Source organism: Mesorhizobium sp. B2-5-3, from assembly GCF_006441005.1.
In the GTDB taxonomy this organism is placed as follows: domain Bacteria; phylum Pseudomonadota; class Alphaproteobacteria; order Rhizobiales; family Rhizobiaceae; genus Mesorhizobium.
This window is the reverse complement of sequence record NZ_VFUS01000008.1, coordinates 111,375-169,045: the sequence shown is the minus strand read 5'-3', so window position 1 is coordinate 169,045 and position 57,671 is coordinate 111,375. Positions and strand designations below refer to the sequence as shown.

General features: G+C 63.6%; 48 protein-coding genes and 1 pseudogene (2 of these 49 cut by a window edge). 13 read left to right on the top strand and 36 right to left on the bottom strand.

Annotated features, from left to right (window positions below; translation table 11 throughout):
• Together mtnA and mtnK are read right to left on the bottom strand one after the other, a co-directional pair.
• Window positions 1–558, bottom strand: the 5' portion of a protein-coding gene (gene mtnA, locus FJ867_RS20185) for an S-methyl-5-thioribose-1-phosphate isomerase (RefSeq protein WP_140818375.1). 537 nt of this gene lie to the left of the window's left edge; only the first 558 of its 1,095 coding nucleotides appear in the window; its start codon is at window positions 556–558; its stop codon lies beyond the left edge, outside the window.
• On the bottom strand, window positions 555–1,826 hold the full coding sequence (mtnK, locus tag FJ867_RS20180; protein ID WP_140818373.1) for an S-methyl-5-thioribose kinase: 1,272 nt from the start codon (window positions 1,824–1,826) through the stop codon (window positions 555–557). Before mtnK ends, mtnA begins: the two co-directional genes overlap by 4 nt.
• Before the next feature lie 134 nt (window positions 1,827–1,960).
• Here mtnK and FJ867_RS20175 point away from each other — a divergent pair, with 134 nt between their 5' ends.
• The 3 genes from FJ867_RS20175 to FJ867_RS20165 all read left to right on the top strand — a co-directional run bounded on the left by FJ867_RS20175 (window position 1,961) and on the right by FJ867_RS20165 (window position 5,653).
• Window positions 1,961–3,472 carry a sugar ABC transporter ATP-binding protein gene (locus FJ867_RS20175; protein ID WP_140818371.1) on the top strand — a complete coding sequence of 504 codons (1,512 nt, stop codon included), beginning with the start codon at window positions 1,961–1,963 and terminating at the stop codon, window positions 3,470–3,472.
• A 92-nt stretch (window positions 3,473–3,564) separates the two neighbouring features.
• Complete coding sequence (locus FJ867_RS20170; RefSeq protein ID WP_140520875.1) at window positions 3,565–4,560, top strand: ABC transporter permease; 996 nt, start codon at window positions 3,565–3,567, stop codon at window positions 4,558–4,560.
• 40 nt (window positions 4,561–4,600) lie between these two features.
• The gene (locus FJ867_RS20165; protein ID WP_140555459.1) at window positions 4,601–5,653 is read left to right on the top strand and encodes a substrate-binding domain-containing protein; all 1,053 of its coding nucleotides are present in this window, start codon (window positions 4,601–4,603) and stop codon (window positions 5,651–5,653) included.
• A gap of 74 nt (window positions 5,654–5,727) precedes the next feature.
• Here FJ867_RS20165 and FJ867_RS20160 read toward each other — a convergent pair.
• From FJ867_RS20160 to FJ867_RS20145, 4 genes and pseudogenes are all read right to left on the bottom strand, one after another.
• Window positions 5,728–5,995, bottom strand: a pseudogene (locus tag FJ867_RS20160) (type II toxin-antitoxin system YafQ family toxin).
• 1 nt (window position 5,996) lies between these two features.
• Entirely contained in the window at window positions 5,997–6,254 is a 258-nt protein-coding gene (locus tag FJ867_RS20155; protein WP_140497837.1) for a type II toxin-antitoxin system RelB/DinJ family antitoxin, read from the bottom strand.
• An 84-nt stretch (window positions 6,255–6,338) separates the two neighbouring features.
• Window positions 6,339–8,393 carry a bifunctional aldolase/short-chain dehydrogenase gene (locus FJ867_RS20150; RefSeq protein ID WP_140685303.1) on the bottom strand — a complete coding sequence of 685 codons (2,055 nt, stop codon included), beginning with the start codon at window positions 8,391–8,393 and terminating at the stop codon, window positions 6,339–6,341.
• 79 nt (window positions 8,394–8,472) lie between these two features.
• Window positions 8,473–9,438 carry a sugar-binding transcriptional regulator gene (locus FJ867_RS20145; RefSeq protein ID WP_140497839.1) on the bottom strand — a complete coding sequence of 322 codons (966 nt, stop codon included), beginning with the start codon at window positions 9,436–9,438 and terminating at the stop codon, window positions 8,473–8,475.
• A gap of 193 nt (window positions 9,439–9,631) precedes the next feature.
• Between FJ867_RS20145 and FJ867_RS20140 the strand changes: the two genes are divergently transcribed.
• From FJ867_RS20140 to FJ867_RS20125, 4 genes are all read left to right on the top strand, one after another.
• A complete protein-coding gene (locus FJ867_RS20140; protein WP_140818369.1) occupies window positions 9,632–11,272 on the top strand; it encodes an acyl-CoA synthetase in 1,641 nt (546 codons plus the stop codon).
• Window positions 11,273–11,675: 403 nt separating this feature from the next.
• Window positions 11,676–12,284, top strand: coding sequence for a TetR family transcriptional regulator (locus tag FJ867_RS20135; protein ID WP_140497843.1), 609 nt, complete (start codon window positions 11,676–11,678; stop codon window positions 12,282–12,284).
• Window positions 12,285–12,340: 56 nt separating this feature from the next.
• The gene (locus FJ867_RS20130) at window positions 12,341–13,486 is read left to right on the top strand and encodes an efflux RND transporter periplasmic adaptor subunit (RefSeq protein ID WP_140629149.1); all 1,146 of its coding nucleotides are present in this window, start codon (window positions 12,341–12,343) and stop codon (window positions 13,484–13,486) included.
• Window positions 13,487–13,735: 249 nt separating this feature from the next.
• Window positions 13,736–16,885: an efflux RND transporter permease subunit gene (locus FJ867_RS20125; protein WP_140818367.1), complete on the top strand. Its 3,150-nt coding sequence runs from the start codon at window positions 13,736–13,738 to the stop codon at window positions 16,883–16,885.
• A 77-nt stretch (window positions 16,886–16,962) separates the two neighbouring features.
• On the opposite strand, the gene FJ867_RS20120 is transcribed toward FJ867_RS20125, so the two are convergent.
• The 16 genes from FJ867_RS20120 to FJ867_RS20045 form a co-directional block, all read right to left on the bottom strand.
• Window positions 16,963–18,672, bottom strand: a complete 1,710-nt coding sequence (locus FJ867_RS20120) for an APC family permease (protein ID WP_140818365.1) — start codon at window positions 18,670–18,672, stop codon at window positions 16,963–16,965.
• Window positions 18,673–18,923: 251 nt separating this feature from the next.
• Entirely contained in the window at window positions 18,924–21,293 is a 2,370-nt protein-coding gene (locus FJ867_RS20115) for an aminomethyltransferase family protein (RefSeq protein ID WP_140728116.1), read from the bottom strand.
• A gap of 307 nt (window positions 21,294–21,600) precedes the next feature.
• Complete coding sequence (locus FJ867_RS20110; protein ID WP_140818363.1) at window positions 21,601–22,227, bottom strand: sarcosine oxidase subunit gamma family protein; 627 nt, start codon at window positions 22,225–22,227, stop codon at window positions 21,601–21,603.
• On the bottom strand, window positions 22,220–25,201 hold the full coding sequence (locus FJ867_RS20105; protein ID WP_140818361.1) for a sarcosine oxidase subunit alpha: 2,982 nt from the start codon (window positions 25,199–25,201) through the stop codon (window positions 22,220–22,222). Before FJ867_RS20105 ends, FJ867_RS20110 begins: the two co-directional genes overlap by 8 nt.
• 202 nt (window positions 25,202–25,403) lie before the next feature.
• A complete protein-coding gene (locus tag FJ867_RS20100) occupies window positions 25,404–25,679 on the bottom strand; it encodes a sarcosine oxidase subunit delta (protein WP_140520863.1) in 276 nt (91 codons plus the stop codon).
• A 10-nt stretch (window positions 25,680–25,689) separates the two neighbouring features.
• On the bottom strand, window positions 25,690–26,943 hold the full coding sequence (locus FJ867_RS20095) for a sarcosine oxidase subunit beta family protein (RefSeq protein WP_140818359.1): 1,254 nt from the start codon (window positions 26,941–26,943) through the stop codon (window positions 25,690–25,692).
• A gap of 35 nt (window positions 26,944–26,978) precedes the next feature.
• Window positions 26,979–28,286, bottom strand: coding sequence for a type III glutamate--ammonia ligase (glnT, locus tag FJ867_RS20090; protein ID WP_140514695.1), 1,308 nt, complete (start codon window positions 28,284–28,286; stop codon window positions 26,979–26,981).
• Window positions 28,287–28,349: 63 nt separating this feature from the next.
• Entirely contained in the window at window positions 28,350–29,678 is a 1,329-nt protein-coding gene (locus FJ867_RS20085) for an FMN-binding glutamate synthase family protein (protein ID WP_140514697.1), read from the bottom strand.
• A 6-nt stretch (window positions 29,679–29,684) separates the two neighbouring features.
• Entirely contained in the window at window positions 29,685–30,416 is a 732-nt protein-coding gene (locus FJ867_RS20080; protein WP_140551135.1) for a GXGXG domain-containing protein, read from the bottom strand.
• Between the two features lie 4 nt (window positions 30,417–30,420).
• The gene (locus FJ867_RS20075; RefSeq protein ID WP_140497865.1) at window positions 30,421–31,317 is read right to left on the bottom strand and encodes a glutamine amidotransferase family protein; all 897 of its coding nucleotides are present in this window, start codon (window positions 31,315–31,317) and stop codon (window positions 30,421–30,423) included.
• Between the two features lie 86 nt (window positions 31,318–31,403).
• The gene (locus FJ867_RS20070) at window positions 31,404–31,733 is read right to left on the bottom strand and encodes a hypothetical protein (RefSeq protein ID WP_140629160.1); all 330 of its coding nucleotides are present in this window, start codon (window positions 31,731–31,733) and stop codon (window positions 31,404–31,406) included.
• Window positions 31,730–32,419 (bottom strand): hypothetical protein, encoded by a 690-nt coding sequence (locus FJ867_RS20065; RefSeq protein ID WP_181165153.1) that lies wholly within the window; start codon window positions 32,417–32,419, stop codon window positions 31,730–31,732. The genes FJ867_RS20070 and FJ867_RS20065 overlap by 4 nt, the downstream gene beginning before the upstream one ends.
• A 43-nt stretch (window positions 32,420–32,462) precedes the next feature.
• Window positions 32,463–33,866, bottom strand: a complete 1,404-nt coding sequence (locus FJ867_RS20060) for an amino acid permease (RefSeq protein WP_140497869.1) — start codon at window positions 33,864–33,866, stop codon at window positions 32,463–32,465.
• A gap of 14 nt (window positions 33,867–33,880) precedes the next feature.
• Entirely contained in the window at window positions 33,881–34,042 is a 162-nt protein-coding gene (locus FJ867_RS20055) for a hypothetical protein (RefSeq protein WP_140551131.1), read from the bottom strand.
• A 15-nt stretch (window positions 34,043–34,057) separates the two neighbouring features.
• Complete coding sequence (locus FJ867_RS20050; RefSeq protein WP_140497873.1) at window positions 34,058–34,435, bottom strand: hypothetical protein; 378 nt, start codon at window positions 34,433–34,435, stop codon at window positions 34,058–34,060.
• 15 nt (window positions 34,436–34,450) lie between these two features.
• Window positions 34,451–34,732, bottom strand: coding sequence for a hypothetical protein (locus tag FJ867_RS20045; RefSeq protein ID WP_140497875.1), 282 nt, complete (start codon window positions 34,730–34,732; stop codon window positions 34,451–34,453).
• Window positions 34,733–35,015: 283 nt separating this feature from the next.
• On the opposite strand from FJ867_RS20045, the gene FJ867_RS20040 reads away from it, so the two are divergent.
• Genes FJ867_RS20040 through FJ867_RS20025 form a run of 4 tightly spaced genes read left to right on the top strand, consistent with a single transcriptional unit; the run spans window position 35,016 to window position 38,797 of the window.
• Window positions 35,016–36,149, top strand: a complete 1,134-nt coding sequence (locus tag FJ867_RS20040; protein WP_140655679.1) for an aminomethyltransferase family protein — start codon at window positions 35,016–35,018, stop codon at window positions 36,147–36,149.
• A gap of 39 nt (window positions 36,150–36,188) precedes the next feature.
• Entirely contained in the window at window positions 36,189–36,785 is a 597-nt protein-coding gene (locus FJ867_RS20035) for a dimethylamine monooxygenase subunit DmmA family protein (RefSeq protein ID WP_140818357.1), read from the top strand.
• The gene (locus FJ867_RS20030) at window positions 36,782–37,747 is read left to right on the top strand and encodes a PDR/VanB family oxidoreductase (protein WP_140818355.1); all 966 of its coding nucleotides are present in this window, start codon (window positions 36,782–36,784) and stop codon (window positions 37,745–37,747) included. Before FJ867_RS20035 ends, FJ867_RS20030 begins: the two co-directional genes overlap by 4 nt.
• A 9-nt stretch (window positions 37,748–37,756) precedes the next feature.
• Window positions 37,757–38,797: a DUF3445 domain-containing protein gene (locus FJ867_RS20025; RefSeq protein WP_140818354.1), complete on the top strand. Its 1,041-nt coding sequence runs from the start codon at window positions 37,757–37,759 to the stop codon at window positions 38,795–38,797.
• A gap of 129 nt (window positions 38,798–38,926) precedes the next feature.
• On the opposite strand, the gene FJ867_RS20020 is transcribed toward FJ867_RS20025, so the two are convergent.
• Both FJ867_RS20020 and FJ867_RS20015 read right to left on the bottom strand, forming a co-directional pair.
• The gene (locus tag FJ867_RS20020; RefSeq protein WP_140818352.1) at window positions 38,927–39,295 is read right to left on the bottom strand and encodes an endonuclease domain-containing protein; all 369 of its coding nucleotides are present in this window, start codon (window positions 39,293–39,295) and stop codon (window positions 38,927–38,929) included.
• A gap of 111 nt (window positions 39,296–39,406) precedes the next feature.
• Window positions 39,407–40,129, bottom strand: a complete 723-nt coding sequence (locus FJ867_RS20015) for an XRE family transcriptional regulator (protein WP_140559333.1) — start codon at window positions 40,127–40,129, stop codon at window positions 39,407–39,409.
• A gap of 262 nt (window positions 40,130–40,391) precedes the next feature.
• On the opposite strand from FJ867_RS20015, the gene FJ867_RS20010 reads away from it, so the two are divergent.
• Entirely contained in the window at window positions 40,392–41,750 is a 1,359-nt protein-coding gene (locus FJ867_RS20010; protein ID WP_140818350.1) for an NAD(P)/FAD-dependent oxidoreductase, read from the top strand.
• A 6-nt stretch (window positions 41,751–41,756) separates the two neighbouring features.
• On the opposite strand, the gene FJ867_RS20005 is transcribed toward FJ867_RS20010, so the two are convergent.
• From FJ867_RS20005 to FJ867_RS19975, 7 genes are all read right to left on the bottom strand, one after another.
• Complete coding sequence (locus FJ867_RS20005) at window positions 41,757–42,134, bottom strand: GFA family protein (RefSeq protein ID WP_140818348.1); 378 nt, start codon at window positions 42,132–42,134, stop codon at window positions 41,757–41,759.
• A gap of 34 nt (window positions 42,135–42,168) precedes the next feature.
• A complete protein-coding gene (locus FJ867_RS20000; RefSeq protein ID WP_140818346.1) occupies window positions 42,169–44,145 on the bottom strand; it encodes an ABC transporter permease subunit in 1,977 nt (658 codons plus the stop codon).
• Entirely contained in the window at window positions 44,142–45,227 is a 1,086-nt protein-coding gene (locus FJ867_RS19995; RefSeq protein WP_140818344.1) for a glycine betaine/L-proline ABC transporter ATP-binding protein, read from the bottom strand. The genes FJ867_RS20000 and FJ867_RS19995 overlap by 4 nt, the downstream gene beginning before the upstream one ends.
• A 76-nt stretch (window positions 45,228–45,303) precedes the next feature.
• Window positions 45,304–46,278 (bottom strand): ABC transporter substrate-binding protein, encoded by a 975-nt coding sequence (locus FJ867_RS19990; RefSeq protein ID WP_140818342.1) that lies wholly within the window; start codon window positions 46,276–46,278, stop codon window positions 45,304–45,306.
• A gap of 447 nt (window positions 46,279–46,725) precedes the next feature.
• Entirely contained in the window at window positions 46,726–47,490 is a 765-nt protein-coding gene (locus FJ867_RS19985) for an SDR family oxidoreductase (RefSeq protein WP_140685246.1), read from the bottom strand.
• Window positions 47,491–47,570: 80 nt separating this feature from the next.
• Entirely contained in the window at window positions 47,571–48,440 is an 870-nt protein-coding gene (locus tag FJ867_RS19980) for a DUF427 domain-containing protein (RefSeq protein ID WP_140638593.1), read from the bottom strand.
• Window positions 48,441–48,613: 173 nt separating this feature from the next.
• Window positions 48,614–50,269 (bottom strand): ABC transporter substrate-binding protein, encoded by a 1,656-nt coding sequence (locus FJ867_RS19975; protein WP_140818340.1) that lies wholly within the window; start codon window positions 50,267–50,269, stop codon window positions 48,614–48,616.
• A 114-nt stretch (window positions 50,270–50,383) separates the two neighbouring features.
• On the opposite strand from FJ867_RS19975, the gene FJ867_RS19970 reads away from it, so the two are divergent.
• A complete protein-coding gene (locus FJ867_RS19970; protein WP_140685249.1) occupies window positions 50,384–51,286 on the top strand; it encodes a LysR family transcriptional regulator in 903 nt (300 codons plus the stop codon).
• Between the two features lie 22 nt (window positions 51,287–51,308).
• On the opposite strand, the gene FJ867_RS19965 is transcribed toward FJ867_RS19970, so the two are convergent.
• From FJ867_RS19965 to FJ867_RS19945, 5 genes are all read right to left on the bottom strand, one after another.
• Complete coding sequence (locus FJ867_RS19965) at window positions 51,309–53,360, bottom strand: ABC transporter ATP-binding protein (protein WP_140818338.1); 2,052 nt, start codon at window positions 53,358–53,360, stop codon at window positions 51,309–51,311.
• Complete coding sequence (locus tag FJ867_RS19960) at window positions 53,353–54,231, bottom strand: ABC transporter permease (protein ID WP_140497909.1); 879 nt, start codon at window positions 54,229–54,231, stop codon at window positions 53,353–53,355. Before FJ867_RS19960 ends, FJ867_RS19965 begins: the two co-directional genes overlap by 8 nt.
• Window positions 54,228–55,181: an ABC transporter permease gene (locus FJ867_RS19955; protein ID WP_140498118.1), complete on the bottom strand. Its 954-nt coding sequence runs from the start codon at window positions 55,179–55,181 to the stop codon at window positions 54,228–54,230. Before FJ867_RS19955 ends, FJ867_RS19960 begins: the two co-directional genes overlap by 4 nt.
• A 70-nt stretch (window positions 55,182–55,251) precedes the next feature.
• Window positions 55,252–56,916, bottom strand: coding sequence for an ABC transporter substrate-binding protein (locus FJ867_RS19950; RefSeq protein WP_140497911.1), 1,665 nt, complete (start codon window positions 56,914–56,916; stop codon window positions 55,252–55,254).
• Between the two features lie 233 nt (window positions 56,917–57,149).
• Window positions 57,150–57,671, bottom strand: partial view of a mandelate racemase/muconate lactonizing enzyme family protein gene (locus FJ867_RS19945; RefSeq protein ID WP_140818337.1) — the 3' end only. Its footprint extends 663 nt past the window's final position; 522 of the gene's 1,185 nt are visible here — the last part of the coding sequence; its start codon lies off the right edge, out of view; its stop codon occupies window positions 57,150–57,152.

Sequence of the window (57,671 nt, the reverse complement as noted above, 5' to 3'; positions counted from 1 at the left end):
CTCCGTTGCCAGGTAGATCGGCGCGGTGGCCGTGCCGTAGTCGACGGTAGCCAGCCAGCCGGCGTTGCAATGGGTCAGAATGTTGACGGTTTCGCCCGGCTTTTTGCGCGCCGCGATGTCCTTGATGATGGTGAGACCGTTCTCGCCGATGGCGCGATTGAGCCCGACATCCTCGTTGGCGATCTCGCTGGCGCGACGATAGGCGGCTGCGGCGCGTTGTTCCGTCGGCAGCGGCCGCAGGAAGCGCCGCATCTCATCCAGCGCCCAGCGCAGATTGATCGCCGTGGGACGCGTCTCGTGGAGCGTCTCCCAGACGGCATCGAGCGCGGCATCCGCCGGATCGTCCGCCATCTGCATGGCAACGCCATAGGCAGCGGTCACACCGATCAGCGGCGCGCCGCGCACCCACATGTCGCGGATGGCGGTGGCGATGCCATTAACGGTGTCGACCTTCACGATACGGAAGTCATGCGGCAGCCAGCGCTGGTCGATGATCTCCACCGAGCGCCCATCGTCGCTCAGCCAGATGGTGCGATAGTGGCGCTCGCCGACGTTCAAATGCGGTTCTCCTGTTCGATCAGCGCGGCCAGGTTGTTGACCTCGTCGATGCTGTGAATATGACGCCTGTTGACGGCGATGTGGCGGCCGAACTTCAGCGCCCTCGCTTCACATGTGGCGCGCAGGTCTTCGTCGGCAATGGTTTCGAAATCGGCATTGTGGGCGAGGCCGAGGATGCGCCGGTGCACCTCGATGCCGGCAAAGCCGAGGAGGTCGTCCCAGATCTGGTGCAGCACATGGTCGAGCGCCTGCTCGGCGCCGAGCCTGTCGCCCTGATCCTCGAACAGGCTCTTTTGATAAAGCATGCCGTTGCGCTCCGTGCGCCATAGATGCGAGAATTCGGTGCGGAACACCGACCACGTCTGCGCTGTGACATCGAGCAGATAAGCGCGCATGGCGTCGCGCTTGCCGTTCTGCTCATGGCCTCGCTGCGAGAAGAAGGCCATCCAGAAATTGGCGAGCAGCATGCCGACGTCGAAGGCCATCGGCCCGTAGAAGGCGAACTCCGGGTCGATCATCCTGGTCTCTCTATCGGTGACCATAATCGAGCCGGAATGCAGGTCGCCATGCAGCAATGTCTCTGCATTGGCGGCGAACAGATGCTTCAGGCGCTGCGCTTCCACCTTGAGGTCGCGGTCGGCGCGCAACTCGGCGACCGGGGCGTCGAGCTGCGGCGAAGTGTGCCGGTTCATCTTGGCGTCGAAATAAGGATCGGAGAACACCAGATTCTCGGTGATGTCGCACAGCTCGACATTGTCCGCGAACAGCGCCAGGTCCGCCTTGCGATCCTTGGTCACCATCGAGAAGTCGGAGCCGCGGAACAGGGTGCGGGCCATGAACAGCCCGATATCCCTGGCAATGTTCGGCAATTGCCGGCCCTCGATCAGCGCCCGCCGCAAAATGATGTGCGGCGACAGATACTCCATGATGATCAGCGCCTGGGTCTCGTCGAAATGGTAGATGGCCGGCACCGAGCCCGGCGCGCGCGCCTCCTGCCGCGTGAGCGCGTGATATTCGAAGAAGGAACGCTTCAGCGGCAGCGGCCAGCTGTCGCCGACCAGCCGGACATAGGGCAGGGCCTGCTTGACGACCGCCGCGCCCTTGCCGCCCTCGACGATGAAGACGAGATTCAGATTGCCATCGCCGACCTCGCGCACCTTCCAGCGGCTGGTGTCCTCGCCGATGCGCTGGGTGAGCGCCTCGTTGCTGCCGAGCCGCGTGGCGAGCGTCTCCACCGACAGTGCTTCGAACGGCGTCTTCCCGGTCATCCTCACCTCTCCTGCTCGTCCCCTATAATAGCGGAGCCACGGCGGCGGGGCCAAGCTAGGTAGCGCTCTGGCAATTGTCAATCGTGTTGACAATTGCCGATGTAGCCCATAGCGTCACCGTCAGGGAGGAACGCATGGTGGGCAATGCCGTGTTCCGCGTAGAGGGACTGAGGAAATCCTTTGGCCGCAACGAGGTGCTTGGCGGCGTCTCGCTCGAACTCCATGCCGGTGAAGTGACCGTCCTGATGGGTGCCAACGGCGCCGGCAAATCCACCCTCGTCAAGATCGTCAGCGGCGTCTACGAGCGCGACGGTGGCACCGTGACCCTGGCCGGCCAGGACTTTGCGCCGGGAAGACCGGCGGAAGCGATCCGCGCTGGCGTCGTCACCGTTCACCAGAACATCAATGACGGTGTCGTCGCCGACCTTGACGTGGCGACCAACCTGACATTGGACAGGCTGAGCGGCAGTGGCGCCCCGGTGCTCTTCAACCCGGTCCGTGTGCGTCGCGAGGCCAAGGCGGTTGCCGACCGCATGGACTTGGCGATCGACTTGAAGGCGCGCGTCAGCGATCTCTCGCTGGCCGATCGCCAGATGGTGGCGATTGCCCGCGCGCTGGCACATCAGCCGAAAGTGCTGATTCTCGACGAACCGACCTCATCGCTATCGAGTGCCGAAGCCGATCGGCTTTTTGCGCTGGTCGACAGGCTGCGCGCGCAAGGCGTGGCGATCCTCTATATCTCGCACCGCATGTCCGACATAAGGCGGCTTGCCGACCGCATCGTCTCGATGCGCGACGGCGCCGTGTCCGGCGTCTTCGACAAGAAGCCGCTCGACTACGAAGGCGCGGTCAATGCCATGCTCGGCCGCAAGATCCACCTCGACCAGATCGTCGTCAGGCATTCGGCCCGGGCGGTGCTGACTGTCGAGGGCCTGCGTATCGCCCAGGGCGCCAGGCCGATATCGCTGACACTTGGCGACGGCGAGGTCGTTGTCATCACCGGGCTGGTCGGCGTCGGCAAGACAGCGCTTGCCGAGACGCTGTTCGGCGTGCGCAGGCCTCTCGCCGGCACCATGACGATGAACGGCAAACCCTACGCGCCGCGCTCGGCCGGCGATGCGATCGCCGCCGGCGTCTTCCTCATCGCCAAGGATCGCGCCACCAGCGGCATCGTCGGCGGCTTCAACATCGAGCGCAATGTCAGCCTGCCGTTCCTGAGGCGGATGTCGAACCTGGGCGTGCTCAAGCGCCGCCTCGAACGCGCCACGGCGCGCCGGCAGATCCAGGAACTGGGCATCGTCTGCCGCTCCGAGAAGGACGAGATGTCGGCATTGTCCGGCGGCAACCAGCAGAAGGTGATGGTCGCCCGCTGGATGGCGCAGGATGCAAGCCTGTTCATTCTCGATGAGCCGTTTCAGGGCGTCGACATCTCGGCGAGGCGCGACATCGCCGCCAAGCTGAGGGCAAGCGCCAATGGCCGCGCGACGCTTTTGTTCGTCACCGAACTCGACGAGGCGCTGGAGACGGCCGACCGTATCCTGGTGATGTCGGAGCAGACCATCGTCGGCGAACACCGCAACGCGGACATCGATCTCGATCGCCTGCTGGCCGAGGTGGCCGGCGGGCTGCCGCACCGCGCGGCTTGACCGGCTGGAATTGAAGAGCTGACGATGACAATTGGAATGGAGAGCATGGGTTCGAGTTGGGTAAAAACGGCAGCGGCGCGTGGGGGCGCTGAATGACGCAGCGCAACCACGCCATCCGCTACGGTTTCATCGTCCTGTTGTTCGGGCTCGTCGCTTATTTCGCGATCGCCGCCGACGGTTTCGTTTCGCCGCAAAGTGCGGTCTTCATTTTCCAGTCGGTCGCCATCACCGGCGTGCTGGCGCTTGGTGTCACCGCCACGCTGGTCGTTGGGGGTTTCGACCTGTCGATCGGCTCGGTCGCCACGTCAGCCATGATGGCGGCGGCCTATGTCATGGTCGTGCTGGAGCAGAACGCTGTCATCGCGGTCATCGTCTGCCTGCTGATCGGCGTTATCGTTGGGCTCATCAATGGTTGGCTGATCGTCTATATGCGCGTGCCGGACCTGCTGGCGACGCTCGGCATGATGTTCCTGCTGGTCGGCCTGCAGCGTATCCCGACCGAAGGCCGCTCGATCGCCACCGGCATGACCATGCCCGATGGCTCGGTCGCCAACGGCAAGTTCGGCGAGGCGTTCCTGGCGCTCGGCCGCCACCGCTTCGACTTCTTCATTCCCAATCTCGTTCCGGTCTCGGTCGTCGTCCTGGCGGTGCTCGCGGTGCTGATCTGGTTCTTCCTCGAATACACCCGCTTCGGCCGCATGATGTATGCAGTCGGCTCCAATGAGCGCGCCGCCGAACTCGCCGGCGCGCCTGTCAAGGCATACAAAATCTGGGCCTATATCATTTCAGGAGTTTTTGCCTCGATCGGCGGTATTTTGCTCGCCGCCCGGCTTGGACGCGGCGACATCGCCTCGGGTAATAATCTGCTGCTCGACGCCGTCGCCGCGGCGCTCATCGGCTACGCGGTGCTAGGCGCCGCCAAGCCGAACGCGTTCGGCACGGCTGTCGGCGCCGTCTTCGTCGGTGTCCTGCTGCAGGGCCTGACGATGATGAACGCGCCGTACTACACGCAGGATTTCATCAAGGGCGCCGTTCTGGTCGTCGCCCTTGTCTTCACCTTCGCTCTTTCCGGCAGGGGCAGGACATAGATTTCGGCTGGGTTGCATTTCAACAAGTGGAGGAAACGACGTGAACATCACAAGAAGACTTTTGGGCAAGGCAGCACTCGGGCTCGCCGGCGCGGCGTTGCTGGTGCAAGGGACGGCCCTGGCTGCCGATCGCCCGGCGCCGTTCGACAAGCCAGGCGTCAAGATCGCCTTGGTGCGCTATCTCTCGACCGGGGATTTCTTCCAGGCCTATCTGTCCGGCGTCGAGGCGCAGGCCAAGGCCCTTGGCGTCGACCTGCGCGTGCTCGACAGCCGCCAGGACGCCGCCCTCCAGGCCGACATGGTCGACCAGGCCATCGCGCTCGGCGTGCAGGGTATCATCATCCAGCACGGCCTGACGGAATCGATGAAGGACGCCGCCCAGCGCGCGGTCGACGCCGGCATCAAGGTGGTCGCTTTCGACGTCAACGTCGAAAACCCCAAGATCCCGCAGATCGAGCAGTCAGACCGCGACCTTGCGCGCCTCGCGCTCGAGCAGGCGGTCAAGGATAATGGCGAAAGCTGGAAGGCCGGCTATGTCTATGTCGCGGGCATCGCCCCGCTCGACCGCCGCAATGAGACATGGGTCGACGTGAAGAAGAAATACTCGGGCATCAAGGAAGTCGCCATGTTCGGCACGCTGGACAACCCGATCGCCAACTCGGTCGCCAACCAGGCGCGCTCGGTGCTGACCGCCCATCCGGACATCAAGGTGATGTTTGCTCCCTATGACGAGTTCGCCAAGGGCGTGAAGATCGCCGTCGACGAGGCGGGCCTGAACAAGGACATCAAGATCTATTCGGCCGACATCTCGACCTCCGACATTGCGGCGATGCGCGAGCCCGACAGCGCCTGGGCGGCAACCGCGGCCACGAACCCGGCCGTCGTCGGCCAGGTCTCGGTGCGTGCGCTGGCGCAGCTGCTGGCCGGCGAAGACCCAGGCCACAACGTCGTCGTGCCGCCGACGCTGATCACCCAGAAGGACCTTCTCGACAAGGACATCAAGAATATGGAGGACCTGTCGGCCAAGCTGCCGCAGTTCGCCCACGCCGATGTCGCGATGCCGGCCTGGATGCCGAACCCGAACGCGAAGTAGGCCAATCGATATTGCAATTCGCTCACACTTGGAACAGCCGCTTGCAGCAACTGCAGGCGGCTTTTTTGCTGTCTTCATTCGTTGAACAGATCGGAGTAGGAGCCGGTGCGGGCAAGCCGCAGCTCATCGTCGGCAATGCGGTAGATCAAGAGCCAATCCGGTTCTACATGCGCATCCCGATAGTCTTTCCAGTCGCCTTTTAGAGGGGTGATCCTTATAACGCGCCGGCAGTCCGGCGATGAGCAGGCCCAACAACTCGCGCAATTTAGCGAGGTCTTTGCCACGCTTCTCCATGCGCTTAACGTCCCTGCGGAATTGCCCGGAGTGAACGGGCGTCGGCATGTCAGATGCCCAAATCCTTGAACAATTCGTCGGCTGACGCGAAACGCTTGCCTTTGCCTTTTTCCAATTCGGCCATGGCCTTTTGGGTGGTTGCGTTCGGCACCTTCACCGGAAAGGGAAATTCCTTGTCGGCGGCGACGCGGACCAGCAGCAGGCGAATGGCGTCGGAGACCGACAGTCCCATTGCCGCCAGGGCTTCGGTAGCCTGGTCCTTTGTCGCGGCATCAATTCGAGCGCGGACAACCGTATCCGTAGCCATGTTGCGACTCCTTACTGTTGAGCCACAATGTAGCTACAAACGGGTGTTCTTGCAAGCCTGCCGTCTGCGCTGTGCGTGACCGTGCTACCGCAGCGCCGCCGCGATATTGCCGCCGTCGACCGTCGTTACGTCGGCGGTTGTGCGGTCGGCCAGCGCGTGGTGCAGGAAAGCCTGCGCCACGTCCTGCGCCGTCACCTCCTGGCCGAGCAGATTGCCGGACATGTACTCTTTTTCCGACACGCCGCGTGCGCCCGATCGGCTGGCGATCATGGCGTCGGTCAACAGCCCGGAGCGGATGCGGTCGGCATTGACGGCGTTGGAACGGATGCCATGCGCGCCGTAATCCAGTGCATATTGCCTGGACAGGAACAGCGTCGCCGCCTTCGGCACGCCGTAGGCGCCGAATTTCGGACCCGGATTGACCGCCTGCTTGGAGGTGTTGAACAGGAGAGCGCCGCCGGTACCCTGTTCGAGCATGATGCGCACCGCGTTCTGCGCCACCGACTGGTGGGCGAAGAAATTGAGCTCGAAGCTCTTGCGCAGCAGCGCGTCGTCAAGTTCGCCGATCCGGCCTTCCCAAGCGGCACCGGCATTGGACACCACTATGTCGACGCCGCCATACACGGCGACCGCCTTGTCGAAGGCTGCACGCACTTGGTCCGGATCGGTGATATCGGCGGCGACGCCGATCGAATTGTTGCCCGCTTTCTTGGCCGCATCAGCGGCTTTTTCGCCATCGAGATCGACGACCACCGCATGGGCGCCATTGTCGGCGAAAAGCTTGGCTGTCGCGGCGCCGATCGCACCGGCTCCGCCAGTGATCAGCACGACCTGGCCGGTCAGCGGCTTCGGCTTGTTGGAGGCGAGTTTGGCCTGTTCCAGCGACCAGTATTCGAGCGGGAACAGGTCGGCCTTGGAAAGCGGATGAAAACGGCCGACCGCCTCGGCGCCACGCACGGCCTCGATCCACATTTCGCCGACATCGGAAGCGATCCTGGCATCCTTCAGCGTGCGGCCATGGCCGAACATGCCGAGCCCCGGCACCAGCGTCAGCCGCGGCATCGGGTCGAGCATGGTGCGTTTGACGTCGTCGAGCGCGTCATTGGTCTCGAAATAGGCGCGGTATTCCTTGGCGAAGGCGTCGACATGGCTCTTGATGACGGCCTTGTAGTCGCCGGCCTTGTCCGCATCTGGCGCCGGCACCGCCATCGGCCCGGTCTTGATGCGGATCGATAGGTCCGGCGTCGACACGCCGCGCGCGGCGTAGTCGGCGATTTCGGCCGAATTGATGAAATCGACGATCGCATCCGAGGTGCGGAAATCGCTGATCATGCGGTCGAAGCGGCCTTCGCCGCGTGCCACCGCCACGGCGCCGCGCAACATAGGAGCGATGGAAGCCGGCGTCGCGAGCTTCGCCGGAAGCGCGGCCTTTGCCGCCTTGGGCTTGGCATGCTTGGCTACATACTCCTCGGCGACATTCACATAGTGGATCATCCGATCGTAGGCCTGCTTGGCGTCGTCGCCGAAGGTGAAGATGCCGTGCTTGTCGAGGATCAGTCCTTCCACATCAGGGTCGGCATCGAAGACGTCGGCCGCCGCCTTGGCGAGGTCGAAGCCCGGCATGATGTAGGGCACGTAGCCCATCTTGGTCCCGAACACCGTCTTCACCAGCGGCTTGCTGTCTTCCTGGTCGACGATCGCCAGGATGGCGGTCGAGTGCGTGTGGTCGACGAATTTGTGCGGCAGGAAGGCATGCAGCAATGTCTCGACCGAAGGATTGGGCGAGGACGGATCGATGAGGTTCGCCCGCTGCAGCGCGACCATGTCCTCGTCGGAGAGCTTGTCCAGCGCGCGCGCCTTGATGAGCGCGCCCATCTTCACCGCCGGCAGGCCCTGCGGCTCGATGACGGCCATGTCCCAGCCGCTGCCCTTGACGCACAGCACGTCCCATTCGTCGCCGACGAGATCGGTCGCCTTGGTCTTGCAGGAGGTGTTGCCGCCGCCATGCAGCACCAGTCGCGGTTCGCCGCCCAGCAGGCGCGTCGTGTAGACGCGTAGCGCGAGGTCGCGTCCGACGCCTTTCTTTGCATAGTCGGCAACCATCTTCTCCGCGTCGCCGTCGTTCCACAGGTTCTTCATTAGATTCGTCCGGTTGCTGTCATAGTGGTGAAACAGGAATGCCGCGGCGCCTTGACGACGGGCGCGGCAGGAATGGTCTCTAGGATACCTTTTTGCCTGGCGCTCCGGCATGATCCAGAAGCCGCTGCGCCATATCGGCGCCGACCACCAGATGCGTGCAAAGGCCCCCGGCGATCGCCGCGAGCAGGGGTTCGAACTTGCTGTTTTCCTGCACCACCATCAGCCGCTTCTGAATGGCGCGCAACGAGGAAAGCTCCGCCGAGATCACTCGCCGGTTGTAGCCGCAGTCGAGCACCTTGCCCTCGGCATCGATGATCTGCCCGGCAATGACGCCGGCCGCCCCTGCTTTGCGCAGGTCGGCCATTTCGTCTGATGTCAGCGCGCCGCATTTGACCAGATGGCTGTCGGCATCGACGGCGCCGACCGAATACAGCGCCAGATCGCATTCGTGGATGCTCGACAGCTGTTCGCGGATTACAGGCTCGGCCCGCAGGCCGCGCGCCAGCTCTTCTGTGGTCAGCACGAGCGGCGCGTAGAAATTGATGCCCTTGGCGTTGAGCCGCCGGGCGATCTCCATCGTGCACTGGTCGGGACGATAGGAATATGGCGCGCCGAGATTGCCGCAGAGCTGCACCACGGTGACATCCTGGAGATCGGCGTAGGACATGATGTCGGCGATCATGTAGACGGTGCGTCCCCAGGCGACGCCGATGCGGTCGCCTTTTTTCACCAGTTCGAGAAAGACGCTCGCCGCCAGCACCGCGATGTCGGTGGCGGGATCGGCGATATGGCCGTTTTCCGGCGCGATCCAGACCGCGTCGAGACCGAGTGCATCCTCGAGCTTGCGCGCCATGACGTCGTCGGTGAAAAGCTGGGTCGAGGTCGAGATGTTGACGATGCCGGTCTCTCGCGCCTTGCGCAGATACATGGCAACCGAGGCGCGGGAAATGTTAAGCTGGCTCGCCACCTGGTCCTGGCGCAGGCCATGCGCATAATAGAGCCAGGCGGCCTTGTGGATAAGTTGTTCTGCCGGTCGGATTGCCATGCCTTCTCCTCGGCTGACATTAGTCACGGCTCTCGACAAAAGTCAAACCGCGCGGAGGTACGCGATGCCTTTACGCGCGCCAAATCTAGATCATCATTGCGCCAGACGCGCTTTGTCGTGGCATCGTTGCTGGTGACGCGGCCCCAGCCTGTGGTTAGAACATGTCGGCAAAGGGACATACGGGGAGGACACGATGGGCAACCCTTACGAACAGGATCTCGACAGGAACGCTGCCAACCACCAGCCGCTGACGCCGCTCACCTATCTGGAGCGGGCAGCCAAGACCTATCCCGATCATGTCGCCATCATCCATGGCCGGCAGCGCGTGACGTATCGCGATTTCTGGCGGCGTTCGCTGCAGCTCGCCTCGGCGCTCTCCAGGCGCGGCATAGGCAAGGGCGACACGGTGACGGTGATGCTGTCGAACACGCCGCCGATGCTGGAGGCACATTTCGGCGTGCCAATGACCAAGGCGGTGTTGCATTCGCTCAACACTCGCCTCGACGCCGCCGTGATCGCTTTCCAGCTCGACCATGCCGGGACCAGGGTGCTTATTGTCGATCGCGAATTCTCCGGAGTGGTTCGGCAAGCGCTTGACCTGGCCAAGGTGAAGCCCCTGGTCATCGACTATGACGATCCCGACTACGCCGCGGACGCTCCCTATCCGAAGGGTGGTCGCATCGGCACTCTTGATTACGAGGCCTTCGTTGCCGAGGGCGAGGAGAATTTCGCCTGGTCGATGCCAGACGACGAGTGGGACGCCATTTCGCTCAACTACACCTCGGGCACGACAGGCAACCCGAAAGGCGTCGTCTATCATCATCGGGGTGCTGCGCTGATGGCCTACGCCAACACCGTCCATGCCGGCATGGCCAAGCACGCGGTCTATCTGTGGACACTGCCGATGTTCCACTGCAATGGCTGGTGCTTTCCGTGGACCTTGGCCGTCCAGGCCGGCACCCATGTCTGTCTGCGCTGGGTTCGGCCGAAGCAGATCTACGACGCCATCGCCGACCATGGCGTCACCCATCTGTGCGGCGCGCCGATCGTCATGTCGGTGCTGATCAACGCCAGGGATGAGGACAAGCGCCAGTTCCCGCAAGCCGTCACCTTCAACACGGCCGCCGCGCCGCCGCCGGAAGCGGTGCTCACCGGCATGGCCGATGCCGGCTTCGCCGTCACGCATCTCTATGGTCTGACCGAGACCTACGGCCCGGCGGTGGTGAACGAATGGCACAATGAGTGGGATCATCTGGAGAAGGGGCAGAGGGCCACGAGGAAGGCCAGGCAAGGCGTCCGCTACGCCGCGCTCGAAGGCCTCACGGTGATGGATCCCGAAACGATGACGCAGACGCCCGCCGACGGCCAGACCATCGGCGAGGTCATGTTTCGCGGCAACATCGTCATGAAAGGCTATCTCAGGAACCGCAAGGCCACCGACGAGGCGTTCGCCGGCGGCTGGTTCCACTCCGGCGATCTCGGCGTCATGCATGCGGATGGATATATCCAGCTCAAGGACCGCTCCAAGGACATCATCATTTCGGGCGGCGAGAACATTTCCTCGATCGAGGTCGAGGACGCGCTCTACAAGCACCCGTCCGTTGCGTCTTGCGGCGTGGTGGCGCGGGCGGACGAGAAATGGGGCGAGGTGCCGGTCGCCTATGTCGAGCTGAAGCCTGGCAAGACGGCGACCGAGGCAGAGATCATCGAGCATTGCCGCGCGCTGCTTGCCCGCTTCAAGCTGCCGAAAGCGGTGGTGTTCGCCGAGATCCCCAAGACCTCGACGGGGAAGATCCAGAAATTCCGGCTAAGGGAGATGGCGAAGGAGGCGTAGGCCGCATGGCCGCTCTTGCGATGACCCCGACAATTTGCGGCGGGCCTTGTGACTTCGTCATCCCAGGGCGAAGCAAGGACCAAGCGACGCGGCGCAGACCCTAGGATCCATGCCCTGATGTCAGTCAAAAAATGAGGCGGATCAGGAAGTTACTGTAGCCCACAGCAGCCATCCTCGACTGCCGGAGCACGGCCGCAAGGCCACGGCATGGATCCTAGGTTTCCGCTACGTCGCTTCGCGACTGCTTCACCCTGGGATGACGAAGTGCGAGGCGAGCCACCCCCTCACTGTCACCATCTGTCACCATTTTGTACGCGTACGCCGAATCCGCGTTGACATCGCGTTCCTTTCGATTTACGAGTGACGAAAATTAAAATTCATCACCAGTAAATCGAAAGAAGCTATGTCCGAAACCGCCAACCTCGTCGCCGATGCCGCTCGCCAGGAGAATGTAACGCGCATTCTCGATTGCGCCGAGCGCCTGTTCCGGCACTATGGCTACGGCAAGACCAATGTCGCCGACATTGCCCGCGAACTCGGCATGTCGCCAGCCAACATCTATCGCTTCTTTGCGTCCAAGGTCGAAATCCACCAGGCAGTCTGTGGCCGGATGCTCGGGGCCAGCTACAGGATGGCCTACGAGATCATGCATTTGCCGATCAGCGCCGAGGAACGGCTGCGGCGCTACGTGCACGCGCAGTACAAGATGACGATGGAGGTCATGCTCGACGACCAGAAGGTCCATGAGATGGTCATCGTCGCCCTCGAGCGCGATTGGGGCGTCATCGACAAGCATGTCGACAGTATCCACGATCTTTTTGCCGAGGTGATCCGCGAGGGCATCGCGGCCGGCGAATTCAGGGAGCAGGATCCGGTGATTGCGTCGCGCTGCTTCGGCGCCGCCACGGTCATTTTGTGCCACCCGCAGATGGTGGCCCAGTGTCTTGCCAAGACCAACCGGGCAATGCCCGACGACCTCATCGACTATGCGATCAAGGCCTTGAAGAAATAGCCGCCGCCCGCCGGGCGCCGGCAACGACAGTCAATCTCCAGTTTGGGAGTGCTAAGGTGTCTTCGTCCAATTCCATTATCCGCTGGCTGCCCGTTGCCGGCCTGATCGTCGCGGCACTCGGCCTGGCCGGTTGTTCCCAGGAGAAGGCGGAGGTCAGGGATATCATCCGCCCCGTCAAGGTCGTCGAGATCGGCGCGGCGCAGACCACCCGCCAGCTCGATTACTCCGGCTCGGTGCGTGCTCGCACCGAGATGAATCTCGGCTTCCGCGTTGCCGGCAAGGTCACCGAGAGGCTCGTCGACATCGGCCAGCATGTCACCTCGGGCGACGTCCTCGCCCGCATCGATCCCTCCGATTACGAGCTTTCGGTCAAAAGCGCCGCGGCGAGCCTTGACGCCGCCGAGCGCCAGGTCGAGACGGTGGATCTCGCCAGGAAGCGCGCCGAGCAGCTTTATGCCAAGAATTTCGCGCCGAAATCGCAGCTCGAGCAGGCGACGCTGGCCTACAACCAGGCGGTCGCGACGCGCGATGCCGCCCGCTCGACCCTCGCCCAGGCTCAGAACCAGGTCCACTATACCGACCTCAAGGCGAGCGAGAACGGCATCGTCACCGCGGTCAGTGCCGATGTCGGCCAGGTGGTCGGTGCCGGCACGCCCGTGATGACGGTTGCCGTCGATGGCGAGAAGGAAGTGCTGATCGCGGTACCGGAAATGGATATTGCCGGCTTCAGGCCGGGCAAGGAGGTCAAGGCAAGCTTCTGGGCGGACGATGCCCTGACGCTTGCCGGCAAGGTCCGCGAAGTTGCCGGCAGCGCCGACCCGCAGTCGCGTACCTTCGCCGTTCGCGTCTCGCTTCCCAACGATCCGCGCGTGCTGCTCGGCATGACCGCCAACGTGCAGGCCTCGATCGACAGCAAGACCCAGCTGGTCTCGATCCCGCTCAGCGCCCTGGCTGAAAAGGACGGCCAGAAGATCGTCTGGGCCGTGGACCGCGGCAGCGACACCGTGCATTCGCGTCCGGTCAAGATCGCGAACTTCACCGCCGATGGCGTCGCGGTTGCCGACGGCCTCAAGCAGGGCGACGTCGTGGTTGCCGCTGGCACCCAGTTCATGACCGACAATCTGAAGGTCAAGCTGTCCGGCGACAGTCTCCAGCAGTCCGCCTCGGCGGCGGAAGACGCTGCCACCAGCAGCCTGCGCTGACAGCCAGGCACAACGAAACCCTTCCCTGTCTTGGCGGCGCGAGCCGCAAGACCGGGCAGGCCATGGTTTCCGGGCGGCAGGCGCCCGATCGTCGAGACGCCGGCAAGATGGCTCCCCCGCATCATTGTCGCGTCACACGCGATGCGAGTCTCTCCGCTTGAGGGAGCTTCGCCGCCCGGAAGCCAGACGAAGAACGCATGAACGGCATGATGAACCTGCCCTGCAGATCAATTGGACTGGACTGGCGCCATGACCACCGACAGCAACACTGAAAAGCGGCCTTTCAACCTCTCGCGTTGGGCGATCGGGCATCCGAGCATCGCACGTTTCCTGTTCGGCCTGATCATCCTTGCCGGTGCGCTCGGCCTGATGCGCATGGGCCAGAAGGAAGATCCCGATTTCACCTTCCGCGTCATGGTCGTGCAGGCGATCTGGCCGGGTTCTTCGATCCAGGAGATGGAAGACCAGGTCGTCAACAAGATCGAACGCAAGCTGCAGGAAACGCCGCATCTCGACTTCGTGCGCTCCTATACGCGCGCCGGCAGCGCCATCATCACGGTTCAGATCAAGGGCGACACCAATGCTGCCCAGGTCAACGACGCCTTCTATCAGGTGCGCAAGAAGGTCGGCGACATAGCAGGCGATCTGCCGCAGGGCCTGCTCGGCCCCTATTTCAACGATGAATTCGGCGACACCTTCATCACCTTGCATTCGATCAGCGGCGATGGCTTCAGCTATCCCGAATTGAAGAAGTTCGCCATCCAGGCCCGCGATATGCTGCTGACGACGCCCGGCGTCGAAAAGGCGGTCATCATCGGCGACCAGCCCGAGAAGATCTATATCGACGTCTCGTCCAAGGCGCTGGCCGAGCGCGGCCTGACGCTGACTGACCTGCAGAACGCGATCAAGGGACAGAACAATGTCGACCCGGCAGGCTCTGTCGACACCGGCCTGCGCTCGGTCCGCATTTCGGTCGAGGGCGATGTCACCAGCGCCGCCGACATTCGCGAGCTGCGCTTGCGCGCCGGCAACCAGGTAACGCGCCTTGGCGATATCGCGACCGTGAGCTCGGGGCTGGAGGATCCCTTCGAGCGCAAGTATCGGTTCAATGGCCACGAGAGTGTCCAGCTCGGTGTCGTCATGGCCAAGGGCTTCAACGTCACCGATGTCGGCAAGGACGTCGAGGCGACCTATAGGCGCTTCGAGGAGGCGCTGCCCTATGGCGTCTCCGTCGACCAGATATCGGACCAGCCCGAGGTCGTCAGGGACGCTGTCAGCGAGTTCATGCATGCGCTCGGCGAAGCGCTGCTGATCGTGCTCGTCGTCTCGTTCCTGTCGATCGGCTGGCGCTCCGGACTTGTCATTGCCATCGCCATTCCGCTGGTCCTGGCCGCCACCTTCGCCATCATGTACGAGATCGGCATCGACCTGCAGCGCATTTCTCTCGGCGCCTTGATCATCGCGCTCGGCCTGCTTGTCGACGACGCCATGATCGTCGTCGAGATGATGGAACGCAAGCTGGAGGAGGGGCTGGTTAAGATCGAGGCGGCGGGTTTCGCCTATTCCTCGACCGCTTTCCCGATGCTGACCGGCACGCTGATCACCACCGCCGGCTTCATTCCGGTCGGCTTCGCCGCCTCCACTGCCGGCGAATATGTCCGCACGCTGTTCTACGTCGTCGGCATCGCGCTCGTCGTGTCCTGGTTCGTGGCGGTCTATTTCACGCCATGGCTGGGATATATGATCCTCAAGCAGCGCAAGCATGCCGGTTCCCATCACGACGTCTTCGACACCAGCTTCTATCGCCGGCTTCGCTCGACCGTTACCTGGGCCGTGCGCCATCGCATCATCGTGCTGACGATGACGCTGGTGACCTTCGCCACCAGCCTGTGGGCCTTCCAGTTCATTCCGCAGAACTTCTTCCCGCAATCGTCTCGCCCGGAAATCCTCGTCGATCTCTGGCTGCCGGAAGGCACCAGCATCAAGGAAGTCGAGACGCAGGCCAAGGCGCTGGAAGCCAAGATGATGGACGACAAGGACAAGCGCTTCATCGCCACCTATATCGGTGAAGGCGCGCCGCGCTTCTTCCTGCCGCTGGACCAGCAGCTCAGGAATCCGAACTTCGCCCAGCTTCTTGTGATGGCCAATGACGAGCCGGCGCGCGAGCGGCTGATCGTCAAGCTGCGTACCATCCTGGCGCAGGACTTCCCCTCCATCCGCGGCAAGGTCGACCGCTTGTTCCTCGGGCCGCCGACAGGCTGGCCGGTGCAGATGCGCGTCATGGGCCCGGACCGCCAGGAAGTGCGACGCATTGCCGACCAGGTGAAGGCGAAATTCCAGGCCAACCCGCTGCTCGGCGCCGTCCATGACGACTGGCTGGAACCTGTGCCGGCGATGAAGCTGGTCATCGACCAGGACCGCGCCCGTGCGTTGGGCGTCACCTCGCAGCGCATCCGCCAGATGCTGCAGGCGTCCATGTCCGGCGCGCCGCTGGGCGACTTCCGCGACGGCGAAGAAACGGTGTCCATCGTCGCGCGCGAGCCGGATGCCAGCCGCGCGCTGCTGTCCTCGGTCGATTCCATCTACATCCCGACCGATTTCGGTGGCTTCGTGCCGCTGTCGCAGGTGGCCAAGGTTGTGCCGGTGCTGGAGCAAGGCGTCGAGTGGAGGCGCGACCGCTTGCCGACCATCAGCGTGCGGGCGACCTTGCCCGACGGCGTGCAGTCAAACGACGTCGTCACCAAGATGTACAACGACATGAAGGGCCTGCGCGATGGTCTGGCGCCCGGCTACAAGATCGAGATCCAGGGCGGTGCCGAGGATTCGGCGGAAAGCCAGGCTTCCATTGCCGCCAAGGCGCCGATCATGCTGGCCGTCATCGTCATATTGCTGATGGTCCAGCTGCAGCATTTCGGCAAGGCTATGCTTGTTCTGGCCACCGGTCCACTCGGCATCATCGGTGCGGCCGCGGCCCTTTTGATCAGCGGCGCGCCGTTCGGCTTCGTCGCCATCCTCGGCGTCATCGCGCTGCTCGGCATCATCATGCGAAACTCCATCATCCTCGTCGACCAGATCGACCAGGACATCGCGAAAGGCATGGAACGCTCCGAAGCGATCATCGGCTCGGCTGTGCGCCGTTTCCGGCCGATCGTGTTGACGGCAATGACCGCGGTGCTGGCGCTGATCCCGATCTCGCGCGGCGTGTTCTGGGGGCCGCTCGCCTACGCCATGATGGGCGGCATTCTGGTTGCAACCGTGCTCACCATCCTGGTGCTGCCCGCTGGCTACGCTCTGTTCTTCGGCCGTGAGCGAAAGAAGGTGCCGACCGACGAACAGACGCCCGAACCGGAAACCGTCGAAGGCGTCGAGAGGCCGCAACTCGCTTTGGCGGCTGAATGAACCAAATCGGCCGGTCTCATTTGAGACCGGCCGATTTCTGTTCTTGCGGAGCCGAAGGCCGCTTGCCCGTCAGGCAATCAGATGACGAAAAACCAGTTGGCGATCAGCATTACCGCCACTCCGGCGACCAGCGTCAGATAGGGCAGCATGCCCGCCTTTTTCACCGAGAGGTCCGCTCCCGCCATGCCGAGGTCGGCCAGCATGTGGTCGGGGAACTTGCCGCCGTCCTGGATGTAATGGCGGAAGCAGAACACCGGGATGATCAGCGCCGCGGTGATCAGCCCGGCCCACAGCGCCATCGGGTTCCACACCTTAGCGCCGGCGCCCATGAAGATCGCGTTGACATAGGCGAAGATCGCCCCGATCCCCAAGAGCCACGTCGGGGCCTTCCATGGCCGCGCGATATGGCCGTTGTCGATGCGATGGATCCAGCCGGCATTGAGGTTGAGGAAGTTGAAGATGATGTAGCCGCAATTGGATACGGCGAGAATGAAGAAGAAGCTCGTCGCATCGGCCGAGGCGATCGCCAGCACGATCAGGTTGAAGCACAGGTCGGTCCACATCGCCCGCGTCGGCGCGCCATGCTCGTTGACGTGACTGAGGTAGCGCGGCAGCCAGCCGTCGACGGAGCCCTGGTAGAGCGTGCGCGAGGAGCCGGCCATCGCCGTCATGATGCACAGCACAAGCGCCAGGATCATCAGCATCACCAGCAGGCTGTGGATAAGCCCGCCGCCGCCGACCATGCCGGCGAGAGCATCCGCCACGCCCGAACCGTCAACGATCGGCGTCGCCAGCATGCCGTTGAGGCCGAGCACGCCCTGGAAGGTGAACGGCACCAGGATGAACAGCAGCATGCAGAGCAGGCCGGAATAGAAGATGGCCTTGAAGGTATCGGTGCCCGGGTTCTTGAACTCGGAGGTGTAGCAGACGGCGGTCTCGAAGCCGTAGGTCGACCAGGCGGCGATGAACATGCCGCCGAGCACCAGCGTCCAGCCGGCGATGTTCCAGGCGCCGGGCTCTGGCGCATAGGCGGCGGCCAAGGGAACCAGCGGCGAGAAATTGGCCCAGTTGATCTGGCCGGTGAAGATCGGCACGACGCCGACGATCAGCATCGGGACGATGACAAGCAGGCCGATATATTTCTGCACATTGGCGGTGCCCAGGATACCGCGATGCTGGATCGAGAAGATCATCAGCATCAGCACGGCGCCGATGAAGAAGGTGGCGTTGAAGGTGAAGGACACCGGACCCAGCGTGTGACTGAACGCCGACCACGTGCGGATCGCCGGGGTCGCCGCCGCGGTCACCGCGGTAATGGCGTCGCCGGCGCTCGTTCCGGCATGTGCCGCGATATAGGCGGCGACCTCGGGCGACGTGTCGGTAAAGATCGGCACCGGCGCCAGCGCATTGAGGATATAGGCGGCGGCGATCGAGCAGCCGAGCGAGAGCACCGGCGACCAGGCAAACCAGTTGCACCATACCGACAAGGGCGCGATGAACTTGGAGTAGCGCAGCCAGGCGGTGGCGCCGTAAATCGAGGCGCCGCCCGATTTGTTCGGGAACAGGCCGGCGATCTCGGCATAGGTGAAGGATTGCAGGAAGCCCATGACCATGGACACCGTCCAGATCAGGAAAGCGAGCGTCCCGGTCGTGCCGGCAATGCCGCCGATCGAGAACAGGACGAGGGCTGGAACGCCGCTCGCCACCCAGAAGGCGCCGCGCCAGTCGATATGCCTGAGCAGCTTGCTTTCGGCAGGCTGGTCCAGGATCGTGCTTATGGTGCTCATGTCGGTGAATTCCCCTTTTTGATGTTCCCCGCCGGCGACGCCTCGGCTGTGCGAAGCTTGCTCCCGGCCAATATCGCCGCGACTTCAGTGTTTCCACTCAGTCGTATTTTTTTCTTAGGAGTGAAGATTGATCCGGCGCGCTTTCACGTCAAGCGTTTTGTCGCGCCGTGCACATCACGCTTGCGGGCGGGCGCACAAATGTGCCCCGCGGCGCCGCCGACGGGCAATCCCGTATGCCCGGAAGGCCGCGGTCAGGAACGCGGCCTGGTCTTCTGCGGATCGTAATGGGCGAAGGCCACGACTCGCGCCGGCAGCCGCTTGGCGTGGCCGTCGAGCTTGCCGATTTCAACTCGCGCGCCGATGGCGGCGTGGGTGACATCGAGCCGCGCCAGCGCGATGGTCTTGTTCAGCACCGGCGAGCGCATGCCCGACGTGACGACCCCGATCTGGGCGCGGCCGACATGCACGCAATCGCCATGGCCGACCGCGACGTTGGCATCGATGTCGAGCCCGACCAGTTTGTTCTGCGGGTTCTCCTTGCGCCGGATCAGCGCCTCGCGGCCGATGAAGTCGTCGGTCTTGGACTTCAGCGGCACGGTGAAGCCGATGCCGGCCTCGAACGGGTCGGTCTGGTCGGAGAACTCGTAACCGGCGAAGATCAGCCCGGCCTCGATGCGCACCATGTCCAGCGCCTGCAGGCCCATCGGCTTCAATCCATGCGGCTGGCCGGCGGCCCAGATCGCGTCGAAGACCTTTTCGGCGTCGCGCGGATGACACCAGATCTCGTAGCCGAGTTCACCGGTATAGCCGGTGCGCGAGACGACGACCGGAACGCCATTGCCGCCGCCGATGCGCGCGACGGCGAAGCGGAACCATTCCAGTTCCTCGATCGACGGCTGCAGCGGCGAGGTCCAGATCACCTTCCTCAGGATATCGCGGCTCTTCGGCCCCTGCACGGCGATATTGTGCATCTGGTCGGTGGACGAGCGTACCAGCACGTTGAGACCGAGCTTTGTCGCCGTCTCGCGCAGCCATTCGCCGGACAGATCGTCGCCGCCGACCCAGCGGAAATTGTCCTTGCCGAGCCTGAGCAGCGTGCCGTCGTCGATCATGCCGCCATGCTCGTAGCACATGGCGGAATAGACGACCTGGCCGACGCCGAGCTTCTTGACGTCGCGGGTCAGCGTGTACTGCAGCAGCGCTTCGGAATCCGGGCCGGTGACCTCGAATTTGCGCAGCGGCGACAGGTCCATGATCACGGCGTCCTGCCGGCAGGCCCAGTATTCGGCGATCGCGCCTTCCCTGGCGAAGGAGTTGGCCAGCCAATAGCCCCTGTACTCGACGAAGTCGCGGGTGTGCTTGGCAAAGCTCGAATGAAAGGAGGTCTCGCGGGTCATTTTCGGTTCCGAATCGGGCGTCATGCGTCTGGCGATCGCACGCGAGAATTTGTGCTGGCCGGAATAGGTCCGCACATGGATGTCGGTCAGGTCCCAGCCATTGGCCGGCGTCGTATCGTCGGGGCAGGCGGAGGACACGCAGACGATGTCGGTCAGGGCCCGCAGCAGCACATAGTCGCCGGGCCGCGACCATGGCTCGTCGGAGACCATGATGCCATGCGCGTCGATTGCCGTGTTGAAGAAGAAGTTGATAGCCATCCAGCCGGCGCGTGGTGTGACGCCCTTGTCCGACAGCGCGCGGTTGAAGTTCTCCGAGCAGTTGGCATGGCCGGGATAGCCGATGTCATCGTAATATTTGGCGGCGCATGCGAGCGCGAAGGCGTCGTGCCGGCCGCATGTGTCCTGCACCACTTCGACCAGCGGCTCCATGTCCTGGTCGTAATATTTCGAGTGCAGCCCCGGCATCGGATAGCTCGCGCCCATCAGCGTGCGTGTCGTCGTCACATCGAGCGGATGGTCGAGCCCCTTGTCCAGCTTGCGCGCCGAAAAGCACTGGAAGTCGGTGCATTGGCGCCCGTCGACGTCGATGATCTGCAGATAGTCGCCGGCTTTGACGAAGTAGGATTCCGCCGTCGCCGAATGGACGCGCAAATCGAGCACCGGATCGGCGAGCGGGTCGGCCAATAGCGACTTCGCCGCCGGACGGATGGTGGCACGCCGCACGATCACGGTAAGCGGCGTCGCCGTATCATGGCCGTCGACCAGCATCGGCCCGCCGGGCGCGGCAATCACCACCGAGCCGTCGCGCACGACGGTGAAAGCTTGTTCGGTGCCGGCCGGCGTGGCGCCGCCGAACACGCGCACCGCCTTGGCCTGGTCGAGCCGCACCTGCCGGCGTGCGAGCCCGCGCCGCAGGGACGCGAGGCTGTCATCGCCCTCGGCAAGCAGCGCCTTGATGCCGGCGGCATTGCTGTTGGAGTTTTCCCCGAGGATGGAGGGATCGGTCGCACCGGTGCCATCCCACGCCAGCAGTTCGCAAGCCTGGCCGCCCTCGACATTGCGCACCGTGATGGTGTCGCCGGCCTCGACCTCGATCAGCACCGCACCATTGCCCTGGACCGTATAGCGCTCCATGCCCGGCGGCAGCGCGATCTGGCCGGGCCGCAGGATCAGGCTCGGCCGGGGTGGTCCGGATGCGACGGCAGGGTAGGGCGACTGGCTCATCTCAGCCTTGCGGTTCGAGAAACAAGTTTGCCTGTGCGTGAAATTATTTTAGCAGCAAGAATAGCAGTGCGGGTGGGTTTGGCAAGGCGGTGGTGGGGCAGGTTCTTCCTTCTCCCCTTGTGGGGTCCGAAGGACGGGGCGAGATCCGTGGCTCGCCCCAGGGCCGTGGATCAGTGCCCAGCGCCGAGACGGTTGAGGGGGTGGGCGACGGCGTGCCGTCATTGCTAAGCTGGAGCACCACTCATCCGACCTCGCTCCGCGAGGCCACCTTCTCCTACAAGGGGAGAAGGGAAGGGCGTGCGCAAGGCTACGTCACTTCCTCGGAATGGCTGATATCCACACCATATTCCGCCGCCGCATCGAGCATCGTGTGCCACAGGCTCTCGGCAAAGGTCGCGAAGACCAGAACGTTGAACACCGCCTGTCCGTCCGCCCGATCATTCCCACGCCAGAGCGTGACGCGGGTGTGATCCATCGAGGTTGCGGCGGCAGAGCCGACCGCGAACACACCGGCATGCAGATCGAGCGATGAAAGCTTGGCCAACATCGCCCGCGCCTTGTCACCGGAGATGCTGATCAGCGCCCGCGCATGCGACTGGTCAGACAGCGAAGCCGATCCGGCAAGCAGAGGAGCAAGCGCCTTCATCCCGTGCTTGCCACTCTTCGACAGCACGAAAAACTGATCCGGCCCGGACCAGATCAGCGTGGCGTCCGCAATCCGCACCGCCTTGGGCGCATCCGGACCGGCAATGCCGAAACACGCCGTCGCAGCCCTGGCCAGGTCACCCGCCTTGCCGCGGCGTGCCATCACTTGCACGAGGTCGAAATTGCGGATCTCGGTCAGCGAAACGCCGGTATCGCCCTGCGCGCCATGCGGACCGACGACCAGCGTGCGGTCGAGAGGGCTGCGCGCATCCCAGGTAAATTCAGCCACGCTGGCGCCCTCCATCCGGGTCGTAGAAGACGGGATTGCACAGTTCGACATCATACTCCTCTGCGCGCAGCGGATCGTGCGCGCGCACGGTCTCGCCGATACGCTCGCGACCACGTTCCACGAGAGCAAGCCCGATCCATTGATCCGATGTCGGCGAGAAGCAGACTGAGGTGACATAGCCCTGGTCGTTATCAGGTCCGGGCGTCTGGCCCTTCGGAACGATGTGCGCGCCGGAGCGCAGCCGCCGCGCCTTGTCGGTCGGCTTGATGCCGACGACGACCTGCCGGTCCGGCGCGACCAGTGCCTCGCGCCCGGCCATGATGCGGCCCACAAAATCCTTCTTGGTCGACATCATCTTGCCCAGGCCGAGGTCGGCGGCCGTGGTCGTGCCGTTCAGTTCCGGTCCGGCGACATGGCCCTTTTCGATGCGCATGACGCCAAGAGCCTCGGTGCCGTATGGCGTCACGCCGAACGGCTTGCCGGCCAGCATCAGATTGCGCACGAGCGCCTCGCCATAGCGCGCCGGCACCGAAATTTCGAACGCCATTTCGCCGGAGAAAGAGATGCGGAACAGCCGCGCCTTGATGCCGCCGCGCAGCGCGACTTCGCGTGCACCCATGAAGGGGAAGCCCTCGTTCGACAGGTCCTCGGCCGGATCGACGATCTCCTTCAGCAGATCACGCGTCTTCGGCCCGGCGACCGAAAACTGCGCCCACTGGTCGGAGACCGAGGTCAGTTGCACATCGAGTTCCGGGAACAGCACCTGCCGGCAGAATTCGAGATGCTGCATCACCAGTCCGGCCTTGGCGGTGGTGGTGGTGAGGAAATAATGATCCTCGGCCAGCCGCGAGGTCGTGCCGTCGTCGTAGACGAACCCGTCCTCGCGCAGCATCAGCCCGTAGCGCGCCTTGCCGACGGCGAGGCTGGAGAAGGTGTTGATGTAGACGCGGTCGAGGAAGGCGCCGGCATCGGGGCCGTGCACGTCGATCTTGCCGAGCGTCGAGACATCGCAGAAGCCGACGCCGGAACGCACCGTCTTGACCTCGCGTGTGACGGATTCCAGCCAGTCCTTCTCGTCCGTGCGCGGATACCATTGCGCGCGCTTCCACAGGCCGGTGTCGACGAAGACGGCACCCTGTTCGGCGGCCCAGTGATGCGAGGGCGTCAGCCTTGTGGCGTGGAAAGTCTCGTCGCGGTGATGGCCGGCAAAGGCGCCGATCGCGACCGGCACATAGGGCGGGCGGTAGATCGTCGTGCCGGTTTCGGGAATGGACTTGCCCGACACCGCAGCCATGATGGCGAGGCCGGCGACGTTGGAGGTCTTGCCCTGGTCGGTCGCCATGCCGAGCGTCGTGTAGCGCTTCAGATGCTCGACCGATTCAAAGCCCTCACGCTGTGCGAGTTCGATGTCGGAAGCTGTGACATCGTGCTGCTGGTCGACGAACGCCTTGCCCTTGCCGGCGACATGCCAGAGCGGCGTCAACGAGAACGCCTCGTCATCGGCAGTCGGCGCTGTGCCGGCCTTGCCGCAGCGCCCGGCGTCGAGCGCGGCCGCCGCGCCTGCTGCAAACCCTCCCGCCAGGCAGGCGCCGAGACCGAACGAGCCATTGGCTGCACCGGCGGCGACCATGCCGGGAGGCGCTCCGTCGGGCACGAAGGCGGCGATGTCGTCGCGCCATTTCGGCCGGCCGCGATGATAGGAGGTGAGCCCGACCGCCGGGTTCCAGCCGCCGGAGACGGCAAGCCCGTCCGCTTCCACTTCGGCTCGCGCGCCGCCGGTGAGAGAGACGGAGATTTTCCTCACACCGTCCTTGCCGCCGTCCGCACGGCTGACGGCGCCATGCAGCACCGGGAAGCCGCTCTTCGAGGCGAGCGAACGATGGGCGGGCGAGACGTCAGGCCGTGCGTCGATGACCGCCGCAATCTGCAAGCCTGCGCCGAGTACTGTCTCGACCGTGCGCCAGCCATCCTCATTGTTGGTGAACAGCGCGATGCGTTTTGCCGGCGCGGCGGCATAGCGCGCGACATAGGTCCGCATGGCCGAAGCCATCATCACGCCGGGCGTATCGTTGCCGGCAAAGACGACCGGCCGCTCGAGGGCGCCGGCCGCGACGACGCAACGCCTGGACACGATGCGCCACATGCGCTGGCGCACCTGGTGCTCGGGCGGCGAGGGCAGATGGTCGTTGACCCGCTCGATCGCGCCATAGGTGCCGCCATCGTAGACGCCGAACAGCGTCGTGCGGGTCATGATGCGGACATCGGGCATTGCCTCGAGTTCCGCCAGGGTTCGCGACAGCCACTCGGCTGCCGGCAGCCCGTCGATCGTGCCGCCATCCGAGAGCAGGCGGCCGCCGGGAATAAAATCCTCTTCGCACAGGATGACGCGGGCGCCGGAGCGGCCGGCGGCAAGGGCCGCCGCAAGCCCGGTCGGGCCGGAGCCGGCGATCAGCACGTCGCAATGCGCCCAGGCCTTGTCATAGTGGTCGGGATCGGCAACGCCGGCGGCGCGGCCGAGGCCTGCGGCGCGGCGGATCGCCGGCTCGTAGATCGCCTCCCAGAATTTGGCCGGCCACATGAAGGTCTTGTAGTAGAAGCCGGCGACGAAGATCGGCGCGAAGAGCTGGTTGACCGACATCACGTCGAAATGGAGCGACGGCCAGCGGTTCTGGCTGGCGGCCTCGAGCCCTTCATAGAGCTCGGCGGTCGTGGCCTTGGTGTTCGGCTCGCGGCGTGCGCCGGTGCGCAGTTCGACCAGCGCGTTGGGCTCTTCCGAGCCGGCGGTCAGAATGCCGCGCGGACGGTGGTATTTGAACGAGCGGCCGACCAGCTTGACGCCGTTGGCGATCAGCGCCGACGCCAGCGTGTCGCCCTCGAAGCCGAAGAACGTCTTGCCATCGAAGCGGAAGCTCAGCGGTGACGAACGATCGACGAGGCCGCCAGTGGAGAGACGATTGGACTGGGAGGAAATCACGATGCAGCCCCATGCACTGGCGTCGCGCTGCCCCTCATCGCCCTGCCGCTTCTTACCCTCCCCCTGGTGGGGAGGGTCGCTGCGAAGCAGCGGGGTGGGGGGGCGGCGCCGACCCCCACCCGGACTTGCGGTCCGACCTCCCCACAAGGGGGAGGTAAAGACGTACCGGCCTTCACCGCGGCGCTGAGCTGGACAGAAAAATTCATTTCGCAACCTGCCTCGCCCCGGCGCCCGCCGCCGGCTCCACGGCCGAAATTTCGTGCGTCAGCGTGTTGCGGGTGACCTTCAGCCACGCTCGGCAGCCGCCGCCGTGGTACCAATTCTCGTCCATCACGCCGGCGACATTGTCGCGCAGGTAAACGTAGTCGAAGACGTCGTCCTCCGAAGCGCCAGCCTCCGGACGCATCGGCTTGGCGTCGCCGAGATAGGTGAACTCGCCGAGGTCGCGTTCGCCGCAGAAGGGACAGGTGATGCGCATGGCAGGGCCTTCAGTGCAGGTTCGGTTCGGCGCCCTGGCCCTTTTCGTCTATCATCGCACCAGACCGGAACCGGTCGAGGCGAAAGCGGGCGGCCTCCTTGTGGGATTGGTCGCGGGCCAGCAGGTGGGCAAAGACGAGGCCTGAGCCCGGCGTCGCCTTGAAGCCGCCATAGCACCAGCCGGCATTGAGGTAGAGCCCGTCGACCGGCGTCTTGTCGATGATCGGCGAGCCGTCCATCGACATGTCCATGATGCCGCCCCACTGGCGCAGCAGGCGCACGCGGCCGATCATCGGCATCAGCGCCATGCCGCCTTCGCAGACGTCTTCCATCACAGGCAAATTGCCGCGCTGGGCGTAGGAATTGTAGCCGTCTATGTCGCCGCCGAAGACCAGGCCGCCCTTGTCCGACTGGCTGACGTAGAAATGGCCGGCGCCGAACGTCATCACATTGGGGATGAGCGGCTTGATCGCCTCGGAGACGAAGGCCTGCAGCACATGGCTTTCGATCGGCAGGCGCAGGCCCGCCATCGCGGCGACACGCGAGGAGGAGCCCGCGACGGCCATGCCGACTTTCCCGGCGCCGATCTTGCCGCGCGAGGTCTCGACGCCGGTCACCTTGCCGTTGGCATCGCGCACGAAGCCCGTCACTTCGCAATTCTGGATGATGTCGACGCCGAGCGCGCTCGCCGCATGGGCGTAGCCCCAGACCACCGCGTCGTGCCGCGCCGTGCCGCCGCGCCGCTGCAAGAGCCCACCTTGCACGGGAAAGCGCGCATTGTCGAAATTCAGGAACGGCATCATCTTCTTGACCGCGGCAAGGTCGAGCAATTCGGCATCGATGCCGTTGATGCGCATCGTGTTGCCGCGCCGCGCATAGGCGTCGCGCTGCGCGTCGGAGTGATAGAGGTTTATGACGCCGCGCTGGCTGACCATCGTGTTGTAGTTGAGGTCCTGCTCCATCCGCTCCCACAGCTTCATCGATAATTCGTAGAAGCCGGTGTTGCCGGGCAGGCCGTAATTGGAACGGATGATGGTGGTGTTACGGCCGGCATTGCCGGAGCCGATCCAGCCCTTTTCCAGCACGGCCACATTCCTGATGCCGTACTCGCTGGCGAGGAACCAGGCGGTGGCCAGACCATGCCCGCCGCCGCCGATGATCACCACGTCGTAGCGGTCCTTCGGGCTGGCGTCGCGCCAGGTGCGCTGCCAGTTCTTGTGGCCGGAGAAGGCGGCGCGGGCGAGCGAGAAGATCGAATATTTCATACGTTCATTCCGAGGTCGCTTGCACGCTGCGCCGGTCAGATATCCAGCGTGTGGTCGCGCTCCCATTGCGTGAAGTGCGAAGCATAGGAATTCCATTCCTGGTGCTTCAGCTTTAGATAAGCCGACGAGAATTCCTCACCCAGCGCCGTCTTGAGCGATTTGTCATTGTCGAATTCGCGCAACGCGTCGAGCAGGTTGAGCGGCAATTTCGGCGCGCCCTCCACCGTGTGACCGTGCTGGTACATGTCGATGTCGTAGCGCCTGCCGGGATCGGCCTTGGAGCGGATGCCGTCGAGGCCGGCGGCGATGATGACGGCTTGCAGCAGATAAGGGTTGGCCGCGCCATCAGGCAGCCGCAGCTCGAAGCGGCCGGGGCCGGGCACGCGCACCATGTGGGTGCGGTTGTTGCCGGTCCAGGTCACCGTGTTCGGCGCCCAGGTGGCGCCCGAAATGGTGCGAGGCGCGTTGATGCGCTTGTAGGAATTGACGGTCGGGTTGGTGATGGCGGCGAGAGCCGAGGCATGTTTCATGATACCGCCGAGGAAGTGCTTACCCTTGGCCGACAGGCCGAGCTCCATCGAATTGTCGGCAAAGACATTGGTCTTGCCTGATTTGTCCCACACCGAGATGTGCGCATGGCAGCCATTGCCGGTCAGTCCCTGGAAGGGCTTGGGCATGAAGGTGGCGCGCAGGCCGTGCTTTTCCGCGATCGACTTGACCATGAACTTGAAGAAAGAGTGCTTGTCGGCGGTCGCCAGCGCATCGTCGAAGGCCCAGTTCATCTCGAACTGGCCGTTGGCATCCTCGTGGTCGTTCTGGTAGGCGCCCCAGCCGAGCGCCAGCATGTGGTCGCAGATCTCGGCGATGACGTCGTAGCGGCGCATCAACGCTTGCTGGTCGTAGCATGGTTTCGCCGCTGTATCATATTCGTCGGAGATCGTTTTGCCGTCGGGCGAGATCAGGAAGAATTCCGCCTCGACGCCGGTCTTGACATGCATGCCGTCGTTAGCGGCTTCCGCGATCAGTCGCTTAAGCGTGTTGCGCGGTGCCTGGTCGACCTCCTTGTCGTCCATGATGCAGTTGGCGGCGACCCAGGCGACGTCAGGCTTCCAGGGCAGCTGGATAACCGAATTCGGATCCGGCACCGCCAGCATGTCGGGATGTGCCGGCGTGAGGTCAAGCGAGGTAGCGAAACCGGCGAAGCCGGCGCCATCCTTCTGCATATCTGATATCGCCTGCGCCGGCACCAGCTTGGCGCGTTGCCCGCTGAACAGGTCGGTGTAGGAGATCATGAAATATTTGACGTTTTTCGCCCTTGCGAACTCTGCAAGATCAACTGTCACGGAAGTTCCCCATTTTTTGTCGATTGTTGGCCCTAGAGCATATGGCCTTCGGCCCTTTGTTGATCAGAAGCCGTTCTTCCCCGGTATCCAGTTGGTGCCGGCCAGCGGCACGCCGGCCATCGCGGCGGCCTCGATCGTGAGCGCGACGAGATCCTCGGGTTCGAGATTGTGCAGGCTGTTCTTGCCGCAAGCGCGGGCGATGGTCTGCGCCTCCAGCGTCATCACCTTGAGATAGTTCGCCAGCCGGCGGCCGGCGGCCACCGGATCGACCCGCTTCATCAGTTCGGGATCCTGCGTGGTGATGCCGGCCGGGTCGCGGCCCTCGTGCCAGTCGTCATAGGCGCCTGATGTGGTGCCGAGCTCGTTGTACTCCGCCTCCCAGCGGGGATCGTTGTCGCCGAGCGCGACAAGGGCAGCCGTGCCGATGGAGACCGCGTCGACGCCGAGCGCCAGCGCCTTGGCGACATCGGCGCCGTTGCGGATGCCGCCCGAGACGATCAACTGCACCTTGCGATGCATGCCGAGATCCTGCAGCGCCTGCACCGCCGGCCTGATGCAAGCGAGCGTCGGCTGGCCGACATTCTCGATGAACACTTCCTGCGTCGCCGCCGTGCCGCCCTGCATGCCGTCGACGACGACGACGTCGGCGCCGGCCTTCACCGCAAGCGCTGTGTCGTAGTAGGGGCGGGCGCCGCCGACCTTGACGTAAATCGGCTTCTCCCAGTCGGTGATTTCGCGCAGTTCGAGAATCTTGATCTCGAGATCGTCCGGCCCGGTCCAGTCGGGATGGCGCGAGGCCGAGCGCTGGTCGATGCCCTTGGGCAGCGTGCGCATCTCGGCGACGCGATCGGAGATCTTCTGTCCGAGCAGCATGCCGCCGCCGCCGGGCTTGGCGCCCTGGCCGACGACGACCTCGATGGCATCGGCGCGCCGCAGGTCGCGCAGATTCATGCCATAGCGCGAGGGGAGATATTGGTAGACGAGTTGCTTGGAATGGCCGCGCTCTTCCTCGGTCATGCCGCCGTCGCCGGTCGTGGTCGAGGTGCCCGACAGCGTCGCGCCGCGCCCGAGCGCTTCCTTGGCCGGGCCCGACAGCGAGCCGAAGCTCATGCCAGCAACGGTGATCGGGATTTTCAGCTCGATCGGCTTCTTGGCATGGCGTGAGCCCAACACGACTGATGTGTCGCAGCGCTCGCGATAGCCTTCGAGCGGATAGCGCGAGATCGATGCGCCCAGGAACAGAAGGTCGTCGAAATGCGGCAGCTTGCGCTTGGCGCCGGCGCCCCGGATGTCATAGATGCCGGTGGCCGCGGCGCGGCGGATCTCGGAAAGCGTGTAGTCGTCGAAAGTCGCGGATTTGCGCGGCGTCGTCGGCGGGTTGCGATAGGTCATGCTGCCTCAATACGCGTCGGCGTTGTCGATATTGAAATTGTAGAGCGTGCGCGCCGAGCCGTAGCGCTTGAACTCCGACGGCTTGACGCCGGTGACGCCGGCACGATCGAGCAGGCCTTGCAGGAGTTCGAGGTGTTCGGGCCGCATTTCCTTGGCGATGCAGTCGGCGCCCAAACTGTCGACCTTGCCGCGCACGAATAGCCGTGCCTCGTAGATGGAATCGCCGAGCGCGTCGCCGGCATCGCCCAGCACCACCAGATTGCCGGACTGTGCCATGAAGGCCGACATATGGCCGATATTGCCGTGCACGACGATGTCGATGCCTTTCATCGAAATGCCGCACCGCGAGGACGCATTGCCCTCGATGACGAGCAGCCCGCCCTTGCCGGTGGCGCCGGCATACTGGCTGGCGTCGCCTTTGACTGTTATCGACCCCGACATCATGTTTTCGCCGACGCCGGGTCCCGCCGAACCATGCACGGTGATGGCACTGCCGGAATTCATGCCGCCACAGTAATAGCCGACGCTGCCGCGCACATCGATGCTGACCGGCTGGTCGACGCCGACGGCGACCGAATGGCTGCCCTTCGGGTTCAACACTTCCCAGGCGGTCTCGTTCGAGCCTGGCGTCAGATTGTGCAGTGCCTGGTTGAGCTCGCGCAGCGACATCTGGTCCAGGTCGAACACCCGGGAGGCATGGTCGCTCGCCGCCGCGGTTGAAAGTTTTGTTGCCGGCATGAACTCAATGCTCCCAGAAATAGACGGTTGCGGGTTCCGGTTCCCAGACTCTCGCATTGTCTATGCCGGGCAGTTTGGTCAGCGCGCGATATTCCGAGCCGAAGGCGACATACTGGTCCGTTTCGGCCATCACGGCGGGCTTGCAGGCGATCGGGTCGCGCACCACGCCGAAGCCGTTCTTGGTGCCGACGACGAAGGTGAAGAAACCGTCGAGATCTGAGAGGGTGCCCTCCAGCGCCTCGCCGAGGTTCTTGCCATGCGCCATCTGGGAGGAGAGATAGGCGGCCGCCACTTCGGTGTCGTTCTCGGTCTCGAATTTCATGCCTTCGCGGACCAGTTCGCGGCGAACGTTGTTGTGGTTGGACAGCGAGCCATTGTGCACCAGGCACTGGTCGGCGCCGGTCGAGAACGGATGCGCGCCCATCGTCGTCACCGCCGATTCCGTCGCCATGCGGGTGTGCCCGATGCCATGCGTTCCGGTCATCCCACGGATGTCGAAGCGGTCGACCACAGCCTCGGGCAAGCCGACTTCCTTGTATATTTCCACGGCTTCGCCGGCACCCATGATGCGGATGTCGGGCCTGAGCGACTGGATGGTCTCACGCGCGGCATCGACCTTTTCGGGCGTGGTCCTGATGACGGCATGCGTCGATTTTACCATGACGCTCACCGGCACGCCGAGCGCCTTGGTGAGTTCGGCGTCCAGTCCACGGAAATCACGCTCCGGCCTCGGCGACTGGATGGTGATCTTGGCCTCGTTGCGGGACGGCGCGCCATAGATCGCGATGCCGGCGCTGTCGGGTCCGCGATCGCTGAGCGATACCAGCATCTGCGACAACATCGCACCGAGCTGCGGCTCCAGCGCTTTGTCCTTGAGGAAAAGTCCAACGATTCCGCACATGCCAGCCTCCAGACCCTTTGTAGCTAAAAATGATGTATCGAATGAGTTCGGGGAATTCAATTGGTATGAAAAAAATATTCCTCTCGTTACGCGTTGTGTTTTGTCCCATCCGGCGGCCCATCGCCTTGTCGGCGCATGGAATGGGCCCATTTGGCGGTCCGGATACGAGCCATCTTGTAGGCGTCGAGGATCGACAGCGCATAGATCAGGAAGCCGCCGGCGTGGCGGCCGACAAAGCTGGCGTCGGGCGGGGCGATCTTCGCCGTCACCCAGGCCAGGATGACCATGAAGAAAAGAAACTGCAGGCCGCGCGTGGGAACGCCCAGCATGACGTGGCCGCTGCCCGGCAGCAGGGTTGCCGCGCCCAAGACGATATATGGGCTGGTAGGTCCGGGCGAGGGGGTTGCGCTGGTCATGCCGCTTTCCGTTCGTTCCTGTTGATCGCGTCGCGCAGTCCCGAAAGGGATACGAGCAGCCGCGAGATCAGCGCCGGGTCGATTTGCGCGTCACCGAAAGCGGCTTGCCGGAAGACACCGTAGCGGGCCCGCTCGGCTTCGGCCAGCAGCCAGACGATACGCACACCCTTTGGCGTGATCAGTAGCTCCTTGGCGCGTCCTTCTGAAAAGGGCTCCAGATGGTCGGCGATGATGTTTTGCGGGAAGCGCACGCCTCTGCGGTCCGTTCGAAGCACCGCCTCGGCGGGAAAGCCGGGCGCCTTCGGCAGCGTGTGGTCGAGATGGTCGAAATTGGAGAATGTCGTCGGCGAGCCCGGCCGCATCATCATGTCGAAGGTGCCGGGCACGGCTGTTTTCTCCGTTATCGATACGCTGAGCCAGCGCGCCGGCAGCTTTCTCGTCGCCAGCGTGTCGACGATGGTGCGCAACTGCACGCGCTGGCCGTTCCACGAGCCTTCCCACGTAACGACGCCGGCAGTACCGTCCGAGACATCTTCGGCGTCGGCAATGACGGCGCGGATGCTGGCCTGGTCGGCGGCGCGCGCCACGGCAGCCCTGTCGCGGCTGCGGCGTGCCAGCCAGGCAAAGTGCAGGACGAGAGCCAGGACAGCCGCCCCGGCAAGCAGTGCTGACGTCACCTCGGACATTTCGTCATGCCAGGCCCGCCCAATTCGGACGGGCCTACTCCCATCAATAGCCCTGCGGTTTCGGCCACGGCATGGTGAACTGGTCGCCGCGCCGCACGAATTTGTAGCGATAGAAATGGAACCACAGCGAGATCAGGAAATAGAACGCGACCATGGCAATGAGCTGCGAGCCGAAGCCGAGGAAGATCGCGAAGAAGGTGACCACGCACAGGCAGAACAAGACGATCGCCGGCAGCGGGTGGAAGGGATGCGTGTAGCCGCGGCGGATCGAACCCAGAGGCCACTTCTTCCGGAACATCATGATGTTGATGCTCATGAACGTATATTGCAGCACGCCGGACAGGATCGAGAAGGTGATCGCCTGGTTGAGGTCGGCGATGAAGGCGAAGGCGAGCGCGATCGGCAGCAGGAACAGGATCGAGCGGTAGGGTGTGCGGTATCTCGGGTGCACCGCCGAGAACCAGCTCGGCAGGTAGCGATCGCGGCCGAGCGAGAACCAGGCGCGCGCCGCGTCGTTGATGCAGCCATTGGCGGACGCCAGTGCGGCAAGCAGCGTGGCGATGAACAGCAGGTTTTCCAGCAGCGGGTTGCCGGTCAGCTTGCCGGCGTCCCACAGCGGATAATAAGTGATGCCGAGATATTCCCAGGGCATCAGCGAGGCGCAGACATACCAGGTCATGGCGGCGGCGATCAGAAGCGTGATCATGCCGGCCATCGTGCCATAAGGCAGCGAGCGCGCGGGCGAGCGCACTTCCTCGGCCGCCTGCGTGGTGCCCTCGATGCCGAGATAGTACCAGATGCCGAACTGGAAAGCGGCGATGACGCCGATCCAGCCATAGGGCAGCGCGTTCTCTGGGGTGACCAACTCGTTGAGCTTGAGCACCGCGCCTTGCGTCCACGGGCTGACCGAGAAGAACAGGATAACGATGGAGATGTAGGCAATCGCGGTGATGACGAAGTTGACGTTGAGCGTCATCAGCACGCCGCGATAGTTGAGCCATGCCAGGACGACGATGGTGGCGGCGATGAAGGAGTTGTGGGTGAGGCCCTCGACGCCCGCCTTGGCGACGATCGTGTCGCCGAGCAGGATGGCGTCCGACACTTCGAGCATGGTGTAGGCAAAGACCAGGAACAGCGCGACGTTGAAGGCCATCAGCGGCCCGACGATGTGCTTGGCCTGCGCATATTGGCCGCCCGCGGCGGCGACCGTCGACGTCACTTCGGAATCGATCATGGCGACCGAGGTATAGAGCAGCCCGACGACCCAGCAGACGATCAGCGCGGCAAGCGCGCCGCCCTTGTCGGCGGAGAAATTCCAGCCGGTGAACTCGCCGACCAGAACGATGCCCACACCCAACGCCCAGACATGGGCCGGGCCAAGCACCCGAAGCAGCGAGACCCTGTCGCCATTTGTTGCCGAACCCGCAGTTTCAACCACGACCGTCATCGATCAATCCCCACTCAGATCCGGTGTTTTTCGGAAGCGGCTTCAAGTTCGCCTTCGCGCGAGGACGTCAGCACATCCTCGGAGTAGGTCGTATCGACCTTGAACCAATCGTAGAGCATCCACAGCGCAAGCACGATCGAGATGCCCCAGCATGCGTAAGAGAGCGCTATCCACATGGTCTTGTCCCCGGATTATTTCTCGTCGAACTTCTCGTTGATGACGTCGCGATATTCGCGGTCCGATGCCCGGAACAGGAACACGAAATAACCGATTAGCACGGCTGCCATGACAACAAGCGTCGGCCAGTCGATGATGTAGTGGAAACGGTTCTGGATTATGTCGTGCGCGGTCTCTGGCGTATAGCCGAGCCTTTCCCAGATCGACGCCATGGTCGGGTTCTGGCCGAGCGCCTCCCAGGTCTTGGCGTCGAGCGCGTCGATGGACTTGGCTGCTCCCGCCAATCCCAGTTTCAGCGGCAGCCACAGCGCCACGAAGATGGCGACCACGACGACGGCGATATCGAAGACCTGCCCGGCCTTGCTCTGTTGCGGCGGCGTGTAGCGGGACATGCTTCTCTCCCCCCCTCAGGATTTGCGGTTGCGGTCGTAGTTCTTGATGTCGAGCCCGTAGATGAACTCCTTGTCCTCCTTGTAGTGGTTGACCATGGCCAGGATCGCCGCCGTGTTGAAGATCAGCACCGCGGCGGCGGCAATCGCGACGACGGCCTTGATGCCGTCATGCGGGATATGCGGCCATGTCATGAAGAGGACGAAGAGGATCGTCGCCCACAGGCAGATGATCAGGAGCGCGGATCCGCGCAAGTCGGAACGGTACAGCGCCTCGATGCGCTGCTGCAGGTCTGACATCGGTTTTCCCCTTTTTCGACGTCCGGTTCCGAATCCACCGTCCGCCGTTCTCTTTCAAGAGAGTGAAATTTTTTTCATAAATTCAGACCGAATTCGGAAATTGTCAAGACGAATTTACGCAGAGTTAACCGTCTTGTTCGGATGACGAATTTTGCCTGACAATGAAATTATTTGCTTTCAGGGGATTGCAGGCCCCACGCGTTTGCGATCAATATTCGCTCAAAGCTCCAGCCCGCGCGCACAGGAGCAGGGAACATAATCAAAATATCGAACGGAGGATCGGATGACGGCATCCTGGAGATTTTCAACCCTGGCGGATCGCCATCGCGCGCTGGGTTCGAAACTCGAAGACTGGAGCGGCATGGGCACCGCCTGGACCTACGACAAGGATGCCGACGAGGAATACATCGCTATCCGCACCAAGGCCGGGCTGATGGATGTCTCGGGCCTGAAGAAGGTCCACCTCACAGGCCCGCACGCCTCGCACCTCATCGATCTCGCCACCACGCGCGACGTCGAAAAAATCTATCCCGGCAAATCGGCCTATGCCTGCATGCTCAACGAGGCGGGAAAATTCACCGACGACTGCATCCTCTACCGCACCGGGCCGAATAGCTGGATGGTGGTGCATGGCTCGGGAACCGGACATGAGGAGTTGCAGCGGGCGGCGATGGGCAGGGACGTGTCGCTGCGCTTCGACGACAATCTGCACGACCTCTCGCTGCAGGGGCCGGCGGCGGTCGACTATCTTGCCAGGCACGTGCCGGGCATTCGCGACCTCAACTATTTCCATCACATGCAGACGCAGCTCTTCGGTTTTCCGGTGATGATCTCGCGCACCGGCTATACCGGCGAGCGCGGCTATGAAATCTTCTGCCGCGGCCAGGATGCCGGCACGATCTGGGACAGGATCCTCGACGAGGGCAAGAGCGCCGGCATCATCCCGTGCCGCTTCACTACGCTCGACATGCTGCGCGTCGAGAGCTATCTCCTGTTCTATCCCTACGACAATTCGCAGAAATATCCGTTCGAGAATGAAGGCCCCGGCGACACGCTGTGGGAACTCGGCCTCGACTTCACCGTCAGCCCGGGCAAGACCGGCTTTCGGGGCGCCGAGGAGCACTACCGTCTCAAGGGCAAGGAGCGCTTCAAGATCTATGGCGTGTTGCTCGACGGCAAGGAGCCGGCCGACGAGGGCGCTCCGGTCTATCGCGATGGCAGACAAGTCGGCGTCGTCACCTGCGCCATGTATTCGCCGCTGGTCGAGAAATCGATGGGCATCGCCCGCCTCGACGTCGACTGCGCCGTCAAGGACACAAGGCTCGAGATCCGCAACAGGAGCGGATCGATCAAGGCGACGGCGCAGCCATTGCCGTTCGACGACCCAAGGAAGACCAAGCGCACGGCGAAAGGCTGAGGCATAGTCGAAGCGAGGGTTCGAGGCGCGAAGCAGAGAATGGCAGCCAAGTCGATCATCAGCCGGCCCGTCTACGGAAGCTTGTCTCCGCAGCCCGGCAAGCACCATCTTTTCATCGCCGATGCCGAGGGTGCGCTGGCGATAGCGGACATGGCCAAGACGGCTCCGGACAGGTTCTTCGACGGTGCCGAAATCGTCTTCATTCCCGTGCCGGACGACAGGCATGTCGCCGCTCTCGAAGCGCTGAAACCGGCGCGCTTCCACCAGGCGCCGTCCTTCGCCAGCCTGCTGCCGCGGCTGAAACAGACGCTTGATAACGCGCATATGGGCCTGCGCCTCTATCTCGCCGGTACCGAAGGGCTGATCGGCCAGGCCATGCAGGTGGCGCTCGAAGCCGGCATCGACCACACCGCGATCCAGACCGAACATCGCGGCTCGCTGGCGCGCCGCGTGCAGTGCGTGCATTGCAAGGGCATCACCGAGAATGTAACCACGCAACCCGCCACCTGCTCGCATTGCGGCCTGCTACTTCTGGTGCGCGACCACTATTCGCGGCGGCTGGCGGCGTTCCAGGGCGTCTGCATCAATGCCGAGGATCGCAGCGAAATTCCTCCGTTCGAGGAGGTCTTCCGATGAGCACCGGCACCACCAAACTCGACGTCGTCGTCAGCGATGTTGTCCCCGTCAACGAGCTGGTCACCCGCTTTCATTTCCGCCGCCGCGACGGCGAGCTGTTGCCGACCTTTTCAGGCGGCGCCCATGTCGTGGTCGAGATGCGCGACGGCGACCGCACAAGGCTCAATCCCTATTCGCTGATGGGCTCGCCGCTCGACACGCGCGAATACACGATCTCGATACGTCGCGACGATGTCGGCCGGGGCGGCTCGCTTTTCATGCACCGGAGCGTCAGGCCCGGGCTGGAGATGGTGATCTCCTATCCCGTCAATCTGTTCTCGCTCGATCTCAGGGCGAAGAAACATTTGATGCTGGCCGGCGGCATCGGCATCACGCCCTTCATGGCCCAGACCGCGCAGTTGGCGGGCGAGGGCGGCAATTTCGAACTGCACTACACCTGCCGCACGGCTTCGCTCGGCACTTATGCCGATGTGCTGCAACAGCGTTACGGCCGCCGGGTCCGGCTCTATCACGACGACCGCGGGGAACGCGTCGATCTCGACCGGCTGCTGTCGTCGCAGCCGCTCGGCACGCATCTCTATGTCTGCGGTCCGGCCGGCATGATCGGCTGGGTGCGCGAGCGCGCCGCTGCGCTTGGCTGGCCACCGGAGACCGTGCATTTCGAGCATTTCGCGGCACCGCAGCCGGGCCTGCCCTTCGATGTGACGCTGGCCGTCAGCGGCAAGACCATCCGCGTCGGCGAGCAGCAGAGCCTGCTCGAGGCGATCGAGGCGGCTGGCGTCGATCCACCCTATCTCTGCCGCGGCGGCGTCTGCGGCCAGTGCGAAACCAACGTCATCTCGTCCGACGGCAAGTTCATCCACAACGACCATTGGCTGAGCGAAGAAGATCATCGCTCCGGCTGCAAGATCATGCCGTGCGTGTCGCGCTTCGAAGGCAAATCGCTGGTCTTGGAAAGATAGGAGGCGAGCTTGGGCATCACCTTTCGCAAGGAAACGTTTCGCGACGACTTCACCTTCAGGAACAGCCCTGAGCACATCAGGCGGTTCCCGTTTCCGTTCCATGAAGACAGCTACATGTATGCGGTCAACATCGAGCCGCATGTCGTCGGTCCGAAGGGCAGCGTGCTGGAAAACCTGATAGATGTCGATGAGCACTATGTCGCCGAGATGCAGGACCGCGCTCTGGTCCTGGCCGAGGATCCGTTGCGCTGCCAGTCGCTGCCGCACATGACGCTCGCCGGCTGGGATCTGCTCGAACTTCTGATGGAGCAGCAGGCGCTGGGCTATCCCGAGCATTTCACGCTGACCCGAGACGGTGATCGCTGGCGCTGGATCAACCGGCCGCTCGGCATCGACGACACCTTCACCTTCGGCGACACAACGACGCTGCCTTACGGGCCGATGGAGTACATCACCCGCCAGAGCCAGGGCGATTTCTGCATCCTCGATCAGCGCGACGGCAATCTTTGGATGGATGCCGGAATGGTCACCACCCAGGCCGACTGGTCGCTCGATTTTGACATCGGCATGAACTTCTTCGAGTGGCACGCGCCGGTACCGCTGGCACATGAAAAGGGGATTTTCGTCAGGGCGCTGAAGTTCCTCATCAACATCCAGCAGGGCAAGCCGGCGCGTCGCCTCAACTGGACCATGACCGTCAATCCGCGCCTCGACACCAGCCCCGAGAATTATCACAAATGGGGCCCGGACCGGGCGACGGTGACGCCCGACAATGTCGGCGACAAGGTGCATCTGCGCGTCGAGTTGCAGAGCTTCTGGCGCCTGCCGCGCTCCAACGCCATCGTCTTCCCGATCCGCTGCTACCTGATCAAGATGGACGAACTGGTGACGCAGCCCAAATGGGCCCGCCGCCTGCACCGCGTCATCCGCGACCTGCCCGAGGAGCTTGCCACCTACAAGGGGCTGACGCGCTACCGCCCGACACTGGTCGAGTGGCTGTCGAAATTGGATGATGGCAGTGCGACGAGCCCGGGATTCGGGCCGGATTGATTGCTGTATTGACGCTGCCCTCCAAGCAGCCAATCTCCCCCCAAGAGGGGGAGATGCCCGGCAGGGCAGAGGGGGGCGCCGTGGAGCGCAGGCCTTGCCCAATGTCCAACCTCTAACGCTCCGCGAAACTCACCCGCCGCCCAGCCCGGCCACAATCACGACATGCTGGCAGACACTGTCGATGTCGCGGATAACATCGTCGTTCCAGAAGCGCAGGACGGTCCAGCCCAGGGCTTCGAACTTGGCGGTTCTTGCAGCGTCCAATTCCAACGCTTCGGCTTGGCCATGCTGGGAACCATCAAGCTCGACGATCAGCTTTTTGTCCGGGCATGCAAAATCGACGATATGGCCGGCGATAGGCATCTGGCGCCGAAACCCCAGTCCCATCAACCTACGTGCCCTGATCTCATTCCAGAGCTTGAGTTCGGCGTCGGTCATCACCTTGCGCATCCTGCGCGCATTGCGGCGGTTGTTGGAGGATACGAGATTATGCGTCATCGCGGTTCCCCCCCTCTGTCCTGCCGGACATCTCCCCCTCAAGGGGGGAGATCGGATGTCACTTCGGCTTTCGCCAATCGCCAATGCTGTAAAAAAGGAAATCGAGCCCCGTTAACCCGCGCTCTGCGGATAGCAAATAATCGACAGATAGCGCATGGGCAGTTTCGTCAGCTGCTCCGGTCCGTGCGGGGCGTCGGCGTCGAAGAACAGGCTGTCGCCGGGCTTCATCGGATAGAGATTGCTGCCGTGTCGGTAAACGACCTCGCCCTCGAGCATATAGAGGAATTCCATGCCCTCGTGCTGGAAGGTCGGGAACACGTCCGAATCCTCGGTCAGCGTGATCAGATAGGGCTCGACGACGACGCCGCTGGTGTTCGAGCCGATGTGACCAAGCAGATTGTACTGGTGGCCGGCCCGCGTGCCGCGGCGCTCGACGTCCAACCCTTCGCCCGCCTTGACGAAAACGGCGCTGCGCTCCTCTTCGAAGCGGCGGAAGAAGGCGGTGACGGGAACACCCAGCGCCCGCGACAGCGCCTGCAAAGTGGTCAGCGACGGCGAGGTGATGCCGTTCTCGATCTTCGACAGCATGCCCAGCGAAATGTCGGTGGCGACCGCCAGATCGGCGACAGTGATGCCGAGCTTCTTGCGGAACGCGCGCACCTCGCGGCCGATCGCCACTTCCAGCACCTTTTCACGCGTGTCGCGGATGGCGTGCGGGTTCTGGGTCAGCGGCGCGCGGATGGTCTTCCCGTCCACCGAGACCTTTGACAGCGGCTTTGCCTTTGCGCCGCCGGCTCCAGCACCGGCCTTTGGATTTGAAGCGTTTTTCGCCATGTCGCCCCCCGGACTTCGCGGATTTATTTCACTCAAGGTGAACATGTTCGGTGGCGATACATGAGCGCAGCCGCGTCGGCAAGCCGTCTTATGCCGCATGCGCCAATCCCGCGATTTCGGGCAATGCGGGTTCTTCGCCAGGAATCCGCCGTGCGCAAACGCCGTTCCCGCAGATGGCTGTTGACAGTGCCGGAGGGCCAATTACTGTCACTGGCAGTGAAATTTGTTTCGCTGGGGAAATCAAAAAAATGGAGGCCCGGACATGAACACTCGCGTTGCCGTCATCGGGGCCGGGCCGTCCGGCCTAGCACAGCTCAGGGCCTTCAAGTCGGCGGCCGACAAAGGGGCAGGCATTCCCGAGATCGTCTGCTTCGAAAAACAGTCCGACTGGGGCGGCCTGTGGAATTATACATGGCGCACCGGCCTCGACGAACATGGCGATCCGGTGCACGGCTCGATGTATCGCTATCTCTGGTCGAACGGGCCGAAGGAATGCCTGGAATTCGCCGACTACACGTTCGAGGAACATTTCGGCCGACCGATCGGCTCCTATCCCCCGCGCGCCGTGCTGTGGGACTACATCAAGGGCCGCGTCGAAAAGTCAGGCGTGCGCAAATGGGTGCGGTTCAACAGCCCGGTGCGAATGGTGACCTTCTCGGACGAGACGAAGAAATTCACCGTCACCGCGCATGACCGCACCAACGACGTCACCTATTCGGAAGAGTTCGACAATGTCGTCGTCGCCTCCGGGCATTTCTCGGTGCCAAACGTTCCCTATTTCGAGGGGTTCTCGACCTTCAACGGCCGCATCCTGCACAGCCACGATTTCCGCGACGCGATGGAATTCAAGGGCAAGGACATCCTGATCATCGGACGCTCCTATTCGGCCGAGGACATCGGCTCGCAATGCTACAAATACGGCGCGAAGTCGATCACCTCGAGCTACCGCTCCAAGCCGATGGGCTTCAAATGGCCTGAGAACTGGAAAGAGGTGCCGCTGCTGCAGAAGGTCGTCGGCAAGACCGCGCATTTCAAGGATGGTTCAACCAAGGATGTCGACGCCATCATCCTGTGCACCGGCTATCTCCATTCCTTCCCCTTCCTCACTGACGACCTGAAGCTCAAGACCGCCAACCGCATGTGGCCGCTGGATCTCTATGAAGGCGTCGTTTGGGAGAAGAACCCGAAGCTTTTCTACATTGGCATGCAGGACCAGTTCTACACTTTCAACATGTTCGACGCGCAGGCCTGGTTCGCGCGCGACGTCATCATGGGCCGCATCAAGCTGCCGTCCGCGCAGGCAATGGCCGAGCACGGCGCCAGATGGCGGGCGCGCGAGGAGACGCTGGAAGACGCCGAGCAGATGATCTGGTTCCAGGGCGATTACACCAAGGAACTGATGGACCAGACCGACTATCCCGGCTTCGACGTCGAGGCGGTCAACCAGACCTTCATGGAATGGGAGCATCACAAGGTGGAAGACATCATGAGCTTCCGCGACCATTCCTACCGCTCGTTGATGACCGGCACCATGGCGCCGCTGCACCATACGCCGTGGCTGCAGGCGCTGGACGATTCGATGGAGAGCTATCTGGAGGTGAAGGGCGTCGCGGCGGAGTAGCGGCTTTCAGGCCGGCAACACGACCCAGTCGTGGCGGCTTTCGCCATAGACGGCTTGCGTCGGCGCAGGGAAAGACGGATCGGCGAAACAGCCGACCGCGACAGCGACCGCCTCCGGTTTGCGCGACGGATACCAGAACACCGTCGAGCCGCAGTTTCCACAGAAGTGGAAAGTGACGGGAAAGCCGCTGTCGGAATTGCGCCGGAATATGTGGGATGAGCCGTCGATGTCGATCGCGTCGGCATCGAAAAAAGCCGCTATCCCGAACGGACTGCCGGTGCGCCGCTGGCAGTCCAGGCAGTGGCAAAGCGATATTTTGGCCGGCTCTTGCGGACAGCGGATCTGCAATTGGCCACAGGCGCAGCGGGCAATCCTGCTGGTCATGTCTTCCTCCCTTGATAAGTTCGCCGCTTGAGCTTTAACCCAGCCTCGCCCGTGCCTTCGCCGTCCAGGCATTGAACAGCCGGTCGGCGACGATGCCGATGAAGGCGATGGCGAGGCCCGCCACGATGCCGCGGCCGGAATCGGCCTTGGACAGCGCGATGAACACCTCCTGGCCGAGATCACGGGTGCCGACCATGGCGCAGATGATGATCATCGCCAAAGCCATCAGGATCGTCTGGTTGACGCCCAGCATGATCTCGGGCAGCGCCAGCGGTAACTGCACGCGAAAGAAAGTCTGGCGCGGCGTGCAGCCCGAAACCTTGGCCGCCTCGATCAGTGCCGGCGGCACTTGCCTGATACCGTGATTGGTGTAGCGGATCGCCGGCACCACGGCGAAGGCTATCGTTGCGATCATCGCGGTGACGTCGCCGACGCGGAAAAGCATCACCACCGGAATGATGAAGCAGAAGGAGGGCAGCACCTGCAGCGTGTCGATGACGGGGGTGATCACCTTCTCGAAGCGGTCGCTGCGCGCGGCCATCAGGCCGATCGGAATGCCGATCAGGCAAGCGATGAAGGCCGAGATGCCGCAGAGATAGACGGTCGCCATGGTCTTTTCCCACAGCCCGGTGACGGCGCAGAAGGCGGTCAGCACTGCCACCAGAGCGGCCAGGCGCAACCCGGAAAGCTGATAGCCCGCAAGGCCGAGCAGGAACACCGCGCCCAGCCACGGAAAGCCCTCGCAGAAGGCGCGCACCGGGTTCAGCACGTTGAGGATCAACGCCACGCGGAACGCCTCGACGACATCGAAGAAATTGATCGTCACCCAATTCACCGCCGCTTTCCACAATGGCGCCGTGGTGAAGGTGATCGCCTTCGGCACCGCCGCGAAGGCAGGCACGAAGAGGCCAAGCAGTGTGGTGACGATCAGGATGGCGACGGCCAGCGTCAGATTGCGCTGCCAGAAGGCGGGCTGGACTTGCCGGTGGACGTGACCTTTTGCATGGTTGGCGGCGATGGCCTGGCTCAGCCGGTCGAGCGCGATGGCTAGCGCCACGATGGCCAGCCCCGCTTCCATGGCTTCGCCGACCTTCAGCGCACGCAGCGCCAGCAACACGTCATAGCCTAGCCCGCCGGCGCCGATCATCGAGGCGATGATCACCATGTTCAGCGCCAGCATGATCACCTGGTTGACGCCGACCATCAGCGTCGGCCGCGCCGACGGCAAAAGCACGCGCCACAGTTTCTGCCGCGCCGTGCAGCCGGCCATCTCGCTGAAGTCCTCGATCTCGGACGGCACCCGCGACAGGCCGAGCATCGTTGCCCGCACCATTGGCGGGGTGGCGAAGATGGCGGTGGCGATCATCGCCGAAACCGGACTGTTGCCGAACAGAAGCAGCATCGGGATGAGGTACGCGAAGGTCGGGATGGTCTGCATCAGATCGAGGGCAGGGGAGACCACCAGCCGCTCCGCCCAGGGTTTCCGCCAGGCCCAGATGCCGACGAACAATCCCGTGGCGATGCAGAATGGCACGGCGATGGAAATCAGTGCCAGCGTCAGCATGGCGCTGGTCCATTGGCCGAACAGCGCGATGTAGAGAAAACAGCCGCCGACCAACATGCCGAGCTTGCGCCCGCCAGCCGCATGCCCGGCGACAAAGGCCGCCGCGCAGATTCCGATCCAGGACAGGCGCGGCAGCACATAGGCGTCAGCGCCGTGACCGATCTTGAAATTCTTTGCCAGAAGGTCGAGCGCGAAATCGAGCGGCACGCCGAGCACGGCAGTGATCGACCGCGTCAGCCATGACAGGTTTATCTTTATCCAGCGCATCAGGGCGCTGACCCAATCGGCGACCGGCACGATCGCCTCGGCCGGATAATTGACGGCCCAGGGAAGACTGTCCTGGAGCAGGAACACGACCAGCACCACGGCAAGCGCTGCGGCCCAGACCAGCAGCCAGGTCTGCGCCGGTCGCGGCCTCGTCCCACTGGCGCTTGCCGTTACTGTCATGCACCGGCTCCTGACCTCTCGATGCCGGCGAGCAGGTCGATCACCGCTTGCGGCGTCACCTCGCCGATCGGCTTGCCGCTGCCGTTGATCACCGCGAACGGTCTGCCGCCCGCCACGATGCTGGCCGAGAAGCTGGCAATCTTGGCCTCCGGCGCCACCGTGCCGCCATGCTCGGCGCCGTCGCAGGCGCGCATCAGGCTCTTCGCCGAGATCACCTTGGCGCGGTCGACGTCGCGGGTGAATTCGGCGACATAGTCTGTCGCGGGATTAACCACCAGTTCCTCCGGCGTGCCGATCTGGATGACTTCGCCATCCTTCATGATGGCGATGCGGTCGGCCAGCCTTATCGCCTCGTCGAAATCATGGGTGATGAAGACGATGGTCTTGTGCAGCATGGTTTGCAATCGCATCAACTCGTCCTGCATCTCGCGGCGGATCAACGGGTCGAGCGCCGAGAACGGTTCGTCGAGGAACCAGATCTCCGGCTTGGTCGCCAGGCTGCGGGCGATGCCGACACGCTGCTGCTGGCCGCCTGACAGCTCGCGCGGATAGAAATGCTCGCGGCCGCGCAGGCCGACAAGCTCGATCACGTCGCGGACGCGTGCTTCGCGCGTCGCGCGGTCCTGCCCCTGGATGCTGAGCGGAAAGGCGATGTTGTCCAGCACGTTGAGATGCGGCAGCAGCGCGAAATTCTGGAACACCATGCCCATGCGGTGGCGCCTGAGTTCGATGAGCGCCGCATCGGAGATCTTGAGCAGGTCCTTGCCCTCGAACTCGACCTTGCCGTGCGTCGGCTCGACCAGACGCGACATGCAGCGCACCAGGGTCGACTTGCCCGACCCCGAGAGCCCCATGATGGTGAAGACCTCGCCCTGGCGGATTTCAAGATCGACGCCGCGTACCGCCCCGACCAGTCCGGCAGCGGCGACATCGGCCATGCTGGCCTTGCCGTCGCGCTCGCGGATGAAGCTGGCCGCGTTCGAACCGAACAGTTTCCAGACATTGCGGCAGGCCAGCTTTATCGGGCGGGCATCCTTTGGCGCGCCCGCAACGTTCGATCCCTGTTCGGTCTTGTCAGGCATTCAAGCGTCCTTCTGGAATATCGACGATTGAGGCCCGGCCGATCGACGGCCGGGTCTCATTCTCCAGTCGGAGCAATCACTGTGCCCAGGCTTGCCAGTCGGCTTCGTGGGCGGCGATCCAGGCGGCGGCGACGTCCTCCGGCGTCTTGCCGCCGAGGTCGATCTCACCGCTCATCTTGTTGAGCTCGTCGGTGTCGACCGTGTAGGCCTTGGCCACCTTGTAGGCGACGGGCCATTTGTCCTTCATGCCGTTCCAGGCATATTTCCAGATCTCGCCATGCGGCTTGCCGCAATCATATTTGGCGTCGGGATTCGTGCCCCATTTCGGGTCGCTGTAGCATTCGGGCGTGTATTCGGGGAATTGAACCCATTCGCCCTTGTATTTGGCCGGCGCCCAATGCGGCGAATAGATCCACAGCATGATCGGCGCCTTGCGCTGGTAAGCGGAATCGAGCTCCGCGAACATCGCCGCGTCGGTGCCGGCGTGGATGACGGTGAATGGCAATTTGAGTGCCTCGACGCGCTCGTCGTCAAAACCCTCCCAGGTCACCGGACCGCCGAGATAACGACCCTTGGGCGCCGTCTCGGCCGTCGAAAAGGCCTCGGCGCATTTCGGATCCTTCAGCGCTTCCCAATTGGGCAGGCCCGGGCATTTCTCCTTCATATATTCGGGGAACCACCACTCTTCCTTGGCCTTGGGGCCGAGCTTGCCGAGGCGCTCGGTCTGGCCGGTGGCGTCGGAAGCCTTCATCGCCTCGCCGGCGGTCGTGTCCCAGAATTCCAGGCCGATATCGAGGTCGCCATTGGTGAGACCGGTGGTCAGGCTGGAGAGGTAATCGGCGGTCGGATATTCGACGGTGTAGCCGAGCTTTTCGAGAATACCGCCGAGAATCTTGGCGTTGAGATTGACGCTGGTCCAGTCGAACAGCGCGATCTTGATGGGATCGTTGGATTCAGGGGCTGCGGCGTGGACGGAAAGCGTTGGCAGGCTCAGTGCCGCGAGCGCGGCGGCGCCCATGGACAGTTTAGAAACTCCGCTCCGAAATGACATGCTTGTTCTCCTTCAAGCTGTGACGGTTATCGTTCGTTCCCTTCTTGCGTCTTTCTGCCCTTGCTGGGTTTTTTCTTGATTGTGTTGGAAAGACCTGCCGTTGCGCAAGGCCGTTTCCGCCATCGCGCGGCCAAAACCGGCGCAGGTGGATTGTGCTGAGTGTTTGATTTGCGGAAATGGTGCTGAAAGGTCGGCGTCATAGCTGCCGACGGATCGCTGCGACAACGATCACCTGCGGGTCGATTGCCAGCCTTATGACGCCCTGCAAAATGCGAGCCATCAGGGTCCCCTGACCTCGGCTATCGGCCCGGCAAGCCCCATCGCCAGAACCGTTTCATGAGATGAAATTATATATACCAACACTTATCGCGCGCAATGACTAAGGCTTGCTGGATGCATAATTCGGACCGCAGGCGAGGTCGCACCCAACCCACCTGCCGAGCCACCTTACCAGCAGACGTAGCCGCCATCGACGATCAGGTCGAGGCCGGTGACGAAACTCGACGCGCGGCTGGCCAGGAACACGGTCGGCCCGACCATTTCCTCCGGCGCCGCCATGCGGCCCATCGGCGTGTCGCGCTTGAAGATCTTGATCTCCTCCGCCACCTCCGGCCGCTTGTTCATAGGCGTCAGCGTGTAGCCCGGGCTGACCACATTGACGCGCAGGCCGCGGTCGGCCCACTCCATGGCGAGGCTCTTCGACATGTGGATGACGGCGGCCTTCGAGGAATTGTAATGCGCCTGCGTCAGCCCGCGATTGACGATGGTGCCCGACATCGAGGCGATGTTGACGATCGAGCCCTTGCGCCGCGCCAGCATCTTGCGCGCTTCGGCCTGGCAGGACAGGAACACGCCGGCGACATTGACCTCGTGCACCTTCCGCCACGTCTCCAGGGGCATCGTCTCGGCCGGCTCCGATCCGGCGATTCCGGCATTGTTGACGGCAATCGTCAGGGCGCCGAGTTCGCTCTCGACGCGGCCGGTCGCCGCCGCGAGATCGCCCTCGGACGTCACCGTGCCCGTCAGCACCAGCGCCTTGCGCCCAAGCGCGGTGATACGCTGTGCGGTCTCCTCCAGCCCGCCCTTCGATGCATGGCCGAAACAGGCGACGTCGGCGCCGGCCTGCGCCAATCCGATCGCGATTGCCTGGCCGATGCCGCTGCCGGCACCGGTAACCAGCGCGACATCGCCGTCCAGCTTGAAAAGATCCATCGAGAGTCCTCCCTGCTTCAGGGAGGGTATGCGCTGTCCCGCGTTCCGATCAAGCCTTCAGCGCGGGCATGGCGACGCGGCTAGAAATAGCCGTTGGAGGCGGCCGTGGCTTCTTTCGGGATCTCGACGCCGTCGACCAGGATCTTGTCGACCAGTTCGTGATGGAAGCAGACCAGGCCCTTGATGCGCTCCGCCTCATGCACCGGCTCCGGATAGTACCAGACGAGGTTCTCGTGGCGCTTCTTGCCCGTCGTCACGTGATAGTAGTTGGAGATGCCCTTGTAGGGGCAGCGCGAGATGTAGCGGCTGGGCGCGAACATATCGAGCCGCGTGTCGGAGATCGGCAGATAATGGCGTACCGGATGGCCGGTCTCGAACAGGAACACGCCGCGCCGTGAATCAGCGACCTGCTCGCCGTCCAGGATCACCTGCACCCGCCGTGTCGACGGCAGGCAGTCGACCCGTCGGAACGGGTCGCGGGCGTGGACGAAGATCTCCTCGTCCTCCTCATACCAGTGCGTCATCTTGGGCCAGTAGAAGGACATGTAGTCCGCGATCGGCGGACAGCCCTTGACCGGGTCGAGATAGCGCCAGGCGGCATCCTCGACCAGCGTGATGCCGGTGTTGAGCGAGTAGTGCGTAGCCAGGCCCTTGAACGGATCTTCCGTCGTCGTCCTGCTCGGCAGCAGGAACTCCTCGCGCACGTCACTCATCGGGAAGTAGTAGACCGGCAGGTGATCGGATTCGTAGAACACCAGCGCCCTGGTCGTGTCGGCGACGATCATCGATCCCACTTGCACGCGCAGCCGCTTCTGCATCGGCATGGTGAAGGCGACGTAGCCGGGCTCGAACTCATACTGCACGATCGTGTCGAGCAAGGGAAAATGCGGCCCGCGGCCGCGCAAATGAGGCTTGCGAATGGTAGTCTCCCGTTTCTTTTCTTTTGTCATCGAGTGTTCGCGCAAAGCGAGATGGACCTGGATTGAGTCATCGTATCGGAGTGGGTTTCCGGGCGGCGGGCTTCTCCTGAGTCGAGCGGCTCGAACAATGGCCCCCCATCGCCCTTCGCAGCCCGCTGGCGGATAGCCTCGCCGCCCGAAATCAGAAATTGTCCATCCAGCCTCTATCCCAGCGACACCCGGTCGAGCAGCAGGCCGGCGGCGATCGGCGGCAGCCCGCTGACATTCTTGCGCACCGGCACCAGGAGGTCGGGGAAATAGCTGAAGATGACAGGCGTCTCGTCGAGCAGCAGCTTCTGGATGTCTGACGCCGCCGCGCGCTGTGCGCCGATGTCGAGCGCCTTGAGATAGGAAGTGACCATGCCGTCATAGGCTGGGCTCTTGAAATGCGCCGCGTTCCACGGACCGTCGCTGACCAGCGGGCTTTTCAGGAACACGTTCGGCACGCTGCGATGGGCGTAGTCGGTGATGCCGAGCGGGCTGTCCAGCCAGTCCGATTGACCGAACACCGCCTTGCCGTAATATTTGTCCTGGTCCTCGATGTTGAGCGAGACGCGCGCGCCGATCTCCTTGGCGAAGTTCTGGAACAGCTGCGCGTAGCCGGGAGTGTCGGAGTAGCGCAGCGTCGTCAGCGTGATGTCGAAGCCGCTGCCGAGGCCCACGGCTTCCATAAGCTGCTTGGCCTTGGCGATGTCCTGGGCGCGCTGCGGCACCGTTCTGTCGGTCGCGGGGAAGGCCGGCGCAAACGGGCTGTCATTGCCGGTCGCCGCCATCCCGCGGCACAGCCCGTCCACCAGCTTGGAACGGTCGATGCACAGCGCCAGTGCCTGGCGCACGCGCTTGTCGGTGAAAGGCGCCATGTCGCAGCGCATGTGAAGCTGGCGGTGCGCGGTCGAGGCGACGCGCAGCACGGTGATGTCGGGGCTGTTCAGCACCACCTGGCTGACATCGAGTGGAACGGCGTCGAGAATGTCCACTTCGCCGGCCTGCAGCGCCAGGATGCGCGGCTGGACATCGCCGTAAAATTTGAACTCGAGCCGGTCCGGCAGCGCCTTCTCGCCCCAATAATCGGGGTTGCGGATGAAGGTCGCGCCGACTTTCGGCGTGTAGCTCTCCAGCCGAAACGGGCCGGTGCCTTCAAAGGTCTTTTCGTAATCGCCCTTGTAGCTCGCCGGCAGGATGACGGCATTGTAGTTGTCGATCGACACCGAATAGGGAAAGCTGCCGTTCGGCACGTCGAGATGGAAGGCGACGGTGTGGTCGTCGACCTTGCGGGTGCCGCCCTTCGACAGCAGGCCCTTGAACACCGAAAGCGCGTTCGAGGCCCCGTCCGGGTCGGCCAGCCGGTCGAAGGTCGCGACGACGTCGTCGGCCTTGAAGTCCTCGCCATTGTGGAATTTCACGCCCTTGCGCAGCTTGAACGTCCAGACGCTGCCGTCCTCGTTCGGCGACCAGCTTTCCGCCAGCACCGGCTTCAGCGTGAGGTCCGGCTGTGTGACGCAGAGGAATTCGGCGGTCTGGAAAACCAGCTGGTAGCTGCCGCTGTCGTAGTAGGTGACGGGATCGATGGCCCCGCCCGGCGTCGCCACGCCGGCGCGCACCGTGCCGCCCGGTTTGCCTTCGGCGCGGGCTTCTTGCGTGCCGAGACCGGCGGCGGCGACAAGGCTGCCCAAGAACGGCAGCGAAAGGCCGAGAACGCTGCCATGGCGCAGGAAATCGCGCCGGTCGAGCCGGCCAGCCAGCAATTCGTCGACAGCGGAATTTTCGATTGCAGTGAGATTCCGGCGGGCGATGTCGATCCTCTCGAAATGCTTCGGCATGGCTGCAATCCTCGCTTGTCTTGGGGCAGGCCATCTAATTCATCGTTGACCGCCAGCGGAAAGCGATATTTTTTGATAGGGGCCATCGGAATTTTCGATGCGGAGAGCCAAGACATGGACACCGAAAACCTGCGCAGTTTCCTGGAGATTGCCGAGCATGGCAGCTTCACCGTCGCGGCCAATCGGCTGAACCTTGCCCAGTCCACCGTCAGTGCGCGGATAAGAGTGCTGGAGGAGCAGTTGGGGCGACGGCTTTTCGTCCGCGAACGCGATGGCATCACGCTGACGCCGGCCGGCCGCCAGTTCCTGCCGCATGCATCCGCAATCACCCGTACCTGGGAGCAATCAAGGCAGGACATCGCCGTTCCCGATGGCTACGAGACACTGCTGCGGCTGACCGCGCCCGCCTATCTGTGGGAGCGCATCACTTCGCCATGGGTCGAATGGATGCGCGCCGAGCGGCCGAACGTGGCGTTGCGGCTCGAGGGCAGTTTTCCCGATCTGGCAATCGACCAACTGGCCGAAGGCCTGCTCGACATCTGCATCCTCTATCTGCCGCGGCCGCATCCCGGAATCGTTTACGAAACGCTGGCCGTCGATCAGGTCGTGCTTGTCCAGCATGCCGCGCAGACGAAGCCGTGGACCGAGAACTACATACTGATGGACTGGGGGCTCGAATTCCGCATCGAGCATGATCGGGCGTTTGCCGGCATGGTCAAGCCGGCCATTTCGGCCGGCCTGGTCTTCATCGGGTTGCAGCACGTGCTGTCGCAGCAAGCCGCCGCCTATCTGCCGCTCAGCGCCGTCAGCGGCCATATCGAGCGCGGCGAAATGAAACGCGTCGCGAACACGCCCGTGTTCCAGCGGCCGATCTATCTTGCCTATCCCAGCAATCCGGCGTCGTCGGATGTGCTCGACGTGGCCTTGGCGGGATTGCGGGCACTGACGAGGGATTGGGCCGGCGAGCAGGGCTTTGCCGAGGGCGACCGGTCCTTCAGCATGGCCGGCCATCCGTGAAGGGCAGGGGCCGTATGTTCGGCTACGCCGGCTCGGTATCGACCGCTGCCGGCCTCTGCAGCCTGGCGAGTTCCACATAGGGAATATGGCAACGGATCGAGTGTCCGGGGCGCGCCTCGGCCAGCGGCGGTTCCTGTTGTTCGCAGATCGGGCCGATCTTGCGTGGGCAGCGCGTGTGGAAGACACAGCCCGGCGGCGGATTGGTGGCGCTGGGGATTTCGCCGTCGAGACGGATGCGCGCCGTCTCGGTCTGGTCGAGCCTGGGCACGGCCGACAGCAGCGCTTCGGTGTAGGGATGATGCGGGCCGGAGAAGACGTCTTCCGACGGGCCGAGTTCCATGATGCGGCCGAGATAGAGCACGGCGATCTTGTCTGAGAGGTAGCGCACCACGCCAAGGTCATGCGAGATGAAGATGTAGCTGACGTCTTCCTTCGCTTGCAGATCGGCGAGCAGGTTGAGAATCGCGGCTTGCACCGACACGTCGAGCGCGGAGGTCGGCTCGTCGCACACGACGATGCGTGGATCGCCGGCGAAGGCGCGCGCTATGGCAACGCGTTGTTTCAGCCCGCCCGACAGCTGGCGCGGCTTCACGGCCAGATGCCGGTCGGTCAGCCGCACCGAGCGGACGAGGTCGTCGAGGCGCGCCTCGAGCGCCTTGCCGCTCAAGCCGGCCAGCCGCTTCAGCGCGCGGCCGATCAGATGCCTTATCGAATGCGAGCGGTTGAGTGCGGAGTCCGGGTTCTGGAAGACGATCTGCATCGCCTTGACCTGGTCGTCGCTGCGGTCCCCCAGCCGCGGCGCCAGCGCCTTGCCCTCGAGCTCGATGCTGCCGCCGTCGTCGGGCGGCACGAGGCCGAGCAGCAGCCTGGCGAAAGTGGTCTTGCCGCTGCCGGACTCGCCGACCAGCCCGAGCGTTTCGCCCGGCCTGAGATCGAGCGACACGTCCTTCACCGCGCGCAGCGAATGGCCATGGCTGGCAAAGGTCTTGTTCAGCCCGGCGACCCGCAATACCGGCGCGGCTGCGGCTTTCGGCGCGGCGGGCGCGTCGCCGGGCGTCGCGCGCGGCAGGGATTGCGCCTTCTCGTGATAGTGGCAGCGCGACAGCCGGCCGCCCAGTTCGTAGAGCGGCGGCAACTCGTTGCGGCAGCGGTCGGTAGCGAGAGCGCAGCGGTCGGTGAAGGGGCAGCCCCTGATGTCGGCCCCGATGCCGGGCAAAAAGCCCGGGATGGTGTCGAGGCGGCCCTGGTCCTTGCGCTGGCCGCCGCGCGGCAGGCAGCGCAGCAGCGCTACCGTATAGGGATGGCGCGGATCGTTGAAGACGGCCTCCGTCGGCCCTTCCTCGACCAGCATGCCGGCATAGAGCACGCCGACGCGATCGCACATGTTGGAGACGACGGCGAGATTGTGGCTGATGAACAGGATCGAGGCCGACAATTCTTGCCGCAGCTGCGCGATCAGGTCGAGCACCTCGGCTTCGACGGTCGCGTCGAGGCCGGTCGTCGGCTCGTCCAGGATCAGCATCGAAGGATCGTTGGCCAGCGCCATGGCGATCGCCACGCGCTGCTGCATGCCGCCGGAAAGCTGGTGCGGATAGCGTTGCATGACGCTGACCGGATCGGAGATCCGCACCCGGTTCAGCATGGCGATTGCGCGATCCTCGGCTGCCTGCCCCGTTTTGCCCCCAAGCTCGAAGATCTCGGTCAGCTGGCGACCGATGCGGATCGACGGGTTCAGCGCCTTGCCGGGGTCCTGATAGACCATTGAGACGCTTTCGGCTCGCATCTTTCTGAGCGCCTCGGCATCGAGCTTCATGACGTCCTGTCCGTCGAGCGAGATCGCGCCGCCTGATATGGAACCGTTTCGCGGCAGGTAGCGCACGACGGAAAGGGCGACCGTGGATTTGCCGCAGCCGGATTCGCCGACCAGCCCATAGGCCTCGCCTTGGCCGATGGTGAGACTGAGATTGCGCAGCACCGCCCGGTTTCGGCCGGAAACACGATAAGCGACCGACAGGTCGTTGAGGTCGAGTGCGTTCTGGGCCTGCGCCTTCCGGGTCTTGGAGGGTTCAGTCATTGAAGGCTCCATGCACGCCGTCGGCCGCCAGGTTGACGCCGATCACCAGCGAGGCGATGGCGAGCGCGTCGAACAGCACGGTCCACCAGAAGCCGCCGCCGATCATGCCGTAATTGCTGGAAATCGAGAGCCCCCAGTCCGGCGACGGCGGCTGGATGCCGAAGCCCATGAAGGAAAGCGTGGCAACCGCGAAAATGGCATAACCAAGCCGCACGGTCGTTTCAACCAGGATCGGCGGAATGACGTTGGGCAGGATCTCGACGAACATCGTATGCAGCGCACTCTCATGCCTGAGCTGGGCCGCGGCGACATAGTCGAGCTCGCGCTCAGCCAGCACCGCCGAGCGCACGGTGCGCGCGATGATCGGCGCGAAGCTCAGGCCGATGACCACGATGACGGTGGTCTTGGACGTGCCGAGCGCCACGATGGCGAGCAGCGCCACGATCACCACCGGGATTGCCATGAAGGCTTCCAGGATGCGGCTGACGACATCGTCGACGATACCGCGGAAGTAACCGGTGAGCAGCCCGAGCGCCGTGCCGGCCACCGTCGCCAGCAATGTCGCCAGCGGCGCCACGGTCAGGATGTCGCGCGAGCCGACGATGACGCGCGAGAAGACGTCGCGGCCGATCTGGTCGGTGCCGAACCAGTGTTCGGCCGAAGGCGGCGCCAGCGCGTTGATGATGTCGTCGGCGAGCGGATCGTAGGGCGCGAAATGTTCGCCGAACAGCGCACAGGCGACCCAGAACAGCACGATGGTGATGCCGACGAGGAAGGTGCCGGAGCGAAGCAGCGAGGACAAAACCTCCGCCAGGGGGCTGCGCTGGCGGGTGTCGTCCTGTCTGGCGGGACTGGTCTGGACGGCGCTCATTGTTCTGACCCCAGCCGGATGCGTGGATTGAGCACGGAATAGAGGAAGTCGGCCACAAGGGTGGCCACGGCATACACGATGCCAATGGTCAGGATGCCCGATTCCAGCATCGGGAAATCCTTGCCGCGCGCAGCGGTGAAGATCAGCGAGCCGATACCCTGGTAGCGGAACAGCGTCTCGATCACCACCAGCCCGCCGATGAGATAGCCGGTCTGGGTGGCAATGACGGTGATGGTCGGCAGCAGCGCATTGCGCAGCACATGGCGCCAGATCACCGTGCGCCAGGGCAGGCCCTTGAGCACCGCGGTTCGCGTATAGTCGGAATCGAGCGCCTCGATCATGCCCGAGCGCGCCATGCGCGCGATATAGCCGAACAGCACCAGGAACAGCGGCAGCGCCGGCAGGATCAGGTAGTAAAGCTGCGTGAAGAAACCGGCATCGCGCGGCCATGCCGCCGAGATCGGCAGCCAGCGCAGCCAGACGCCGAAGATCAGGATCAGGATGATGCCGGTGACGAACTCCGGCAGCACCGTCACTGACAGGCCGCCAAGGCTGATGATGCGGTCGAGCGGCCGGTTGAGGTTGAGGGCCGCGACGACGCCGCCAAGGATGCCGATCGGCACCACCAGCACGAAGGCGACCGCCGCCAGCTTCATCGAATTCCCCAGCGCATCGATGACGAAGGGGGCGACTGGCGAGCGGAAGATGTAGGACGTGCCCATGTCGCCCTGGACGAAGTTTGAAATCCAGCTCCAGTACTGGGCAAGCAGTGGCCGGTCGACGCCGAGCGAATGGTTGAGCGCATCGACGGCGCGCTGGTCGGCGAACGGCCCCAATATGGCGCGCCCGACATTGCCGGGCAGCACCTGCCCGCCCAGGAAGACCATGATGCTGAGCAGGAACAGCGTGACGAGCGAAAGCGAGACGCGCCGGACAAGGAAGGAGAGAATGGCTAACACTCCCTGAGTAGCCAGCTCCCGTCAGGAAGCTGGCTGTTATAGGATTGGCTTTCCCTTCCGCTCAGGCCTTCGACGCCTTTTCCAGGAACAGCTGCGACATCGCGGTCGGCTGCACGCCGGCCACGCCCTTCGCCGTCGCCGTCAGATAGTCGTAGAAATAGCCGAAGATGACCGGCGTCTCCTCGAGCAGAAGTTTCTGGATCTTGCCTGCCGTCGCCTTCTGCGCTTCGAGATCGAGGGCCGCGATATAGCTGGTCGCCAGCGCGTCGTAGTCCTTGTTCTTGAAGTGCGCCGCGTTCCACGTGCCTTCGCTCTTCAGCGGGGCGGCAAGATAGACGTTCGGCACGCCGCGGTGGCCGTAGTCGGTGATGCCCATTTCCGAGTCCAGCCAGTTCGATTTGCCGAACACGGCGTCGCCGTAATAGGCGCTCTGGTCGAGGATGTTGAGCTCGAGCTCGATGCCGATTTCCTTGACCCAGTTCTGGATGAGCTGGGCGTATTCGGGGATTTCGAGATAGCGCTCGGTGGTCAGCGTCATCTTGAAGCCCTTGCCCGCGCCCGCCGCCTCCATGAGCTGCTTGGCCTGCGCGATGTCCTGCTTGCGCTGCGGCACGCTCGCATCGGTCGAGGGATAAACCGGGGCGAACGGGCTGTCGTTGCCGGCCACGGCGCGCCCCTTCATCAGGCCCGCGACTAGCTTGTCGCGGTCCAGGCTGAGCGCGATGGCGCGGCGCACGCGCGCATCCTTCATCGGCCCGTCGTCGCAGCGCAGGTGCAGTTGCTGGTGCGCCGACGATTTCAGGCTGATGATGTCGATGTTGGGATCGTTGAGCAGCGCCACGCCAGACAGGACAGGCATCTGGTTGATGATGTCGACCTGCCCGCCCTGCAGCGCCAGGATCATTGGCTGCATGTCGGCAAAGAACGTGAATTCGGTGCGTTCCGGCAGCGCCTTCTCGCCCCAGTAGCCTTCGTTCCGGACGAAGGAAGCGCCGACCTTCGGCGTGTATTTGTCGATCTTGAACGGCCCGGTGCCGTCGAAGCTCTTTTCGTAGTCGCCCTTGTAGCTCGCCGGCACGATGACGGCGTTGTAATTATCGGACGACACCATGTAGGGAAAGTTGCCGTTCGGGGCGTCGAGGTGGAATTCCACCGTGTAGTCGTCGACCTTCTTGCTGGCGCCCTTCGACAGGATACCGGTGAACACCGACAATGCGTTGGACGAGTTGGCCGGGTCGGCGATCCGGTCGATGCTGGCCACCACGTCGTCGGCCTTCATTTCGCCGCCTGAGTGGAACTTCACGCCCTTGCGCAGCTTGAAAGTCCACACCGAGCCGTTGTCGTTCGGCTTCCAGCTTTCAGCCAGCGCCGGCTTGAGCACGAGATCGGGGCCGTCGACGCAGAGGAACTCCGCGACTTGCTGCATGATCAGCAGGCCGCCGGCATCGGCGATGGTGACAGGGTCGATCGTCGCCGCCGGCACGCTGCTTGCGACGCGGATCGTGGCGCCTGGCGCGCCTTGCGCCCGGGCGAGCGACGGCATGGCACCGAGGCCCGCGGCCGTGGTGATGCCGCCCAGCAGCGGCAGCGACAGGCCGAGCAGGCTGCCATGGCGGATGAAGTCGCGGCGGCTGACACGGCCGTCGACGAGACCGTCGATGAGGTGATTTTCGAGCGGCGAGCGATTGCGCCGGATGAGGTCGAGAATGCGATAATTCTTGCTCATGGGTTTGACCCTTTCCCCTGTTTCTTATGGTTGACGAAAATTCGCGACTATACCGTTTCCGGTCGCCAGAGGCCTGTAGACCGGGACTGTAGCACGCGGTTTTGTCCGGTCCATCCAGTCCTTGGCGCGGACGTGCCGGTTTCTGGGCTGCACTGCTTCCTCTAGTCCGTGGCCACCCTTTCCGACCGGGATCGCGGCGGCTGGCTTCTGCTGTTGTGGCCGGCCGCCCTCATCTAGTTCAGCGGCAAACGACGGTAAGTTCCGGGCTTTGCCGGATCGTGATATTTGTTGCAGGGCCCGTTCTCGGCGAAGTCGCGATGGCAGGCAGCGAGCCGTTCTCGCGACAATGTGATGCCGAGACCGGGCCCCTCCGGCACAGGCACGACATTATTCCTCGGGCAAAACGGTCCTTCCTCGGTGATGTCGGTCGGTTGCATGCGAAACAGCGACTGGTTCGGTTCCCGTATCCAGCCGAGCGCCGCGCATAGATGCAGGTAGGCGGCGCTGCCGATGCCGCTGTCGCCGCTGTAGCACCAGAAATCGATGCCGGCGTGCTCGCAGGCGCCGACGAAGCGCAGCATGCGGCCGATGCCGCCATGCGCGGTTGGATTGCCGACGAAGGCGTCGGGCACCTTGAGGTCCATGGCGCGGGCGATGTCGATGTTGTGGGTCGAGAACGGGATCGAGCAATGGCGCCTGAGTTCGCGCATCTCCTCGATCGTCGCCACTGGATCCTCCCAATTGCGCACGCTAAG

Excerpts from the sequence above, each read along its gene's own strand:
- mtnK (WP_140818373.1), bottom strand. The coding sequence starts at position 1,826 with ATGACCGGGAAGACGCCGTTCGAAGCACTGTCGGTGGAGACGCTCGCC.
- FJ867_RS20175 (WP_140818371.1), top strand. The coding sequence starts at position 1,961 with ATGGTGGGCAATGCCGTGTTCCGCGTAGAGGGACTGAGGAAATCCTTT.
- FJ867_RS20170 (WP_140520875.1), top strand. The coding sequence starts at position 3,565 with ATGACGCAGCGCAACCACGCCATCCGCTACGGTTTCATCGTCCTGTTG.
- FJ867_RS20155 (WP_140497837.1), bottom strand. The coding sequence starts at position 6,254 with ATGGCTACGGATACGGTTGTCCGCGCTCGAATTGATGCCGCGACAAAG.
- FJ867_RS20150 (WP_140685303.1), bottom strand. The coding sequence starts at position 8,393 with ATGAAGAACCTGTGGAACGACGGCGACGCGGAGAAGATGGTTGCCGAC.
- FJ867_RS20145 (WP_140497839.1), bottom strand. The coding sequence starts at position 9,438 with ATGGCAATCCGACCGGCAGAACAACTTATCCACAAGGCCGCCTGGCTC.
- FJ867_RS20140 (WP_140818369.1), top strand. The coding sequence starts at position 9,632 with ATGGGCAACCCTTACGAACAGGATCTCGACAGGAACGCTGCCAACCAC.
- FJ867_RS20135 (WP_140497843.1), top strand. The coding sequence starts at position 11,676 with ATGTCCGAAACCGCCAACCTCGTCGCCGATGCCGCTCGCCAGGAGAAT.
- FJ867_RS20125 (WP_140818367.1), top strand. The coding sequence starts at position 13,736 with ATGACCACCGACAGCAACACTGAAAAGCGGCCTTTCAACCTCTCGCGT.
- FJ867_RS20120 (WP_140818365.1), bottom strand. The coding sequence starts at position 18,672 with ATGAGCACCATAAGCACGATCCTGGACCAGCCTGCCGAAAGCAAGCTG.
- FJ867_RS20115 (WP_140728116.1), bottom strand. The coding sequence starts at position 21,293 with ATGAGCCAGTCGCCCTACCCTGCCGTCGCATCCGGACCACCCCGGCCG.
- FJ867_RS20100 (WP_140520863.1), bottom strand. The coding sequence starts at position 25,679 with ATGCGCATCACCTGTCCCTTCTGCGGCGAACGCGACCTCGGCGAGTTC.
- FJ867_RS20095 (WP_140818359.1), bottom strand. The coding sequence starts at position 26,943 with ATGAAATATTCGATCTTCTCGCTCGCCCGCGCCGCCTTCTCCGGCCAC.
- FJ867_RS20085 (WP_140514697.1), bottom strand. The coding sequence starts at position 29,678 with ATGACCTATCGCAACCCGCCGACGACGCCGCGCAAATCCGCGACTTTC.
- FJ867_RS20080 (WP_140551135.1), bottom strand. The coding sequence starts at position 30,416 with ATGCCGGCAACAAAACTTTCAACCGCGGCGGCGAGCGACCATGCCTCC.
- FJ867_RS20075 (WP_140497865.1), bottom strand. The coding sequence starts at position 31,317 with ATGTGCGGAATCGTTGGACTTTTCCTCAAGGACAAAGCGCTGGAGCCG.
- FJ867_RS20070 (WP_140629160.1), bottom strand. The coding sequence starts at position 31,733 with ATGACCAGCGCAACCCCCTCGCCCGGACCTACCAGCCCATATATCGTC.
- FJ867_RS20065 (WP_181165153.1), bottom strand. The coding sequence starts at position 32,419 with ATGTCCGAGGTGACGTCAGCACTGCTTGCCGGGGCGGCTGTCCTGGCT.
- FJ867_RS20060 (WP_140497869.1), bottom strand. The coding sequence starts at position 33,866 with ATGACGGTCGTGGTTGAAACTGCGGGTTCGGCAACAAATGGCGACAGG.
- FJ867_RS20055 (WP_140551131.1), bottom strand. The coding sequence starts at position 34,042 with ATGTGGATAGCGCTCTCTTACGCATGCTGGGGCATCTCGATCGTGCTT.
- FJ867_RS20050 (WP_140497873.1), bottom strand. The coding sequence starts at position 34,435 with ATGTCCCGCTACACGCCGCCGCAACAGAGCAAGGCCGGGCAGGTCTTC.
- FJ867_RS20045 (WP_140497875.1), bottom strand. The coding sequence starts at position 34,732 with ATGTCAGACCTGCAGCAGCGCATCGAGGCGCTGTACCGTTCCGACTTG.
- FJ867_RS20040 (WP_140655679.1), top strand. The coding sequence starts at position 35,016 with ATGACGGCATCCTGGAGATTTTCAACCCTGGCGGATCGCCATCGCGCG.
- FJ867_RS20035 (WP_140818357.1), top strand. The coding sequence starts at position 36,189 with ATGGCAGCCAAGTCGATCATCAGCCGGCCCGTCTACGGAAGCTTGTCT.
- FJ867_RS20030 (WP_140818355.1), top strand. The coding sequence starts at position 36,782 with ATGAGCACCGGCACCACCAAACTCGACGTCGTCGTCAGCGATGTTGTC.
- FJ867_RS20020 (WP_140818352.1), bottom strand. The coding sequence starts at position 39,295 with ATGACGCATAATCTCGTATCCTCCAACAACCGCCGCAATGCGCGCAGG.
- FJ867_RS20015 (WP_140559333.1), bottom strand. The coding sequence starts at position 40,129 with ATGGCGAAAAACGCTTCAAATCCAAAGGCCGGTGCTGGAGCCGGCGGC.
- FJ867_RS20010 (WP_140818350.1), top strand. The coding sequence starts at position 40,392 with ATGAACACTCGCGTTGCCGTCATCGGGGCCGGGCCGTCCGGCCTAGCA.
- FJ867_RS20005 (WP_140818348.1), bottom strand. The coding sequence starts at position 42,134 with ATGACCAGCAGGATTGCCCGCTGCGCCTGTGGCCAATTGCAGATCCGC.
- FJ867_RS20000 (WP_140818346.1), bottom strand. The coding sequence starts at position 44,145 with ATGACAGTAACGGCAAGCGCCAGTGGGACGAGGCCGCGACCGGCGCAG.
- FJ867_RS19995 (WP_140818344.1), bottom strand. The coding sequence starts at position 45,227 with ATGCCTGACAAGACCGAACAGGGATCGAACGTTGCGGGCGCGCCAAAG.
- FJ867_RS19990 (WP_140818342.1), bottom strand. The coding sequence starts at position 46,278 with ATGTCATTTCGGAGCGGAGTTTCTAAACTGTCCATGGGCGCCGCCGCG.
- FJ867_RS19985 (WP_140685246.1), bottom strand. The coding sequence starts at position 47,490 with ATGGATCTTTTCAAGCTGGACGGCGATGTCGCGCTGGTTACCGGTGCC.
- FJ867_RS19980 (WP_140638593.1), bottom strand. The coding sequence starts at position 48,440 with ATGACAAAAGAAAAGAAACGGGAGACTACCATTCGCAAGCCTCATTTG.
- FJ867_RS19975 (WP_140818340.1), bottom strand. The coding sequence starts at position 50,269 with ATGCCGAAGCATTTCGAGAGGATCGACATCGCCCGCCGGAATCTCACT.
- FJ867_RS19970 (WP_140685249.1), top strand. The coding sequence starts at position 50,384 with ATGGACACCGAAAACCTGCGCAGTTTCCTGGAGATTGCCGAGCATGGC.
- FJ867_RS19965 (WP_140818338.1), bottom strand. The coding sequence starts at position 53,360 with ATGACTGAACCCTCCAAGACCCGGAAGGCGCAGGCCCAGAACGCACTC.
- FJ867_RS19960 (WP_140497909.1), bottom strand. The coding sequence starts at position 54,231 with ATGAGCGCCGTCCAGACCAGTCCCGCCAGACAGGACGACACCCGCCAG.
- FJ867_RS19950 (WP_140497911.1), bottom strand. The coding sequence starts at position 56,916 with ATGAGCAAGAATTATCGCATTCTCGACCTCATCCGGCGCAATCGCTCG.